The following is a 57,671-nucleotide window of genomic DNA, read 5'->3' as shown; positions in this document are numbered from 1 at the left end:
TTTTGTTATAAGCCTAATTTGTAATGACCTTGTTGACGTTATTCAAGATGAATATTATTACCTTAATACCTTATGGGACCGATCCTGGCCAGCGTTAATACTGCTGGTAATATTAGTTTTCAGCCATGTGTACTACTCTCGGCGAAACACCGGCAAACCATAGCTAAGTTTAATTACGCTTGCTAGAATTCCTAAGAGTAGCGCTTAAATTGCCTCATTGAGATGGTTGCAAGCTTTCAGGTTGAGAATTTCTATCTGATAATGTTCATGGAAAACTGAGTGGCCTCCCTTTTATGGCGTTGTTTTCACAAAAGGTTTACCGCCTTATGCTCAGGTGCCAAATGTGCGTACCTGAGCGTCATATCCAAAGAACCATGGCCTAGCAATTCTCTAGTTACATTTAGATCTGCACCTTTCATTACAAGTTTACTGGCAAAGTGGTGGCGTAGGTCATGAAAACGGAAATCTGTGATTTTCGCTGCATCCAATAACGCAACCCACGCTTTTTTGAAATCGGTAAGCGGTTGTCCGTTTTCACCTTCAAACACCCAACGCACAGATTCACAACCTAACTTCCAGTCGAGTAATGCCGATTTTGCTTTGGGGTTTAGCGGTATATGTCGCGCCTTACCGCTTTTGGCATTAGCGGCTTTAATCGTTACAATCTCACGTTCAAAGTTAACGTCAGTCCAAGTCAGGCTCAAAAGTTCGCCTTTACGCATGCCTGTATTCATTGCCACGATGACTAAAGGCTCAATATGGTCGGCGTAAGTGCGATTGCTTAAATCTGGTAGCAGAGGGTAGCCTCGTTCTGAACGGTGCTTGTTACCGTTCTCTCTGTCCTTCTTGATACGATAATCTCTGGCGGACATTGCTCGCTTTAGCGCTTCTTCTTCCTCAAAACTGAGATAGCGAATAAGGGTATTATCCTCGCGAAGCATTTTTACCTTTCTTAGGTCGTGCTTCTCAATAATCTCCCATTCAACCGCTCGGCTCATGACTGACTTTAGTGTAGTGAAACGTCTGTTAACGGTAGCGTTGCTAAGCTTTCCTGTCAGCATTTCTGCTCGGCGGCGTTCAACCACAGCTGCGGTAATGTCTTTTAACTGCATCGGCAGTAGAGTAGGGAAGTTCTTTTTCAGGTTCTTGATCTCTCTATCACCTGATTTTGGATACTGGGCGCAATACCAAGATGAAAACTGTAGGTCGAGAAAGGCTTCCAGTGTAGTGAGCTTCGATTTTCTCTCTTGTGCTTTAAGCTCTTTTTTCTGCTCATGTGGGTCAACACCCTGAACAGATGAGGCGCTTGCCTCTTTTGCTGCATCACGGGCTTGCGCGGGAGTGATTTCAGGGTGTGTACCAAGCTTCACATTCTGTTGTTTACCGTTATGGCGATAGTACAAAAAGTAGGTGATTTTGCCCTTAGGACTTATCCGCGAGTGGAAGCCGGAAAGCTCAGTATCGTTTATCCGTTTATCTTCAATTTTTAGGCTGCTGATAGCAGCATTTGAGATCTTCTTTTTGATAGCCATTTCAAAATATGTAGCAAATATGTAGCAGATTGAGTGAATTTCAGTGAGTTTACATGAACAACCCTGAACAAACTGTGAATTCCATAAGGTTATTTAAATCAATGGTTTATGTCCTGTTTTTTTGTGTTTTCTGGTTCATTATTGTTCACTGGAAAACACTACTTTTCCTGGCTCCGGAGGCAAGGGTCATAGGTTCAAGTTTGTAGCAAATATCTCTAGAGGTAAAATGACCAGTTACGTATCAAAATAGATCCGACCCTCGCATTGTTAAAGCTTCAAGTTGATGGTTAATACGATCTAGAGATGAATTGTCTAATACGGTTTTTTTAGACAAAGCATAGTGTTTGGTTAATGAGTTATTATTCATAATTGGAATAACAGGCTTTTGTTTATATTCTATGAACCAGCCAGGAATAACTACTACGGGGCTAGCTACCACACTCATACCGGTGCTTTGAGTTAACTGCTTACTTAGCCAATCTGCTTGTCGTTTTGCTTGCTCAACCGTCGACGTATCTGTGTAATGTGGGAACTGAATTTTTTCGCCCTCTACGGTTAGTTTGTGAGAACTCTTAGAGTTTTTAACGTTTGGTTTCCGCCTTCCTTTAGTTTCGATAGCTAACACACCTCCAGGGAACGTTAGTACATGGTCAATATTGAAATTAGGTGCCTGTACGTCGTGAAAAACTCGTACTCTATTGTCTGATATTTTCGACAAAGCGAATGAAACTGCCCACTCGGCTTCTATTCCTAATCTGGCGATTCTAATTTTACTGAAGGCTCTTAATGCTTTGGACAGCGAATAAATAGCGGCTGCAAAAAAGATAATGCCGTATATCAACCAGTTCTTCGATACGTCCACGAAACCTAGCAGCTCAGCAATTGTTGGTAATGAAAAAGGCAGTTGGAAATATAAGGTTGAGAGTAGTGTATATACCAACATGTCTAGCGAAGAGTCTCTATGCTGCTGCAACAATGTAAAGGCAGGGATTCGTGCCGTACGTGCATAGTCAAAAGGTATACGTGATTTTTTATCTGTAATCTTGTTGTAGCAAGCGGCGAAAAGTATCACTAACGCGAAGGGGAAAAGAGATATCGCCATTACGAAAAGTATTTCCATGTACAGTCCTTGTTTCAAAGTACTTTAAAATTTTAAGTTGAAATGATGAGTCCGCGAACCTTTGCATTTACCTAGATTATTCACAATTCAACTCAATAACTCCCAAGTCACATTCATCGGTTTTTCACTCTCATGACTTATATATTTCACCTCGCCATAGAACATAAAAGGTGAGGCTGTTTTCCCTCTCAATTTGCTCTCTCGAACGAAAAGGTAAACGCGGCTACCTAATTTCTGGTGCTCAACTATTTCTCTTCCACGCTTGTTTCCTGGGAAAGTGTTATTTTGCGATTGCCAATGAAAATGTTTATCGTCAATAAAATAATCATGGTACTGATGTTCGCTGCCTTTCCCTTGTTTGTTTAGAGTAACTAACAAAATCTGAACATTCTTCTCCTTGAGCACCACATGTCCCGATTGCCAATTACCAGGATTAAACTCTTCGTTGAAAAGCGGCGGGATCTCTTCGCGCATTAGCTCTTGCCCTATAAAAAGTTCTAATGGGTCGACTTTTCCTTTTAGGCGGGCGAAAGTCACCATTTCTTCACTTGCTATCATGTCATCATAATCTGGATTAGCAGCTCTCAAAGTATAAGAGCCATCTGGATTCTTAAGGACTTTCCGCAGCAAGTATTGATTGTCGCCAGTTTCATCCTGCCTTTCGATAGCTACTGTTGTATTACTAATACTGCCAGCGTTATTTGGCGTGATTTGTTCCAATAGCAAATAGTCACCATCGTAAATAGGGTTCTTGCCACCGTTCATCGAGTTTCCAGATGCGCGAGCAATGAAGTGGCGAGAGTTATCTATATTCCCATAGCCGTAGGGTGCATTTACAAGCTCAGATACCTCGGCATTACCCGTTTTGAAATGGCCGCAAGCTATTTTAATATTTGGGAAAAATGGTAGTTGTACTCTCTCGGGAAACTGGACTACATTACTTGTAGAAGGAGTAGTTATAGATAACCTTTTGTGCTTGTAACTAGCAAGGCGCTGTTTATTAATCTCAACGGTCATTGATAAAAACAAATCATGTTGAATTGCTGAAATACTTTGCTTGAAATGGAATCGCTGATTACTAATGTCAAACCAAGCAACCTTCGATTCTGGCTCTTCAGTACACCAAAATTTAATTGGATTACTACGCCAATGTGATCGCCACTCTAATTTACTTAACGAGGCTAATTGTTGTTTGCTTTCTGGCAAATCAGAAATCCATTCTGGGTTGTCTAAAAACCACTGTCGGGCCCACTCTGCTAAATCATCAACGCTCACTTGAGACTGAAATGCCTTATGCTCAATCAGCGTGGCAAGTAACACCAACTTGTAGCACTTCGAAGTTCGAGTAACAGCTAGATCTTTAAACCACTGTAGGTGCCCTTCAAGCACTTCCAGTTCGTCAGCTTCAAGGTCGCCCTTGCTATCAACAAACTCCCACCATGATCCTCGATTTCGTCTTAGTTTTTCTAAACTCGCGCCCGCATGATAGAACTCGGTGTAGGCGGGTCTTCTGCCTAGCGTTTCTTTTAACTTGTCGTATTGGATATCAAGCTCGTCTTCAGAAAGGCTTGTAAGGAAATCAATAAACTCTAAATCGAAGTTAACGTAACATCCGTCTGGAAGTAGTTTATTTGCATTTTTGGCAAGATCGACTGTTTTCCTGCGGTTTTGCGGGCCATCTATTATGCTGGCTAATAACATTTCTGGGCGGTTTAAAAAGCTATGATGGTTACCCACAAAATCTAAAATAATTAGCCTATCTTTTCCTTCGCTTTTACGAAGGCCACGCCCCATTTGCTGTAGGAAGAGAATTTTTGATTCAGTAGGCCTAAGCATTAATACGGTATCTATCTTTGGTAAATCAACGCCTTCGTTAAATAGGTCTACCGAAAACAGTATTTTAATTTCGCCGTTGTTAAGCTTTTCTAGGGCTTCGCTGCGCGTAAGTGCAGAATCCGAATGAACACTCGCTGCTGCTACATCTTGTTGATTGAAGTAATCTGCCATGTAATCGGCGTGTTTGCGAGAGACGCAAAACGCCAGTGAAACATCTTGCGATTTTACTTTCCACTCAGAAAGCACATGCTTTGCACGGCCTCTTGTTGCTAGTTTATTCGAAAGCTTTTCAGGGTCGAATTTACCATTGCGCCAAGGTAGGTGCTCGTAATCTACTTCCTTATCGAATATTCCGAAGTAAGTAAAAGGGCACAATGCCTCTGCTTTTATGCCATCAAACAAGTCTTGTTGGTAAATAAGGTTGTTGTCGCATAGCTTGAGAATATCGCTCCCATCAGTTCTGTTCGGCGTAGCGGTTAAGCCTAGCAAAAATGACGGCGTGAAATGCTCTAGTAACCGTTGATAACCACCCGCAGCGGCATGATGAAACTCATCCACAACGATATAATCAAAAGCAGTAACAGGAAACTTAGCTAGATGAGACGACTGTCCGATGGTTTGGATAGAGGCAAACAAAAAGTCATATTCCTCATCCTTTTGCCTTCCGCTGTATCGACCTACCTTTTTGCTTGGGTGTATCTTAAGAAAGCTAGCCTCTGCTTGAAGTAAGATCTCTTCGCGATGTGCCACAAAAAGTACTTTTTTAGCATTTATCTGCGCCGCATCAAAGGCCGCTAGGTAGGTTTTACCCATACCTGTTGCTAGTACTACTAAACCTTTTTGAACACCATCTTCACGGGCCTGCTTCAGTGCTGCTAGTGCTGTTACTTGGTGTTCTCTTGGCTCCGGAATTTCATGCTCTTTTTCATCCGGCAGTGATGCAGCAGATTGAATTGGTGTAACAACCCTTGCTGTGTTGTACCTAATTTCGTAATCAGCTATTAAGTCGTAAGTTAATGGCTTAACTTGGGGCAATGTGAAAAGGTAGCGATACTGCTCTCGAATTTCTTCAATTCGGGCCATGGCTTCTTTATCGTTATCATTCGGGTAATCAATTCGATAGTTCCACTCTATACCGTCGGTAAGGGCAGTTTTACTGATGTTACTAGAGCCAACGAACGCTCTAGCTGAAGTTAATGTTTCGCCACTATTTTTGACAAAAATATATGACTTTAAATGAAAGCTGGTGGCTTGCTTACTTTCAAAGATTTGAATTTCAGCACCTCGTTCCTTAAGCAACATTAAACGCTTCAAGGCTTGTGGTTCAGTTATGTTCATATAGTCTGAAGTCAGCAATGACAACTTCACATTGCGCTCTTCCGAATTCATCGCATCTTCAATGTCTTGAATGATAAGGCTTAGGCCCGACATACGAATAAACGAAACTGCGATTTCTATACTTGTCGCATTTTTTAGGGCGTCGCGAATTTCATGTAGAAGGTATTGCTTGTTTCTACCGGTAACCAGATAATTTGAAGCAGTCATTATCCCCTCACCACTTCAACCGTAACCCACTTTACATCATCACGCTGCAAGCCATCTTGGCTTGGAACAGGGTTTAAATTGCGTGCAGATAGTCCATTATCTTTCGCCAAGGTAGCCACTTCCTCATAGCTTACAGGGTGCATGGGCCGTGCTTCATCATTTGGGCCGAATCGTAGACTTATATACATGATTCCATTTTCTGAAAGTAAATCAGCTAAACGGTTTAACGCGAGTGGCCTTTCAGATTCTGGTAAATGCATCCAAACAGCAGAAAGCAGTATTAGGTCGTATGTTTTTGGCGCTTGGGGTAGGGTGGTAAGCGCAGGTAAGCTGGCGTTACACCATGTAACACTGTTATGTGAATTGGCTTGTGCTAGGTTTCTTAGCTCATTTGCAGGCTCTACAGCTATTACTTTCCATCCTTTTTCGGCTAACCAATTTGCATCGCGGCCACTGCCAGCGCCTACGTCTAACGCAAAGCCTACTTCAGCTTGCTGTAAAGATGCTTTCCAGTCAGTGTGCACACTTTCTGCATCAACCGAATTGTATAAGTCGAAGTAATGCTGCGCTTTTTCACTGTAATGCTTAATGGTGTTTTTTGTACTGCTAGTCAAAATGTCGATGCCTCCCTGATCTGAGGTACAGATTATCGCATTCCCACAAACGCAGCTACCTTTACCATTTTGTAAAATCTCTTTTTAGAAACCTAAATAGCAATAATTATCATTTAAATTAGCTTTAATTTATCTTATACTCCCACGCCGAAAACATCCTAACCCTTCAAAACCAATAACAGAGAAAACCATGAAACTAAGCAGTTTATTTGCACTAACGCCTATCGCGTTTGCTTTGTCGGTAAATGCGCAAACAACTCAAAGCGATACAGTAGAAGTAAAAGAAGCAGACGTAGAAAAAATTCGTATTGTAGGTGTTCGCCAAAACCGTGTTAGCCGCGGTGCAACTGGCTTAACCATGGAAATCAGTGAAACGCCTCAGTCTATCAGTATTCTTTCTGAAGACCTTATGCAGTCGTTCGGTGCGTTCAACATTAATGACGCACTAAAGCTAGCACCAGGTATTAACGTAGAAGAGTGGGAAACTAACCGTACTAACTACACCGCACGTGGTTTTGAAATTAAAAACACCCAAATTGATGGTGTAGGCCTGCCTAACGACTGGGGTATTGTTACCGGTTCGGTTGAAGCTTACGGTTACGAAGAAATTGAAGTTATTCGTGGTGCGAACGGCCTGCTTACTGGTGTAGGTAACGCGTCAGGCACCATCAACTATGTGCGCAAGCGTCCTACTAACGAAGAAGGCGGCGAAGTGGGTGCAAGCATTGGCTCTTACAACTTCAAGCGCGTTCAAGGCGATTACTCTATGCTGCTTACAGAAGACGGCAGCTGGGCGGCGCGTGTAGTAGGTAGCTTTGAAGATAAAGAGTCTCACCTAGATGGTTTAGAAAACGATCGCGGCTTTGTATACGGCGTTATTGACGGTCAGCTAACGGATAACGCAACGATAACCTTCGGTTTGTCATACCAAGATGCCAATACCGACGGCAACACGTGGGGCGGGCTAGTATTCAACTATACCGACGGTACGCAAGCTGAGTGGGATATTAATGACACCACTACGCAAGAATGGACCAAGTGGGATACTGAAACCACTAACGCCTTTGTTGAACTAGACTATGAGTTCGACAACGATTGGCAATTGCTACTTAGCTATAACTTCCGTGGTTACGAAGATGAAAGTAAGCTGTTTTATGCTTACGGTGCCATTGATAAAGAGACTGGCCTAGGCTTAGTTGGCTGGCCAGGTCGTTACGATTCTGAAATTGACTCTCACCTGTTAGAAGGCCGTGTATTCGGTGATTTCGAGCTGTTTGGTCGCAGCCATGAAGTTAACTTTGGTGTAAGTCACGCTACTAGCGACGACGTGTCTTTTGTTCATGCGTTTGACTACGCTACTACTCCTGCATACGGCCCAACACCAGCATTCCCGTACGGCTTAGATGCGATTGCTGAGCCTGAGTGGTTAGGTGTGTCTGAGTACTCAAATATTGAGCAAACACTAACGCGTTACTTCGGCTCTGCTCGATTCAGCGTAACAGACGCAATGCACATCATCGCTGGTTTTAACGCGATCGACTTCGAGCGTACTGGCCAAAACGCGGGCGCGGTTATCGATAACTCAGAAAGCGAAGCCAGCCCTTATGTTGGTGCGACTTACGCGGTAACAGAAGATGTTAATGCGTATGTGAGCTACTCTGACGTATACCAGCCACAAGAACAGTATGACGTAAACGGCCAATACCTTGACCCAACTAAGGGTAAAAACTTTGAAGCGGGCTTCAAGGCACAGTGGTTCGACGACAGACTACTAACAACTTTCGCTTACTTCACCGCTGAACAAGATAACTTGGCAGCATATGCAGGTACTAACCCTGAAACTCTTCAGTACTACTACAAAGGCGTATCGGTAGAGTCTGACGGTTTTGAAATTGAGCTAGCGGGCCAGTTAACTGATGATCTGCGCATTAACGCGTCTTACACCAACATTGATGTAGAAGACGAGCAAGGTAACGACGCTAACCTATGGGCACCACGTGATGTAGTGACGTTCCAACTAGGTTACACCGTACCGCAAGCGCCAGAAATTGAAGTAGGTTTTGGTGGTAGATGGCAGTCTGAAATTAGCAACGTAGACTACAATGTTAGGCAGGGCGCTTACTTCTTAGGCAACGTTTATGCTTCACATGCATTTACCGAAGATTTCACCGTTCGCATGAACATCAACAATATCTTCGACAAGAAGTACATTAACAGCCTACATACGGTTGGTTACTACGGTGCGGGGATCAACGCTCAGTTGAGTGCATCATATACGTTCTAATATGAACCAAAACATGAATAATTAAAATGCGGCTTAGGCCGCATTTTTTGTTTGTGATTCATCACTAATGGAACAGTTTGCTTAGGCTCTTAATTTAAATTTTTATTAATTGATTAAAATTAGACCAGTTGCTATTGTTTTAAAACGTTCAGAAGATGGAGTTTCAAATGAATAAACACTTAAACAAAGTGTTCCCAAATGCCGTTAAGTTGTCAGTACTAACGTTAGGTGTTTTTCTTGGCGGCCACCTCGCCGCACAGACCGATAAACAAAGCTACGAAACAATCGACGTAGTAGGTGAGAAAACTTCTCCCCAACTGAAGCGTGCATTCGACAAGCAGCGTTTCGAGTTCCTAGAGTTGTATAACAGCATTAATGAGGTCGCAAAGTTCGACGTAATCTGTAAATACCACAAGCCAATTGGAAGCCAAATTGCCCGTAAAAGTTGCGAACCGCGTTATGTGAAAGACTTTCGTTCAATGATGATGCAAGTCTCGTCTACTGGCCCGGGAATTGATTTTAACCGCTTACCCAGCGATGACCATATTCGCTTTCTTACTAACGACACGAGAGAAGATGCTTTCGAGCATGTTGCAGCGTTGATTGCCACCCATCCAGAACTATTTGATAGCTTTACTAAACTAGACGCTATTCACCAGCGCATTGAGCAGCGTAAAGAAGAAGTTTACGAAGATTAATTCATGAAAATCACAGGAATTAAAATGAACCGTATTCTTAAAAAACATTTGGCACTAAGCGCTGCTTTAGCGCTTTTTTCACTAACCAGTGGCCACGCAATGGCCCAGTTAGATAAGCAGAAAGTAGAGCGAATCGATGTTGTGGGGCAGAAAACAACGCCTCAACTCGTAACAGCTTTTGAGAAAGAACGCTTTGCTTTTTTGGAGCTCTACAACGAAATTAACAACGTTGCTAAATTTGACATGATATGTCATCGCAGTAAGCCCACCGGTAGCCAAATTGTGCGTAAGCATTGCGAGCCTAGGTATTTGAAGTCTTACAGGTCCATGATGATACAAAAAGCCAGCAACACGTCGACTAGCGATAATACGTACATCAACTTTGGTCTATTACCTCATGATGACGACATTAAATTTCTTACCAAAAATACTCGTGAAGAAAATCACGACCATGTTGCAGCATTAATCGCAACACACCCAGAGTTATGGGAAAGCTTCAAAAAGCTTGATGCTATTCACCGTAAAATAAAGCAGCGGGAAGAAGGCAACTAGCGCTGTTTGGTGCAGCTGCTTAACCTATAAAAAATGCGGCTTAATGAAGCCGCATTTTTTGTATCAATTATAACTACTGATACTTCTTAAGCTCTAGTCGTGACACCATGCCTTTATGCACTTCGTCAGGGCCATCAGCTAAGCGAAGGGCTCTTGCACCAGCGGCAAATCGCGCCAGTGGGAAGTCGCTACACATACCCGCACCGCCGTGAATTTGTAGTGCCATATCCACCACGCTTTGTAGCATATTCGGCACCACCACTTTAATGGCTGATATTTCGGTCATAGCGTGCTTTACGCCTAAGTTGTCAATTTTCCAAGCGGCGTGGAGCGTGAGTAAACGCGCTTGCTCAATAGCCATGCGTGCATCGGCTACGCGTTCTAAGTTGCCACCTAAGCGTATGATTGGTTTACCAAACGCAACCCGTTCGTGACCGCGTTTAAGAGCAAGCTCTAGCGCTTTTTCTGCCATGCCGATAGCGCGCATGCAGTGGTGAATACGGCCCGGGCCCAAGCGCCCTTGTGCAATAGCAAAGCCTTTGCCTAAACCCATAATTAGGTTGTCTTTGCTCACGCGCACATTATCGAAATGCATCTCCCCGTGGCCGTAAGGCGCATCGTAATCGCCGTAGGCATCTAGCATGCGCTTAATGGTGATCCCTGGTGTATCAAGCGGCACTACGACCATACTGTGGCGACTGTGCTTGTCGTTATCGGGGTTAGATAAGCCCATGAATATGGTTATAGCAGCGTTAGGATGGCCTAACCCTGTCGACCACCACTTTTTACCATTAATGACTACGTCATCGCCATCTTCAATAATGGTGGCGGCCATATTGGTGGCGTCAGACGAAGCAACATCAGGCTCTGTCATACCAAACACCGAGCGTATTTCACCTGCTAGCAATGGTTTAAGCCATTTCTCTTTTTGAGCGTCGCTACCGAAGTGATACAGCACTTCCATATTGCCGGTATCAGGCGCATTACAGTTAAAAATCTCTGGTGCAAAGAGGTATTTTCCCATGCGCTCTGCCATAGGTGCATATTCAAGCGTGGTTAGGCCCTGACCTAATTCAGCATCGGGCAAAAATAGGTTGGCTAGCCCAGCTTCACGCGCTTTAGCTTTAAGCGCTTCAGTACCAGGGTGCAGCTTCCAGCTTTTCCAGTCACCGTGATTATTTTCTTTATGGTGAAAGTCGTAAACTTCATCTTCAATTGGCGCTAAATGCTCGGCTATAAAATTATCGAGCTTCTCTAGTAAGGCTTTGGTTTTGTCGTTATGTGAAAAATCCATAGGGCACCTTTTTACATTCGTTGAAATTGTACTAATTAAATATAGAGAGTATTTGCTTTGCATCTCGCACTTGGGTCGCCGCAAGTTAAAATGTAGGGACTGTCTCTAAAGCGTGCGATAACTGTTCGTTAAACGCATAGTAGAGAAAGTTGTTAAGTGAATGAAATGAAATATAATCCTTAAATGGTGTGAATCTCATTCATGGTGGTGGCAATGTTCGAAAACAGACAATTCGAGAAGTTGGATCTAAACCTGCTAAAGGTTTTTGAAGCGCTTTGGCAGCATAGGAATATGACCCGCGTAGCTGAAGCGCTCCACATTACGCCATCGGCGGTTAGCCATGCCATGCGCAGGTTTAGGGATATTTTGGGCGATCCACTTTTTGTTAAAGAAAAACAAAGCATGTTGCCTACTGCGGCCTGCGAACGGTTAGCGCCCGCTATTCTTAAAGCCCTAAGCGATATCCGAAAAGCATTGGGGGAGTTTGCCGACTTCGACCCGTTACACAGCCATCAGCGCTTTGTTATTGCCATGCAAGAGTCTCTTGAATTAGGCGTTTTACCTGTCCTGCTTTCAACCCTTGAAAAACAAGCACCTAATGTCGAAATAGTAAGCACTCGCTTACATCGAGATACAATGCTGGCAGACTTAACAAATCGAAATCTACACCTTGTTATTGATATTGGTCGCGCCGTCGCTGCGCCCATCTCTCACTCACTATTGCGCCGCGACACCTACAAGGTGCTTATGAATAAGCAAAACCCGTTGGCACAAAATATAGATAAGAAGAAGTATGTGGCGGCACGCCATATAACGGTGTCGAACCGGGCAAAAGGGGCGTCGGTAGAAGAAATTGCGCTGCAGCAACTAGGTATAAGCCGTCCTTCATTATGGCGTTGCCAAAACTATCGCGCCGCGGCAGATGTGGTGGCTAGCACTAACGCTTTGTTAACTTTGCCAGGCTCTGTGGCTGATGCGGTAAGCGATGATAACCTGATTAGCACCAAACTGCCGTATCAGCTTCCCGCGTTGGAAACACACCTTTACTGGCATAGCCAGCAGGAAGGCGAGCCCGGGCTAATGTGGTTACGCAATTTAATGCTACACTTGTTCGCTGAATCTGGTCTTACCAGATAGGTTCTGATAGGATTCAGCGCTATAGGCATTATCACGCAGCTCACACTTTGCCAGCGATTGGCGGGGTTTAGTGCTAGCGTACATGAGGTATGTCAGATAGCACGGTTGGCGCGAGCTCGGGTGAAAAGGAAGCAGTAATGAAAATTCACACATTAGCAGGCTACATACAGCATATCTATCTTGTTGAAGACAGTAACGGGCTGCTATTGCTTGATGGCTGTAGCCGCGCCGATGTAGACAACGTGTGTCGATACATTACGCAAACCTTAGGTCGTCCGTTAAGTGACTTAAAGCTGATTGTGGTTACACATATGCACCCAGATCACGCCGGAGGCGCCATTAAACTACGTGAACGTACTGGTGCGCAGGTGGCATCTCATCCCAAAGCGATTAATTGGTATGCTGGGTTTGCTGGGCGTACTGCTCACGGCATAGATTTGTTGCTAACCTGGTGGGTGGCCAATCGTATTGGCAAGCCAAGAATGCCTATTTGGTACAACCCAATACTAGCGCCAGATATGACGCTTGCCGACAATCAGTTACTGCCCGGTTTTCCTGACTGGCAGGTTATGTACACGCCGGGCCATACCGACCACGATTTAACGCTAAAGCACATTCCCACGCAGCAGGCTTACATTGCCGATGTATTGGTACAGGTGAAAGGTGAACTAGTACCGCCATATCCGTTATGTCACCCAAACCAATACCGCGAAAGCTTAAAGAAGCTGGCCCAGTCACATATTGATACATTCTTTTGTGCTCACGTTCCGCCCACCAAAAAGTCGGATATCGATTTTGAACACGTTATTGAGAACGCGCCGCGCAAACCTAAGAATCACTGGCATTCCAGTAAAAATCGCATAAAGAAAAAGCTATTCAATAAGACTCGCGAGCATTAGTTTATTAGCCGTCGTTAGCGTTACTTATTTACGAAGCGGCGTGTTTAGCTGGCACTGCCCTTGCTTTTCCCTCTTAATAACCACATTAATCCTATAGGCATATCTATAATAACGAGAGGGCAATAATGTATAGGCCGCACTCTCTGGGTATTATTTTTAAAGGTTTAGGTTTAAGGGAATAGGAACTGCAAAGGCAGAATACAAACAAAATAATGCAAAAAAATATCGCTACGCTTTTTGACAAGACTCGGGCAATGGCGTCGCTAACTGGCGACAAACTTAGCAGTGTGTTTAACAAAGAAACTCACAGATTCACCATTACCGGGCTAAGTCGAAGCGGTAAATCTATGCTGTTCACCAGCCTTATCACTATGCTGAAAAGCCGTAGTGAAGAGGGCTATGCGTGTTTGCCTTTGCTACGTTATTTGCCGCCATCCCAAGTGCTTGATATGCGCATAGAGCCCATTGAAGGCTACAAACCGTTCCCGCATATACAGAACATTGCTGATCTTGAAAACGGCCAATGGCCTAAGGCCACCGAAGAAGCATTCGGTTTTAAGCTGGTGGTGCGTTTAAAAGAAACCGCCTCATTGAAGCGTCATGTACTGCCTCATAGCGATGTGGTGTTTGAGTTTATTGATTACCCTGGAGAATGGGTGACCGACATTCCCATGCTAAGTAAAACCTATGCACATTGGTCAGACTCTGCGTGGGCTCAGCTTAGCAGTGGGCCGCAGCAGTATTTTGCCAACCAGTGGAAAGCGTTTGTTAATCAGTTTGATTTTGAGCAAGAGCCAACCGAACAACGTATTCAGCTGCTGGTTAATGCCTATCGCGATTATTTAGTAGACGCGAAGGCCAACGGCATATCTCTTCTTCAACCGGGCAGTTTTTTATTGGAATCGAGCGACTTCGATTGGCAGGCCTTTGGCTTTACGCCGCTTCCGTCTAGCATCACCAGCGATGTATCACATCCTTGGTTTAAAATATTCGACAAGCACTTTGCTAAATTCCAAAGTGGGTGGTTAACGCCGCTAAAGCAGTCCATTTTCAAAGAAACCGACAAGCAAATAATTCTTGTCGATTTGTTTGAAGGGCTTAACCACAGCAGACAGCATTTGTATCAGTTAAAAGAAACTCTGAGTCATTTGGCCGACACCTTTGTGTACGGGCAAAGCACGTGGTTTTCACGCAATGTGCTGAAAAAAGAACAAATAGGCAGAGTGGCGTTTGTTGCCACTAAGTCTGATCTTGTGCCTGTAAGTCAGCGCGCTAACTTACTTAATTTACTTACCCAAATTACCGAAGGGGCGAGAGCACGGTTTGACGGTAAACCCATACAATTCGAGCATTTTTTAGTGTCTAGCATGCAAGTAACCGACGAAGGTAGTAACGACGATGCTATTCGTTACAAAGACACTGATGGCCGCTATGTAGAATCTACGTTCGAACCTATTCCCAGCACTCTGAAAGAGATGGAAGAGGGTAGCCACTTTCCAGTACCTGATGTGAGTGTGCCTAGCGATTTTAAGGCGCGTATTTTAGCGGGTAAGGGCGTAGATAGATTGCTTCAGTTTTTACTGGGCAAAGGAGAGTAAGAATGAGCGATAAACCTTATACATTTGACGAAAGCCCAGAACAAACAAGCCAGTCTACGCTTAGACGCGATGCAATTTACGGCGATGCCGGTGAGAAAGAGCAGCATAATGCGGTGACTGGATATGGTAAACCTAATAATGACCATGAAAGGGATGCGGTAACAAAACCGCAGTACAAAACCAAAGTTAAAACACAAACCTTAGACATAGCGCAGCCTGAAACCAAACTTCCGCAACAAGTTACCGAGGATGTATGGGAAGTGGATACTAAAAAAGGTGGCCTGTCGTTAGGTGCGGCAACATTAGGGTTTGGCGTTGTTTCATTAATTGGCTTTTTCGTTTTTGAAGCTTATACCACCCTTGCGGCAAACATTTCCGAGCACCCCATCGGTACGGGCGTACTGGGCACATTATTGGTTGGTTTTGTAAGCTGCTTTAGCTTTTTGAGCTTTAAAGAGTGGCGAGGTTACAAGCAAGTAAATACGGCGATGGAAGATGCAAGCGTTATCCGAGATTTGCTGGCTAGTAATGGGACAGAGCCTTCAGCGCAAAAGGAGCCTTCAGCGAAACAAAATCCATCAGCGGGAACAGAAGCGTCGCCGCAGAAAATAGATCGCGTGTTAAGCCAACACGGCAAACGCTTTTCGCGGGAGTCTTACGCAGCGCATTGTTTCGACCGTTATAAGCAGCAGCTTCAAGACGATATGTCAGGCCCAGAACGATTAGGTCTGTACAAAGACACGGTACTAAAACCTGTTCAGGAAAAGGCGCACAAGGTGCTGAATAAAGAGTCGGTGACCGCCGGAAGCCTTGCTTTTATAAGCCCCAATAATCTTATTCAAACTTTTGCTGTGGTATGGATTAGCTTTCGTACCATTCGTCGAATGGCCCGCGTGTATGGACTAAGGCCAAGTACAGCAGGCAACTGGAAGTTGCTTAAAGTGTTGGCGCAAAACATTGCGGCGCAAGGCGTGTTTGACTTAGCTACCGACGAAGTTGCCAATCAAATTGGCGGCAGCTTGTCGGCGAAGTTTATGGAAAATTCTGCTGAAGCGATTGCTGCGGGCGCGCTCAACGCCCGTTTAGGGCGAGCGTTGATCAAGTTACTTAAATAGCGTGTCTTGCCTGCTTGTTAGGCTGCGCTAGTGATTTTTTGCGCAGCCTAACTACAACAACAGTGTGTTAGCGAAAGCCCCAAAAGGTTGCAGTCATTCCGTTATAGCGCCTTTTTAGTGGGCACCACCACGTTAGCAAAGATTAATCCCGCCACTAGCGACATAAAGATAAGAAATACTTCTTGTCCCAAATGGTCTGCCTTCACAAAGTCTTGGCCCGTCATAAACGAGTTCAAGCCAATATAGGTCTTAGACCCCGGCACCAGAACTATAAGTCCGTGCATAGCCACAATGGTCGCGGGTTGGTTAGCAATGCGGGTGAACGCATTCGCAAAAATGCCTAATGCAAACGCACCCACGAACGCGCCCAGCCCAGGGCTCATGTAATCAGAGCTCCATGCGGTAGCACTGTAGGCAATAAATGCTGCTGCCAATGCCCATGGAATGTGTTTAATACGCGTTCTGAATATTGCAACTAGGGCAATACACAGCAAGAATACCGCTAGCCAAGTAGCCCAGTAAGGCAGCGATTCTGCAGGGGTATACACGTTTTCACCAAATGCACTAAAGCCCACTGACACACCCAAAAAAGCACCGAAATACAGCTTAAACAGCTGCATGATGGCGTCCATAGTACGAGCCGTGCCCGACACCATGTTGCGAGATGAAAGCTCGGCAAGGCCCATTGTCAGCGCTAGTCCGGGTACAAATACAATGACCGATGAAAGCACAACCAGCGGAATGTTAATGCCAGGGTCAACGTATTGACCAATAGCACAGGCAAGAATGCCGCCAACGAACGCGGTGACAGGCTCTAGCATCAAGTTTACACGTTTAGACTGCTGTGCCCATAAGGTCCAAAGATAAGCCACAATACCCAAGGCACCCGACCAGCCAATTTCACTCCAGCTTGCACCCATTAGCATAGCAAACGCGCCGGTGGCCATAGCAAAGGCAACGCCTGTCACCCATTTACCATAAGGGCTGCCCATGGCATCTATTTCATTTAAGCGCTTGTCAGCTTCACTTAAGGTTAATTTGCCCGACAGCAGTTCGCTGGCTAGTTCATCGGTGAGCGACAACGCGTTCATGTCTAGCTCGCCTGGAAGCAAACGCGCAGCGTGGTTATATTCGTCTTCGTGACGGTCACTCCAGATAACAAAAGTCAGTGAAGTTGGCGTTGAAATAAATGAAGCGTGTACGCCTAAATACTTAGCGACTTCACCTAGGTAAGCTTCTAGTCGGAACGCAGGGGTACCGTACTTGTGCAGCATTTTGCCTAGCTTCACTATAAATCTACGAATTTGAATAAATTCAACGGTATCCAACGCACTGCCCTTTAGTTTTGATAAATCTAATATGAGATAAATGAGACAAAAAAGCCAGACGCATAGGTAAAGTGTCTGGCTAAAATTTGGGCGGATTGTACGGAGGGTTTTGCACGAAAGCAAAACAAATTTTCTCTTATTTTCCCTTACAAAAACTAATCGATTAATCCATTAAAAGTACGCTCTTTTAGCGCGAGTTTTCAAACGAAAAATACAGGTATTCTTGCGCTTAAACACGTTCTGTAAACGGCATCCAGTCTTTCCATACGGGTTCCAGTCCTTTCATTGAAAGTGCGCTCACGACGTCTGATACAGATCGGTTGTCGTCAATATCGAATTGATTTAGTGCCTTCGATGGGGCGCTGTAACCGCCAGGCTGTGTTTGCGACGCTGCACTCATAGACGTTATGCCAAGTGGCATTACGCCATCCCGAAATACTGCCGACTCTCGGGTAGACAGCGAGAGTTCTGCTTGTGGGTTAAAAATGCGGTGGGCGCATATTAGCTGCAGCAGATCTCGCTCGTTAGGGAGTTTACTGTTGGTGAGGGCGTTGCCGCCAGTGCTGTTACCTTCACAGCTACGAAGGCGCGGAAAAGCAATAGATACACGGCTTTGCCAGTAGTGTTGCTGTATTAACTTGCCGTGAAGGGCGGTCATGGCGCTATCAACCCGCCAGTCGCCTAAACCCAGTAGTGCGCCAATGCCTATTTTATCAATGCCGGCTTTCCCTATGCGATCGGAGGCTTCTAAGCGCCATAAGAAGTCCTGTTTTTTACCTCGAGTATGGTAATTAGCGTAATGCTGCGGTGAGTAGGTTTCTTGATACACTAACACTGCGTCTAAGCCCAGGTACTTCAAGGTTTCATATTGCTCGCGCTTTAAAGGCTGTACCTCCATCATAAGGTAGCTCACCTTTTCGCGAATGGCGCTTAGTGTTTGCTCAAAATATTCCATCCCCACTTTGGTTTCATGTTCGCCAGTAACCAGTAACACCTGTGAAAAACCTAAATCTTTAATGGCTTCAATTTCGGTCAATACTTCGCTTATAGACAGGGTTTTGCGCTTTATTTTGTTGCTCATGGTAAAGCCACAATAGGTACACTCGTTGGCACACAAGTTTGATAAATACAAAGGTACAAACAGTTGCATGGTATTGCCAAAGCGATGGCGAGTAATTGTTTTAGCGCGATAGGCCATGGCTTCTAAGTACTTAGCGCCAGCGGGAGAGATCAGCGCCATGAAGTCGTCTAAAGAAAGTGTATCTTTACCTAACGCTCGTTCTACGTCGCCCGCTGTTTTGCTGTTTATCGACATAGCCACATGCGACAAGTCTTGCTGCATTAATGCCTGCGCTACCTTCATACCGCCGGCTCCAAAAAGGCGGTAAGCGGGCTAGAGGCTTGGGCAATACTGCTGGTAGCACCAAGTCCAGCTTCAAAGGCATTTCGCCCCGTTTCTACGGCGCTTGCGAAAGCTGCTGCCATAGCAACTGGGTCCTTAGCCGTGGCGATAGCCGTATTTACCAGTACCGCATCTACTCCCAGCTCCATGGCCGCCATAGCTTCGCTTGGCTTACCAATGCCTGCATCTACAATGACGGGTATCGACGCTTGCTCAACAATAATTTGCAAAAAGGGTTTGGTTTGTAATCCCTGATTGCTCCCAATTGGCGCGCCCAATGGCATAACGGCAGCGCAGCCTACCTCTTCTAAGCGTTTACATAAAACGGGGTCTGCTCCGCAGTAGGGCAAAACGTGAAACCCTTTTTTAACCAGTGCTTCTGCGGCAAGCAGGGTTTCGATGGGGTCGGGCAACAAGTAGCGTTGGTCTGGATGAATTTCCAGCTTCACCCAAGGGCTACCTAATGCTTCGTATGCAAGTTCGGCGGCGAATATGGCTTCTTTCGCGTTCTTCGCTCCCGACGTATTCGGCAAAAGAGTAACGCCCAATGCTTTTAATGCCGAAAGCGTTTCATCTTGTGAACTATGGCTGGCGACACGCTTCATTGCCAAGGTCACCATGCTGCTCTTGGCTGCCTGTACCGCGTTTTTCATGGTGTCTGGGTTACTAAATTTGCCAGTGCCAGTTAACAGGCGGGAAGGGAAGGTGTGATTTGCGAGTGTTAGCATTTTAGCCTCCTGCCACTAGGGTGAAGATATCCACGGTATCGTTGTTACTTAAATACGTCGTCGGCCATTCTTGCTTGCTGATAATGGCGGCATTTTTGGCAACGGCAGTGCCTTCGTCTTTCAATTGTTTAAGGGCAATTAATTCACTAAGTGATATAGGAGAAATCACGCTCATTAATTGATTGTTCACGTTGATGTTAATTTGGGTCATTGGCATACCTCACAAGAAGAAGAGGGGGGAAGCTTGAAACTTTGCAGCGTGCCTTGGCCTGCATGGGCGTTTACGTAATGGCCCCATTTAATATCGGCATCGAAGCCTCTTGCCAGAAATAACAAGGCTTGGGTAGCTTGGTGGCACGCTGCCATGCCTACTACTGGGCCTAGTACACCTTTGCTAACGCAATCTTCGCGTACGGCAACATTATTCACTAAACATTCATAGCAACCGCAGGTGGCTGAGTTTTGAGGCAAGTTCAGCGCTTGCCAGGTAAGCCCACTGGCTGCGGCAATAAAAAGTGGAATAGAGGCGCGAAACGACGCTAGGTTTATCTGTCTTCGTACCGTCACGTTGTCGGTGCAGTCCAGCACGCAGGTGGCTGATGCAATTAACGTTGGTAAGTTGTTACTATCAGCAAATAAGCTTTTAAACTGTATGTTTAAATGCGAGTTCACTTTACGCAGTTCATTGTAAAGCGACTTGGCTTTTAGCTCTCCTAGGTGCATTTCGTTGTAGCTTATCTGGCGCTGCAAATTACTGATGTCGACGGTGTCACCATCTATAAGTGTAATGTTGCCCACGCCTGCGCCTGCTAAATAGCGGGCGGTTAAGCTGCCTAATCCACCTAAACCAACGATAACAGCGTGTGCACCCGCCAAATTAAGCTGTCCGTCGTGATCAATGCAATCGAGTAAAAGTTGTCTGCTGTAGCGACGTATATCCTGATGCGCTAACTGCTGGCCCACTGAGTGACTAAGTGAATGAGTAGCTGAATGACTAAGCAAACCCAGCCTCCTCAACCAATGCTTGGTAGGCTTTTAGCGGGTGTGCTGCCTGAGTGATTGCACTTACCACAGCAATGCCGTTAACGCCGGTTTTAGCTACATCGCCTATGCGCGATAAGTTAATGCCACCAATAGCAACGGTGGGAATGCCATCGCAAAGCTGCACATACTTTTCTAAACGTGCTACACCTTGAGGCTTTGAAGGCATGTCTTTGGTATTGGTGGGGAAGATATGACCAAGGGCAATGTAAGACGGGTTTAAAGCGCGAACACGTTGAATTTCAGCGAAGCCGTGCGTTGATATTCCAAGCCGTAAACCCGCACTACGGATGGCGCTTAGGTTTGCGGTGTCGATATCCTCTTGCCCCAAGTGCACACCGTAAGCTCCGAGTTCTATGGCCAGCTCCCAATAGTCATTAATGAATAATTGGCAGTCGGTGTGTTTCACCAATTCTATTGCCTCTTTTATTTGCTGACGAATGTCTTCTTGGGAGCCTTGTTTAACCCGTAGCTGCATTATTTTTACGCCCGTTGGCCAGAGGCGGGCTATCCATTGCACACTATCCACTACAGGGTAGATGCCTAAATGAGTATGAGTAAGTGCAGGAAAGTGGCCTTCTTTACAAGACGAGGCTTCAAGAAGGGTATCCTTATCCCGCTCTTTTTCATTGGCAGTGGCGCCACGTTGATGAAAGGTCACCAGCGGAAAGCTCTCTGGTTTTGCGGGAAAGCCGTTGGTTCGTGCAAAGTAGGCGGTTAATTCGTTACTTATGGCGTTTGCGTTAGCCGCTGCGCATTGCTTTGGTAGTGTATGGCCACGAACTTCGCTGACGTAAGCATTAGCAAGCGTAAGTGCGTCTTCAATGCAGTAGTCGTGCACAATGAATGCCGCTAATGCGCTGGCTAACATACAGCCTGTGCCGCGAAGGTTGCCGTTAGCGTATTTCGGCTGGCTAAAACGAAGAGTGTGAGAGGCACAAACAAAAATATCGCTTACATTTTTTTGCCAGTGGGCGTGACCGCCCTTAACGTAAACGCTCTTTGCGCCTTTACCCCTTAGCCGATTGATTGCAGTTAGCAAGCTCGCTTCATCAACAACAGGCAAATGGGTGAGCCACGCAAGCTCATCGATATTTGGCGTAACGATATCTACCGTATTCAGCAGTTCGTCAACTACGCTTTCGCTTAACTCACTCAGCACGCCACCGGACGAGGTAGACAGTACAGGGTCCCATACAACGAAGGGGCGAGGGTTAGATGTTTTTTGAATACGTGCACACAACAACAGCGCTTGCTCATCATTAGCAATAGCGCCAATTTTAATAGCGCGTGGTGGGGTATCTTCAAACAGCACCTGCCACTGCTGATTTAATGCCGACGCGCACATGCTTTCCTTACTAAGCATGATTGAGTTGGACTGCACGGTAAGTTGTGTAGTGAGCACACAAGCATGGATGTTCAGATCGGCCAATGTAATGGCGTCGCGGGTAACGCCCGCACCACCGCTACAGTCAACGCCTCCCACACACCACACTACAGGAAGTGCAGTGGTGAGGTTGTTGGGTGCAGGGCTTATGGACGCTTTCGCCATCATGGTAGCTCTACCTTGCTATCTGCAGTGTGATAAAGTTCCGCGCCAGACTGATTGAATGCCTGGGCCATGTCTTTCATGCCTTTTTCTTTCTCAAACTCTTGCTGCTCTGCTTGTTTAGCCACATCGCGCACTTCCTGAGAAATTTTCATGCTGCAAAATTTAGGGCCGCACATAGAGCAGAAATGCGCAACTTTGCCAGACGCCTGCGGCAAAGTTTCATCGTGATAAGCGCGCGCGGTATGCGGGTCGAGAGCTAAATTGAACTGATCTTCCCACCTGAATTCAAAGCGTGCTTTCGACATGGCGTTGTCGCGAATTTGTGCACCTGGGTGGCCTTTTGCCAAGTCGGCAGCGTGGGCTGCAATTTTGTAGGTGATCAACCCCTGTTTAACGTCTTCTTTGTTAGGTAGGCCCAAATGCTCTTTAGGTGTTACATAGCACAGCATTGCGCAGCCATACCAACCAATCATGGCAGCACCAATACCTGAAGTGAAGTGATCATAGCCAGGAGCGATATCGGTGGTGAGGGGGCCAAGGGTATAAAACGGTGCTTCGTGGCAGTGCTTAAGCTGCTCTTCCATGTTCGCTTTAATCATATGCATGGGCACATGCCCCGGGCCTTCAATCATTACCTGAACATCGTACTCCCATGCGATTTTCGTCAGCTCACCAAGGGTACGTAATTCAGAGAATTGCGCGTTATCGTTAGCGTCAGCTACGCTACCAGGGCGCAGGCCATCACCTAGCGACAGCGCCACATCGTACTTAGCGCAAATTTCGCAAATATCGTGAAAGTGCTCATACAGAAAGCTTTGCTGGTGGTGGCTTAAGCACCACTTTGCCATTATCGAACCGCCGCGCGATACAATGCCAGTAACCCGCTTTGCGGTAAGGTGTACGTATTCAAGCAGCACGCCAGCGTGAATCGTGAAGTAGTCTACGCCTTGTTCGGCTTGCTCAATTAGGGTGTCTTTAAACATCTCCCACGTTAAATCTTCGGCTACACCGTTTACTTTTTCTAGCGCTTGATAGATGGGGACGGTGCCCAGGGGAACAGGGCTATTTCTCAGCAACCATTCGCGTGTTTCGTGAATGTTTCTGCCGGTAGATAGATCCATGATGGTATCAGCGCCCCAGCGCGTTGACCACACCAGCTTCTCTACCTCTTCTTCAATAGACGAGGTGACTGCTGAATTACCAATGTTTGCGTTAATCTTTACTAGAAAGTTACGCCCTATAATCATTGGTTCCAACTCGGGGTGATTGATGTTGCATGGAATAATGGCGCGGCCTGCGGCCACTTCCTGGCGTACAAATTCAGGCGTGATGGTCTCGGGTAAATTCGCGCCAAAGTGTTCGCCTTTGTGCTGCTGCGTCAGTTCGGCATCTTTAATGGCTTGGCGGCCCATGTTTTCGCGAATGGCAATGTATTCCATTTCTGGAGTAATAATGCCCTGTCTTGCGTAGTGAAGCTGGGTTACGTTTTTACCTGCTTTTGCTTTTAGTGGTTTGCGGCTGCGAATAAAGCGGAAATCTTCGGTAAATATGTCGTTTTCACGCTCTTTTGCAAAGCTTGATGAAACGCCCTCTAATTCAAGGGCATCGCTACGCTCTTCAATCCACGTTTGGCGAAGCGGAGCTAGGCCTTTGTGCACATCTATGTTTTCTTTTGGGTCGCCGTAGGGGCCTGAAGTGTCGTAAACAGGAATTGGCGGATTTGGCTCTAAAATAGGATTGTCTTCAGTACCACCCACTAAACTGTCGTGTTGGTGAATAAGGCGCATGGCCACACGAATATCGTCACGGCTGCCACACTCGTAGTGGCGTGTTGAATTTGGGTAAGCTTCGCCAGCAAGTTCATTAATGAATTGTTGTGCTTGTTGGCGCTGTTCGCGTCTGTTCGACATAGCATTTTACCTTGTAAATTTAGGTTCTAAAAATGCTTGTCAGGAGTGAAGGAGAATACAAAGTGTAAGTGTAGAAGGGGATAATCCCGTTACTTTAGCGAGATTGTTGGTAAAGGTTCTGGTGATTACAGCCCTTTACACCGTTGATGTTGACTTGGGGATAAACTTGAACAGTTTACCTTGAGTGACGAGCAGCACCGTAATGGGTGTGTCTGTATCATCAACAGCAAAACAACTTCGCTTCACAACGCTAAACCACGGTTTAACATTGTGCACATTGTATTTTCTTGTTCCCTTCGCAGGTATTAGCCTGATCAGGTTCTACGGATCCCACTTTCGCGGTCTCAGCTTACTGGGTTACCAGTGAAGCACTCCGACAAGTTGTTTAAGTCAATTCGGGTTGTTGTTGAAACAACCCGAATTGAGAATTCCTTTTTACTATATCTTCAATTTTACGGGTAATACAAGTACTACCAGAAAGCTAAATGAATATTCATCTAGCTGGCTAGCTGCTGACCTTCCTTGTAAAGCTTAAGCGCAGTGGCTGTGTCGTGCTTGCGTTCGCTAATTGCAGATAGCAGCAATAAGTCTTCTTTGCGCGACTTCATTTTAGTGGCTTTAAGCAGCGCTTTTTCCGCCAACACATCATCGCCTGAGTTAAATGCAACTTGACCTAGCGTGGAGTATAGCGACACGTTTTCTTCGTCTTGCTTTATCCAGCTTTCAAGCAGTCGTAGTGATGGCGATGCATCAGGAATATTAAGCTGCGTGAACAGCGGAAACAGGGCGCTATTCGGGCCACGCTTTTGCCATTCAACTAGCAAATTCTGTGCGTCGGCATGCATACCTTGGTCAAGTAACTGTTGAATGTAGGCCGCGCGGTAAGCATCGTCGTGACGAAGCTTACGAGGTAGGGTTTCCCAATACGATTTAAGCTCGACAGCGCCTTGTTTGCTGGCAATTTCGGCAAACTTACCTTTGGCGATGCGCTGGCTCCATGCGGTGTAATCCGCTTTGGGCAATGCTTTACGCCAGCCTGACAAATTCTCCTGAAGTACTTGCCACTTACCTAACTTGGCAAGAATTTGCGCTTTCAACTGCACAACCTGCTTGTTCTCGCGCTCTTGCTCGTCAAGCTCGTTAAGTTTCTCTAATGCCGCATCGTATTTTTCTTCAGCCATATCAATACGTGCGTGCATGACCGTTGCGGATACTTTTGCTTTTGGAAAATCAGTTGCCTGAACAAGGAAATAACGGGCTTTGGCTAAATCGTTATTGGCAAAAGCAATTTGCGCTGACGCCAAATAGTTAACGCCTTCGAAATCGCCGTTGGTGGTTTTGCTTAGCGCCTTTTGAGCCGTATCAAAATCACCTGCAGCCATTGCGTGTAAGCCGTCGTAAAACGCACGCTTACGTTTGCGCTCACCCAAAGTGCCGAACCATTTATGTGAACCTGTGATCAAGCTTAACGCCCACAATACCAATCGAGATAGTACGTACCAGGCAATGATGGCACCTATCAGTAAGATGCCAAAGCTGATTATATTCATCTCAACGGCAGTATTACCTAAAGAGAACAGTACGTAGCCTTGGTCACCTAACAACATTGGGCCAACAATTAGTGCAGCAACAAATGCGGCTAATACCGCAAGGGCAATAGCTAACCATTTCATAGTGCACTTGCTCCTTGTCCGAACACTTGCTTAACGCGGCTATCCAGTAGACGCTCTAACGGTTTTTGTGACGCTAGCTCTGTAGGTATTGGGCGCGATACATCGGTAGCAATGAGGTTTTGTAGTGCATCTACAAAACCCGTTACCTGGATTTTTTCTGTGTCGAACTTTTCAATAATTAACGTTTGAGCGTATTGAAGCGACTGGCTGTAAAGCCCTGCATCGCCCTGAAGCGCGGCAGTTTGCGCGTGCATAAGCTGCAGACGAAGCTGCTCTTTTGCTAAAAACTGCGCTTCCAGTGAAAGCACTGGTTCAACCGGGCCTTCAATGGTTTTTATGGTAAGAAAATCGTTCACCAGTGAACGCCACACCTTCGCAAGGTTCTCCTGCCAGTCGTCAGCTGACTCCGATAAGGTCGTGTCTTCTGCATTGGCGTCTTCTGGTTTTTCGAAGGTATCAAGTGGCAGTTTGTCAATTTGAGCAATCATACCCGTAAGCGCGAGAGCGACGGAACTTTGTGATACAGGGTTAAGCTGTTGTAAGGTTTGAATATCTTCAGCAAGGTTTGCGCGAACCGGAAGTACCGATGGGTCGGCCAACGACTTTAAGCGTTTATCTGCGTTAACTAGCAGCAAAATTGCTGTACGTACGTCGTTTTCTAACCAAAGCTTTCTGCCTGCCATGCGAACTAAGTAATCAGCTTCAGCAATGAGCCAGTCTGCCGGGCGGCGACCTTCCATATTATTTAGTTGTTCAAGCGTCGATTCAGCTTGCAGCGTCAGCTTTTCGTTTTGCGCTTTTAACTCGGCTACCGTGCGTTCTAACGTCTGGTTGGTACGAGCTACTTTGTCGATAGAGGCAACAAGACCAGCGCGCTCACGCTCAATAGTGTTTAGCTGAGAGGTCGTCGTTTGAAGTGCAGATTCAGAGTCCTTGCTTGCCGACTGTTGCTGCATGTAATACCAGTAACCAGCGCCAGCCATACCAAGCACAATAAGGAAAAGGATGATTACAACAAACCACAATAGACCATTTCCCGACGATTTCTTTTTAGCAGCACCCGATGGTGTTGATTCACTGTGCGTGGCAGAAGATTCGATAACGTCTTTTTCAGCTTCCACTTTCACGAGTTCCTCTTTTTGTGGGCTACTTTCATTGTTGTTGGCCATTCAATACTCCCAGTTATCCTTTACCCAGGCGATGAGTGCCTGATCGGTGGCTCGCTGACAAACCGCTACCTCTTTAATGCCTTGGCTAGTGAGGGTTTTGGCAATTCGGTCACTCACTGTTAACCATTTAATAGATTTAAGTGCTTGGCCAAATTGCGCAATTAGTTGCAGTGCCATTGCTTCGCTTGTAGCGATAATGCCGCTAACTTCGCCCATTTTCCACCGTTTTGTGTAAATTGGGCTTGTAAGTTGCTCTCTTTTATAAACGCAAAAGCTATTCACTAAAATACCTTTTTCGTCTAATCCAGTGGCTATGGCGTCGCGCCCACCTTCACCCTTAATGATAACGACATGCTGACAGTTTGCCTCATTAAGTTGGTGCATTGCCAGTATACCTTCGGATGTATGGGCTTCGGGAATAGCAACCTGCGCCGATGAAAACGCCTGAAGTCCCGCTTGTAATTTTCGTGCAGTGGCATCGCCCACAGCTATGATCAATGGTAATTCGTTAGCCGTTTCGCGTAAGCCTTCAATAACGGTGTCTACAGCATATACGCTGGTAACAACAATTGCGTTTACTGCATTTGACGCTAAAAATTCTGCAGCAGCTTTTCTTTCAGACGAAATATCAATGATGTTAGACGTGGCAACGCCTACCGCGTCAATTCCGGCTTTTTCAAAGGCAGAAGCGCTTGCTTTTAACTTTGGCAGTGGGCGTGTAAACAGCAACATACTATCGAATTTTCATCCTTTTATTTTACTGCGTAAACCTGCACGCATTCGACAAACTATAACTTAGTTATAAAGCGCCTTTAAGATTTCACCGGCACCTTGCTCAAGAAGGGATTCCGCAACTTCAACACCAATATCTGCGGCTTTTTCTCGCGACGCTGTAGCAGAAGCAAAGAGCAGTTCTGAACCATCTGGCTTACCAACCATACCGGTTAGTGTCAGCACATCTCCATCAAGCGTGGCAAAGCTACCAATAGGTACTTGGCAGCCGCCTTCCAATCTCTCGTTCATGGCGCGTTCCGCAGTAACGCGTGTATTGGTGTCCGTATGGTTCAGCGCCTGTAGCAACTTAATTAGCTCTTCATCGTCGTTACGGCACTCAATACCTACGGCACCTTGTCCAACGGCGGGTAGTGAAATATCAGCGGGTAACGGCATGCGAATACGAGATTCCATTTCAAGGCGAATAAGGCCAGCAGAAGCTAAGATAATGGCGTCGTACTCACCTGCGTCTAGCTTCGCGAGACGAGTATTCACGTTTCCGCGCAGGTCCTTGATGATAAGGTCAGGGCGATACTTGCGAATTTGGCACTGTCTGCGAAGGCTAGACGTACCTACTACTGCGCCTTGGGGTAGGGCATCTAAACTGTCGTGGTTATTTGAAACAAAGGCGTCGAACGGGTTTTCTCGCTCACAAATAGCGTGAAGGCCAAAACCTTCAGGAAATTCGACCGGTACGTCTTTCATAGAGTGCACGGCTATATCGGCACGGCCTTCAAGCATGGCAATTTCAAGCTCTTTTATGAAAAGTCCTTTACCACCAATTTTCGCCAGAGGTGTATCTAAAATTTTGTCGCCCTGCGTGCTCATAGGCACAAGCTCAACGGTCATTGACGGATAATGCTCCAACAATTTTGCCTTCACATACTCTGCTTGCCAAAGCGCTAAAGCACTTTTTCTAGTAGCAATTCGAACGGTGCGGGTAGTGTTGAGGTGACTCATGGCTATTCCAAACTATATAAAAAGAAACTAAAACGATGTATCACATAACGTCATACGATATACCCCGTAGTATACGCATTTTCTGTATTAATGTTTGAAATTAGGCGCAGTTTTCTCCTTGGTTATTATTAGACATTCAGTCTATGCTGAAAGGAATAATGGTCAATTAGTTTTAAATGCGGAGATAAGTCTTTTTATGGACAGTTCGTCGTTGCGTCAATTACTTAGAAGTGCTCAGCAAGATGAAGCGGAAGCAAAACGAAGGCGCTTAACGCTATATTTCATATCTTATGTTGGTGGCACCATTATGGCGTTTATGGCGTGGATCAACATGGGTACAAACAACCCATTGCTCGTTGGAACGCTGGCGGGGTCAGCCGCTTTTGTGTACGCCAATGTGGCGTTATCCCATATGTTTCCTCGCGTCGATGTCTTCTATTATCTAGCAGGTTTAGTGGTAGCATTTACCATAAACGGCTTGGTTTATACCGGCGGGCTCAATAACACTGGGCTTTATTTTATTTTTCCCCTGCTTTTTATTCAGATAGTTGTTGTGCGTTTCAAGCCCGCCATGGTTTACGTAGCAGTAACCATGGGTATCGCTATTTTTATGCTCTACAATCAAGAAAAAATAGTGGCTGAGTACCCAGCAGAGCATGTTTCCCGCTTCCTAATCGCTACGTTCTGTTTCATTTGCGTCGCCTTTATAGGTGAAAATTTCTGGCATCAAAGCAGAAAAGAAATGCTGCGTGAAAATCTAGAGCGCATGCGTCAGGCTAATACCGATCCGCTTACAAAACTTCCTAACCGGCGATTCCTTGAAGCTGTTTTTTTTGAACGCGCAATGCAAGATCCCGGTGCTCATTTCCCTTTAAGTGCGGTGGTGGTAGATATTGACCATTTCAAAACAATCAACGATACCTATGGCCACGATATTGGTGACGAAGTGCTTATACATATCACTCGCCTAATGAAAGAAGCAGTAAGAACTACTGACGTGGTGGCAAGAACCGGTGGTGAAGAGTTTTTGGTCTTATTCCCTCATGCGACGTTGAGCCAAGCGGTAAAATTAGCAGAAAAAATGAGGAAGGTGGTTGAAGCTAACCCGTTTGTAGAAGGTGATGTTAATCACTCGATAACCGCAAGCTTTGGTGTAGCCACAGCGCTTACTGATACAAACTTGCACGCTTGTTTGAAGCAGGCCGATGACAACCTTTACAAAGCTAAAAATGCGGGGCGCAACAGAGTCGTCGAATAGTTTTGGAATAAACGTGAAATAAAGAAAAGACGGAAGGCGCAACTTTGCAATCGATAGACGTGTACCCACTTACACTAAGAAGAAAGCTGGCTTTTGTTGCTTCACCAGCTTTCTCTTTTGTTCAAATACTAGGGCCTGTTGAGCTTTATTATATGAACGTAATTTGCAGCAAGGGCCAACAGGCTCTTAAGGCATTACCCTAGAACTTTTTGAAGCCAAGCACTTATGTCGTTAAGCTCTTGCATACAAACATTGTGCTGCATGGTGTAAGTCTGCCACGTGGCATTAAAGCCACTTTCGCTCAGCGTTTTGAACGCAGCATTGCCCATAAATACCGGCACCACTTCGTCTTGCTCACCATGTGCCATCATAATTGGCGTTTCGCGGTTTGTGTCTTTTGATTCGCTTCCAAGAAGTGATGGCTCGCACATATAAGTAGATAGAGCGATAACACCTGCAAATTTATTGGCATATCTAGGTGCTAAGTGCAGAGCAATAACACCGCCTTGAGAAAATCCTGCAAGTACAATACGTTCGCTAGGAATGCCACTTTCAATTTGTGCTTCGATAAGCGCTTCTACCTGAGCAGCCGACTCTTTTACACCCTCTAAGTCCGCACGGCTTTCAAAATCTAACGATTTGATATCGTACCAAGCGCGCATTCTCATGCCGCCATTGATAGTCACAGGGCGTTCTGGAGCGTGAGGAAAGAGAAATTTAACCGCCATTGATTCGGGCAGTTTTAGCTCGGGCACAATAGGCGCAAAACCATGGCCTGAATCGCCAAGACCGTGAAGCCAGATAACGCAGGCATCAGGCGTAGTGGATGGGTTTATCTCTACGCACGGCAGAAGTTGCTGAGTCATGCTTTATTTCCTAGTTTTGGGGTCAGAGTACATTTAGGGCCAGAAAAAGTACTCTGACCCCATTAATTTTTGCTGTGGTAACCCATCGGCATAAGCTTGATAGAGTGAACCAAGTTTTCACTATGCAATGAAAGGTACGGCACAACCGCTTAATATGCTATCATTGCCACTTGAAATCACCACATTTTGGAAGAATTTTAATACCCTATGGCTTCACTACTCGGCAACTTATTCATTCTTGCAGCTCCTTCTGGAGCAGGAAAATCAAGCCTTATAAAGGCGCTAATGGAAAAGTATGAAAGCAATACAGCTACGCCAATGCAGGTGTCTGTATCTCATACAACACGTCAACCTCGTCCGGGTGAAGTCGACGGCGTGCATTACCATTTTGTGAGCCGAGAGCAGTTTGAAGCGCTGATTGAACAGGGTGTGTTTTTTGAATACGCAGAAGTATTTGGCAATTATTACGGCACATCCCGCGTGACAATTGAACAAACTTTGCACCGTGGCATTGACGTATTTTTAGATATCGATTGGCAGGGCGCGCGCCAAGTCAAAAAGCTTATGCCAGACACATGCGGTATTTTCATTCTTCCGCCTTCACTCGACGTGCTAGAGCAGCGTTTAAATAATCGCGGTCAAGACAGTGAAGAAGTCATTGCAGGGCGTATGGCGCAAGCCGTAGCTGAAATGTCTCATTTCAATGAATTCGATAGCGTAATTATCAACGACGACTTTGCGACTGCGTTAAATGATTTGGAAGCCATCGTGACAGCACAGCGACTTCGCACAGGAAAACAACAAATGCGCCATCAAGTGCTATTGGACGAACTGCTCGGTAGCGCGTAAGCTTAACTTAACAATACGTGTTTTGTTTTAGCATCGAACGATCGCTGCATAAATTGCATGATCTGACTGCTTCAAATTCAAACAAAACGCTAGGATCGCGCCACGTATCTGTGTATACTACGCGGCCGTTTTTTGAATAACTTGCTCAACCTAATTTTCGGAGAAATACATGGCTCGCGTAACTGTAGAAGATGCCGTAGATAAAATTGGTAACCGCTTTGACCTAGTGCTTGTTGCTGCACGCCGTGCACGTCAAATTGCCACTGAAGGCAAAGATCCTATGGTTGACGTTCAAAACGATAAGCCAACTGTTACAGCACTTCGTGAAATTGAAGAAGGTTTAGTAACGGCTGCTACGCTTGAACAAGCAGAACTTCAAGCTCAAGAGCAGCAAGAACATGCTGAATTTGCATCAGTAGCAAACATCCTATCTGATCAATAAAACCTCTTTTTAACGGTTTTATCGGTATTTTAGCGCCAGTGCTTTGAAAAAAGCACTGGCGCTTTACTTTTGGCGTATTGGCTTCTTGCACAATTAAACGTATTCTTAGGGTTGTAACGTTAGATAAGGGTCACGCTTCACTGTGTATTTGTTTGAAGGTTTAAAGCAGAAAGTTTTAGAGTACTTACCAGCCGACCGCGTTCAGTTGGTACAAGAATCTTTTGTGCTTGCGCAAGAAGCGCATGACGGACAAATGCGTTCAAGCGGCGATCCGTACATTACTCACCCAGTTGCAGTTGCCGGTATTTTGGCTGACATGCACCTTGATCACGAAACGATCATGGCAGCACTCCTTCACGACGTTATTGAAGATACCCATTACAGCAAAGAAGACTTAGCCGAAGCTTTTGGCGATACCGTTGCTGAACTGGTAGAAGGGGTAAGTAAGCTAGATAAACTCGCGTTTAGCACTAAACAGGAAGCGCAGGCGGAGAACTTCCGTAAAATGATGATGGCCATGGTGCAAGACATCAGGGTTATTCTTATCAAGCTTGCTGATCGCACGCACAACATGCGCACACTCGGGTCATTACGACCGGACAAGCGCCGCCGCATTGCGCTAGAAACGCTAGAAATCTATGCGCCAATTGCCCACCGCTTGGGTATTCACGATATTAAAAATGAGCTTGAAGATTTAGGCTTTCAGGCCATGTATCCAATGCGCCATCGCGCACTAAAGTCTGCTGTGCGCCAGGCCCGCGGTAATCGTAAAGAGATTATCGAAAACATTCGCGAAGAGCTGAACACTCGTTTAGACGCCTACCAAATTGAGTCGAATGTATTGGGTCGCGAAAAACACTTGTATTCCATTTACCGCAAAATGAAAAACAAAGAACTTATGTTCAATGAGGTAATGGATATTTATGCGTTTCGCATCGTTGTTCAATCGGTAGATAACTGTTATCGCGCCCTTGGTGCTATGCATGGGCTGTACAAGCCTATTGAAAACCGTTTTAAAGATTATATCGCTATCCCTCGAACCAACGGCTATCAGTCGTTGCATACGTCATTAATTGGCCCGCACGGCATTCCTGTGGAAATTCAAATTCGAACCCAGGAAATGGACCAAATGGCAGACAAAGGAGTGGCGGCGCACTGGCTTTACAAAGAGCCTGGCGATAATGGCACCACTGCACAGCTTCGAGCGCGCAAGTGGATGCAAAGCCTGCTTGAGCTTCAGCAATCGGCCAGCTCATCCTTTGAATTCATCGAATCGGTAAAAACCGACCTGTTCCCTGATGAAATTTACGTATTTACACCAGACGGACGTATTATCGAGTTGCCAATGGGCGCAACCGCCGTTGACTTCGCTTATGCCGTGCATTCCGATGTGGGTAATACCTGCGTAGGTGTGCGCGTAGAGCGCAGAAACTTTAGCTTAAGCAAGCCGCTTGAAAACGGTCAAACCGTGGAAATTATTACCTCGCCGAAAGCGAAGCCAAATGCGAACTGGCTAAACTTTGTGGTGAGCGCTCGCGCGCGAACGCGTATTCGTCAGTATCTGCGTAAACAGCATTCTCAAGAAGCGGTGAACATGGGTAACCGTCTACTTCGTCATGCGTTAGGCAGCGTTAAACTAGACGATATTCCAAACGAAGATATCGAACGTGTGGTGGCCGAAACTAAGCATGCTAATTTTGACGATTTGCTAGTAGATATCGGGCTTGGTAACGAGCTAAGCGCAATTGTAGCGCGCCGTTTATTGGGTGAAAGCACAACAGATTTATCAGATAAGAAAGGTAATGTGGCTATTCGCGGCACAGAAGGCCTGCTTGTTCACTATTCTCGTTGTTGCCATCCTATTCCAGACGATGAAATTGTTGCGGTTTTAAGCCCAGGTCGCGGCATGACTATTCACCAAATTGGGTGTAACAATATTCGCAAGCTAACGCGAGAAGAACCTCAGCGCGTGCTGCCCATGCAGTGGGACGACAACCCGCAAGGCGAATTTAAAGCGTCACTGCGTATAGAGTTGTTTAACCATCAGGGCACACTGGCAACATTAACGAACACCATTTCAGGGTGCGATTCCAATATCATTGGTCTGCAAACTGAAGAAAAAGAGAGTAATATCTACTTTATTGACCTTGAACTTACCACGCACAACCGTGTTCACCTGGCCCGCGTAATGAAGAAAATTCGCACCATGCCGGAAGTTCAAAGAGTGTCTCGTCATAGTCAATCACGACACTAATTACTACACTATTTAGGAACTACTATGTCTAAGTCTATTATTCAGACCGATAAGGCACCTGCTGCTATTGGTACTTACAGCCAAGCGGTTAAAGCAGGTACTACCGTTTATCTTTCAGGCCAAATTCCTCTTGTTGCTGAAACTATGGAAATGGTTTCTGACGACTTTGAAGCGCAAGCTGTACAAGTTTTTGAGAACATTAAAGCGGTGTGCGACGCGGCAGGCGGCACCACAAACGATTTAGTGAAAGTGAACATCTTCCTTATAGACCTAGGTCACTTTGCAACGGTTAATGAAATCATGAGCCGTTACTTCACCAAGCCTTACCCAGCACGCGCAGCCGTTCAGGTGTCTGCATTGCCTAAAGGTGCACAAATTGAAATTGATGGTGTAATGGAACTGCCGGAGTAAGCCATGTCACCTGAGCGTTACCAGCGCATAAGACAAGTGCTGGAAAGAAGGCAAACTGATCTTACGGTTTGCCTTGAAAATGTACACAAGCCGCATAACGTATCTGCAGTAGTGAGAACCTGTGATGCAGTGGGTATTCATCGCGTTCACACCGTGTGGGAAAAGAAATATCAGTTTCGTCGCGGCACCGCTATGGGCAGCCAACAATGGGTGCGTCAAACCAATCACGATAATATCAACGACGCGATGGCTGAACTAAAAGGCCAAGGCATGCAGGTGTTGGTAACCCACTTATCTGATACCGCTGTCGATTTTCGTGACATTGACTACACCAAGCCTACGGCTATTTTGTTTGGTCAGGAAAAGTATGGTGCTTCTGATGAGGCGAAAGCCGTTGCCGACCACGACATTGTTATTCCTATGATGGGCATGGTGCAGTCATTGAACGTATCGGTAGCCGCAGCGTTAGTACTTTACGAAGCCCAGCGCCAACGTACAATTGCAGGTATGTATAACACCCAGCAGTTATCAGAAGAAGAGTGCCAAGCATTGGCCTTTCAAAATGGTTACCCGCGTTTGTATAAACTTTGCCAACGCAAAGGTTTGCCTTTGCCTGCTATTAACGCCATTGGTGAAGTGGATGCCGACGATAGCTGGTGGAAAGAAATGCAGATCACAAAAGCAGAAGCAAACGCGCTAGAGGCCGACTAGGGCCTAACCTATTGGTTGCACTTTTAGTTTTGCTCTTACTTGTATAAGGGCCAGCGTAAAAAACTGGCCTAAAGCGTACTCGCCAACCTCTCAACAATCCTTTACACTTCTTTTCCTATAACACGTTGAATAACACCAGCTTGTGCCAATTCAAAGGTTAAATAGTTAATGTTCCAAAAGAAGGATATCGCTTGATGCAAGCACTGGCCACTACACCCATTACTGCGCTTAAAGGCGTAGGCGCAAAGGTGGCAGAAAAGCTTAACAAAATAGGTTTGTTTACCCTTCAAGATATTCTGTTTCATCTCCCTCACCGCTACGAAGACAGAACCCGTATTTATAGCGTGGCAGAGTGCCGCCCGTTTACCCATGTAAGCGTGCAGGGCGAGGTAATGAGCGCCGATATTCAGTACGGAAAGAAGCGCATGTTAGTGGTTAAGCTTAGCGACGGTACGGGTACCATAACCTTACGCTTTTTCCACTTTGGTGCAGTGCAGCGGTCTATTATGACGCCGGGAAACACGGTGCGGTGTTTCGGAGAAGTGCGTACTGGAAAGTGGGGCATTGAAATGATGCATCCCGAATTTAAATTAGTGGATGAAGACGCGCCACCATCAGAAGAATCACTAACGCCAGTTTACCCCACCACAGACGGTGTTAAGCAGTTAACCCTTCGCAATTTAACTGATCAGGCCTTAAAACTACTAGATAAAGGCGCGCTGGCCGACCTACTGCCCGACGGTATTTACGATGACCAAATTAGCCTTAATGAGGCGCTTCATTTGGTGCATCGCCCGCCACCAGATGTAGACGTACACGAAATGGAAGAGGGGCTGCACCCTGCTCAGTATCGGTTAATTCTGGAAGAGTTATTGTCACACCACCTAAGTGTGTTGAAAGTACGCAAGCTATCTGACGCCCAGCCCGGTATCCCTATTAAGGTGAATCAGCCGCTTATCGATAAAATGCTCGCTCAACTGCCATTCTCACCAACGGGGGCGCAGGCTCGGGTAGTGGAAGATATTCAAAAAGATATGCAGCACGCGCGGCCTATGATGCGCCTTGTACAAGGCGATGTAGGGTCGGGCAAAACCTTAGTTGCGGCACTGGCCGCGCTATCAGCCATTGGTGCAGGGCATCAGGTAGCGTTAATGGCACCTACTGAGCTGTTGGCTGAACAGCATGCCAATAACTTTCGTGGCTGGCTAGAACCTTTAGGTATTGAAGTAGGTTGGCTTGCCGGAAAGCTGAAAGGCAAAGCCCGCAATGAAGTATTAGCCCGCTTAGAAGCTGGCGATATTCAAATGTTGGTGGGTACTCACGCCATCTTCCAGGAAAGCGTAAATTACCAGCAGCTAGCGCTGGTTATTGTAGATGAACAACACCGCTTTGGTGTGCATCAACGTTTGGCCCTGCGAGATAAAGGCGAGCAGCAAGGTCGCTACCCTCATCAGCTAATTATGACGGCGACGCCTATTCCAAGAACGTTGGCCATGACAGCCTATGCCGATTTAGACACCTCGGTTATTGATGAGTTGCCACCGGGCAGAACACCGGTGCAAACCGTGGTATTACCCGATACACGCCGCGCCGATGTGATAGAGCGCGTACGTCAGGCTTGTAAAGAAAACGGCCGCCAAGCCTACTGGGTGTGTACGCTAATTGATGAGTCGGAAGTGTTGGAGTGTCAGGCAGCAGAAGACGCTGCGGTTACCCTTCGTACTGCGCTGCCAGACTTACACGTTGGTTTGGTACACGGGCGTTTAAAGCCTGCAGAAAAAGCGCAGGTTATGGCCGACTTTAAAGACGGAAAGCTGGATTTATTGGTAGCGACTACCGTTATTGAAGTAGGCGTAGACGTACCTAATGCCAGCATCATGATCATTGAAAACCCTGAACGATTGGGTTTAGCGCAGCTTCACCAGCTTAGAGGCCGAGTGGGGCGTGGTGCGGTAGAAAGTCAGTGTGTACTTATGTACCAGAGCCCACTATCGAAAACCGCTACTCAGCGCCTTGGCGTATTGCGCGAATCTAACGACGGGTTTTATATTGCCCAGCGCGATTTGGAAATTCGTGGCCCGGGTGAATTTATGGGTACTAAGCAAACGGGAATGGCCGAGCTTAAAATAGCAGACCTAGTACGCGACGCCGCTCTTATCCCTAAGGTTCAGGAAATTGCCTATACCCTTTGGGACAAATACCCCTCTCACGCTCAAGCCATCATTAATAGATGGATAGGGCATAAGGAACAGTACGGTCATGCTTAATCATGTGCCTTTAATTATTTGTGATGACGCCAATAGGGATGACGCTGCATTAATTAGTGCAATCAGCGAAAAGTGGGGTTTTCCTGTTGTTAGCAGCAGTGAAAAGCCTAGCGAAGGCTTGTATTTGCAGGTACAAAACGGCGTGCTAGGGCTTGCCGACGCAGGTGAGAAAAAGGTGAATCCGGTAGAGGTTGATTTTGCTTCGCCGGCAAGTTTGTATCGCAAGCAGCACGGCGGTGGGCGCAAAGAGCCCATTGTTAAGGCCATTGGTCTTAAAGGCAATGAAGCATGGCACGTAGTGGATGCAACGCCTGGGCTAGGTCGTGATGCCTTTGTTTTGGTAAGCGTTGGCTGCAAGGTCACAATGATTGAACGCTCGCCCGTGGTTGCCGCCTTGCTTGAAGATGGTATTCGCAGATTAGCGCTTAGTTTTCCGGAACTTGCAGCTAAAATGTCGCTTCAACATGGAAATAGTGCTGAGGTAATGCAATACTTCACTGGTGAGAATGTGAACGCTATTTACTTAGACCCCATGTTCCCACACAAAAAGAAGTCAGCCTTGGTGAAAAAGGAAATGCGGCTGTTTCAGCAACTGCTTGGTCATGACCCAGACGCAGATGCGCTGTTACCGCCAGCACTAGAGCTAGCCACGCACCGGGTAGTGGTGAAACGCCCAAACAGTGCAGACGTGCTGGCAGGAATAAAAGCATCAATGGCTATTGAAAGCAAAAAACACAGATTTGATGTGTATTTGTGTCAAAAAAATCTAGGAGAGTAGCATGATACAAGTTGGGGGCACTTTGCCTGAAGTAGATTTTAGCCTTTTAGAAAACGGCGAAATAACCAACCCAGGAACGAACGAACTGTTTTCGGATAAACGCGTTGTATTGTTTGCGGTACCCGGTGCATTTACACCGACCTGTTCTCAAGCCCACTTACCGGGCTATGTAGCGCTTGCTGATAAGCTTAAAGCCAAAGGTATTGATAGTATTATTTGCTTAAGCGTGAACGATGCATTTGTTATGGATGCATGGGGCAAAGCAAGCAATGCTGAAGAGATCATAATGCTGGCAGACGGCAATGGTTTCTTTACCAAGCAAATTGGCTTAGACATGAACACGGGCAATTTCGGCGGCTTGCGTTCGTTACGTTATTCAATGCTTGTGGAAGATGGCGAAGTGAAAAAGCTAAACGTTGAAGACCCAGGTCGTTTCGACGTTAGCGATGCGCAAACCATGCTAGATAGCCTGTAACACCGAAATTACTGCGTTAATAATATCAAGAGCCCGCAACTAAGGTTGCGGGCTTTTTTCGTTCAGATGTTTGTGAATATTCGTTAATACCAGTCCGCATAGATAATTACCAGCGCCTTCTGAGTGGGCAACTATCTATGCGAATTGGTATTCTTTACTTATGTGTATGCTGGTCGGGATTTTCATTAAAATGTAATCTATGTATGATCTGGCGCTCTGTAAATAGCGTTGAATATCAGTACGTTCAGTGAAGGTTAATGAACTAACATGCAGTATTCTGTGTCGAAAGTGCAGAAAAAATAAGGGCTAACACACTACGTTACTTAGCATGTGGGCTCGTTCAGTTACCTTTACTTGATTAATGATAATAAGTATCATTTGCGTGAAAAGACAAACGTTTTAGGAATAATTATGACAACAACACTGAAAAAAATGAGTGCTTTGGTACTGGCTTCTGCGGTCACTTTCTCGATGCTATCTTCTCAGGCGCTTGCTAACGGTGCCATTGGCGATCACGTGAACAATCTTCACGCGCACATCGGCGAATATACGGAAGAGGTACATTGGTTAGAAAGCAAGTTTGGCAGTGTTGTTGATGCGTATGAAGCAAAAGATAAATCGCTTAAGACCGATGCACTGATTGAGTATTGGGAAGAGGTGGATTTTCACTCTGCTATTGAAACCCAGTATGTGCCTATTTACGCCTCTATTTGGCAAGGTATTTATGGTGTGAAAGTCGCCATTGATGAAGGCAAGCCTGTTGCAGACGTGCGCGTAGAGCAAGAGAAGCTAAATCATGCCTTGTGGCAGGCGTTAGGCGCAGTTAAACTTGCGTCCCAGTATCAAAAGAAAGGCTTAGTGAACAAGGTTCAAACCACCGAAAAAGAACCTACCACGGGCCCTGAAGTTATCGACGATATTAAAACACGTCTTGATCGTGTTGTTGCTAAGTACGCGGAACAGCTTCACGAAGTAGCAACTACACTCGTTCACGATACTTACCTTCAACGATTTGAAGGTGTGGAAGGTGATTTGATTGCGAAAAATGCAGCTTTGGTTGAAGACTTGGAGAAAGACTTTAACGTAACGCTTCCACAAGCTATCTCAAAAGACACTGGCGTTGATTCAGTTCGTAAGGTCGTAGAGTCTATGCAGGCCAAACTTGACCGCGCTCGCGCACTTTTGGTTGAAGTAGAACAAAGTCGTAAAGACGTATTTTAAGGAAGGTGTATGCAACGTAGAACATTCTTACAAGGCTTAGCAGCGGCCGGTGCATTATCTGGTTTGCCGTTTAGTTTTGCTCACGCTATGACACAAACAGGCAGTGCGTCAGTTGAGTCACTGCCTAAATTAGAAGGTGATCTCACACTTTATTTAGGGCGTGGTGAAGGCGGCTTGTACGAGAATGTTTTAAAGGCCATCGAAAAGCGCAACCCAAAGCTTAATCTTAAAATAAGACGCGGCGGCTCTGCGGCATTGGCCAACACCATCGTAGCTGAGACTAAGGCAGGCGTTAAACGCGCCGACCTTTTCTGGGCCGTAGACACGGGCTCGATTGGCATGGTAACTGATGCTGGCGCGGCTAAGCCGTTGCCAGACGACCTTACTGCGCAGCTGCGTGAAGATTTTCAGTATCCGAGCTGGTCACCGGTAACAGGTCGTGTGCGTACACTGCCTTATAACACTGAGCGTGTTAAACCGGAGCAAATCCCTGAAAGCGTGATGGCATTAGCCGACAGCGATTTAAAAATTGGCTGGGCACCAGCCTACTCATCGTTTCAGTCTTTTGTCACGGCAATGCGCATTTTAGAGGGCGATAAAGCCACTAAATCATGGCTTAAAGGCATTAATAAGCACTCGAAAAAGTACGCAGGTGAACTTGGTGTAGTGATGGGCGTTGAACGTGGTGAAGTCGATATTGGCTTTGCGAATCACTACTATACCCTTCGCCTTAAATCAGGTAAGCCGAATGCAAACGTAGCGCTTGCGTACAGTAAAAGCGACGCAGGTTGCCTAGTAAATGCGTCTGGTATTGTGGCATTGAGCGACGGTGACTTGCCGGTTAACTTTATTCGTTACCTGCTTTCACACGAAGTTCAGTCTTATCTTGCTCGCGAAGCCTACGAAATCCCTCTGGTTCAAGGGGTTGAACAGCCGCAAGGCTTAGCTGATCTAAGCACGCTGTCACCGCCTGAAATGGACCTTCGTAAACTGGCTGACTTACGCCCTACACTTAATCTTATGAGGGAAGTTGGCGTACTGTGACAAATTGGCCAAAGTCGTATCCACTGGCATTTCTTATCGCGCTGATGGCTTTATTGCCCGTCGGCGTTTTGTTTTCTTTAGCTCAAGATAGTGCGCAACTTTTCGATACCCATAACCTAAGGGTACTAGCGAACACGGTGTCATTGATGGTACTTACCATTATTGGCTCTGTACTTATCGGAGTGCCGCTTGCCTTTTTAACCGCTTATGTGCAGATGCCATTTAAGCGGTTTTGGCTTATTTTACTTGCCGCGCCATTAGCACTACCAAGCTACATTGGCGCATTTGCGATGTACTTTTCATTTGGCACAGGTGGCGAAATTGAAAACGTACTGGGAATTAGCACTCCACCTATCAGCGGCCTTTGGGGCTCTGCGCTGGTCATGAGCCTTTATACTTATCCATTCGTCATGATGACAACCCGTTCAAGCTTACTGAGTTTGGATGCAAGCTTGGTTAACGCGGCGCGCACGCTAGGGTTAACCTTAGGCGCAAGCTTATGGCGAGTGGTTTTACCGCGTGTTGTGAATAGCGTTGCCGCAGGGGCACTCCTTGCTGCACTTTATGCACTATCCGATTTTGGCACGCCTGCAATAATGGGCTTTGACACTTTCACCCGTGTTATTTTTGTTGAGTATAACGCCTTCGGTCTTAGTCAAGCCGCCATGCTGAGCCTTCAGCTAATGGTTATTGTTGGGCTTATTCTATTTATAGAAAGTCGTATTAGTGGCGCTCAAGAGCGCCCAGGTAAGCATTTATCGTTGTTTCCTGCTCGCTGGCAGCGAAACCTAATGTTGCTGGCTACTATGCCGGTGGTATTTATGGCTATTGTGCTTCCCCTTGCTATTTTTACGCTGTGGTTAGTGCGAGAAGGCGCCGGCGGTTTTGAATTTAGCTATGCGTGGAACTCAGCTCATGCGTCATTTATTGCAGCGATTGTTGCTGTATTGCTAGCCATTCCGGTGGCTCACGCCGCTATTGCCGGAAAAGCTGGACGTTTTATGGAGCGCATTACTTATTTTGGCTTTGGGGTTCCGGGTATCGTAATGGGGACAGCCCTTGTTTATGTTGGCCTGCAGTTGCCCGCGCTCTATCAAACGTTAAGTCTGCTTGTGATGGCTTATGTACTGCGCTTTATCCCACTTGCTGTGGGAAGTGTAAGAAGTACGGCTGAGAATATTGATTCAGGTCTGGTAAAAGCTGCTCGCGTGCTGGGTGCTAGCCCGCGTGAGGCATTTATGCGAATTACGCTGCCGTTAACCCTTCGTGGTATGATTGCGGGTGCAGCGCTTGTGTTCTTAGAAGCCATGCGCGAACTACCTGCAACGCTTATGTTAGGACCTACAGGATTTGAAACCTTAGCTACCTATATGTGGCGAGTTTACGAAGCGGGTTACTTTGGCCGCGCAGCCGTGCCAGGGCTTTTACTTGTTTTATTATCAGGTGTGGGGTTAATTCTCATGCTGTCGGGCGAAAGAAAAGCCCAGTTTACCGTTACCGAGGATGATCGTTCGTAATGCTTAGTGTAAATAATTTGTCTGTGAATTATGGGTCTACCCGCGTTGTCGACAAGTTAAATCTTGAGCTTGGACAAGACGAAATCCTGATGCTGGTGGGGCCAACCGGCTGCGGTAAAACCACCATTTTGCAAGCGTTGGCTGGGCTTATTCCTATTTCAGAAGGTGCTATGAGCCTAGGTAAATGGGAGAGTACAGCAAACAAACATGTTCCGCCTGAAAAGCGTAACGTGGGTATGGTGTTTCAAGACTTTGCGTTGTTTCCTCATCTTACCGTTCAGCAGAACGTTTGCTTTCGTTTAAAAGACACTAAGCTTGCCGATCATTGGCTTCAATTATTAGGCTTAGATAATTTTCGCGACGCCAAACCAGCTCGCCTTTCGGGCGGTCAGAAGCAGCGTGTTGCGCTAGCAAGAACGCTAGCTCACGAGCCTTCCTTTGTATTGCTAGACGAACCCCTTTCAAACCTTGATGCTGCGCTAAAAGACAGCTTGCGCTGGGAAATTCGCGATGCCTTAAAAAAAGCAGGCGTACCTGCTATTTGGGTAACGCACGATCAAGAAGAGGCGCTAAGCGTTGGCGATAGAGTGGGTATACTTAATAAAGGTGTGCTTGAGCAATTAGACACACCTGAAGCCTGTTACTCTTCTCCTGCCAGCCGTTTTGTGGCGCGTTTTATGGGCGAGGCGAGCTTCTTAAGTGCGACGTTCGATAGCAGCGCAGCAAATACAGACAAAACAGTGGTTACCGATATTGGTAATGTGCCGGGCACACCGCTTCAAGGTGCAAGCGGCAACGTAGACTTGTTGGTACGCCCTGACGATTTAAGCTTAGATGCTACACTTAGTGAAACTAACTGTACGGTTGAATGGGTACGCTACGAAGGCGAAAGTCGGCTTTACGCGGTTGTCTTAGATTGCGGCGACGAGCTTAAAGTACGAGTAAGCCACGAAAATGCTATAAAGCCCGGTACTCGCGCCTTCGTACAGCTAATAACCACACATCCATTGGCCGTTTTTCCTAGAGGTTAATTGTGATCAAGCGCGATGTAATTGTTATTGGTGCAGGAGCTGCAGGGCTTTTTTGTGCGGCGCAGGCCGGCGCGCGTGGACGCAGCGTAGAAGTGCTTGATCACGCCAAAAAAGTGGGCCGAAAAATCCTGATGTCCGGCGGTGGCCGCTGTAACTTCACTAACATGTATGCAGGCCCTGAAAACTTTCTTTCGCAAAACCCTCACTTTTGTAAGTCGGCACTAAGTCGCTATACCCAATGGGACTTTATTGGCTTGGTTGCCGAGTATGGCGTTGCCTACCATGAAAAAACCTTGGGCCAACTGTTTTGTGATGATAGCGCCAAAGAGATCGTTGATTTACTGCTTAATGAGTGCAACAAAGCGGATGTGACGATTACTACTCGTTGCGACATTCTAAGTGTAGAGAAGACTGAAAGTGGGTACTCACTTACAACCTCGAATGGTGAGTATGAATGTGAATCCCTTGTAATTGCTACCGGCGGTTTAAGCATGCCCAAACTGGGTGCCACGCCATTTGGCTATAAAGTAGCGCAGCAATTTGGTCTTAACGTTTTGCCTACTCGTGCAGCACTTGTTCCCTTTACCTTACACGATAAAGATAAAGACACACTGGCAGAGCTTAGCGGTATTGCAGTTGATGTATATGCCAGCTGCAACGACACTACGTTTAAAGAAGCGATGTTGTTTACCCACCGAGGGTTAAGCGGCCCTGCCATGCTCCAAATTTCCAGCTATTGGGAAGCGGGTGACAGCTTAAGTATCAACATGCTACCTAATGATGATGCTACTGCGGTTCTACAGACTGCACGCACAGAGACGCCAGACGCATTGCTTGCCACCTGTTTAAATAAAGTATTTCCAAAGCGTATGGTACAGAGCCTTATTGAGTATCATAGTTGGCGCAACGTGCCGGTGAAACAGCTGACTCACGGCGAGTGCGACGCCATTGCTGACACCCTAAAGAATTGGCAAATAAAGCCAAACGGCACAGAAGGATATCGCACCGCCGAGGTTACTATAGGCGGTGTAGATACCAATGACCTATCATCAAAAACAATGATGGCGAAAAATGTCGAAGGCCTGTACTTCATTGGCGAAGTGGTTGACGTTACTGGTTGGCTAGGTGGCTTTAACTTCCAGTGGGCGTGGAGCAGTGGTTGGGCAGCAGGGCAGGTGGTTTAGAATGAACCGGCTTAACTAAAACGAAGACAAAGTAGCCTTATAGACCTCTGAATAAAACCCATTCGATTTCTATAAATATCAAATTAAAACGAAGACATTCTAGTATGAATAATTTTACTGAATCTCACATGGACTTTGCAAAACCCGTATTTCATCGAGATGTTTTTGATGTCTCGCGATACTTAACTACTGAAGAATTCGTGGTTGAGCCAATCATCTGGAAAGCCCATAGGAAATTTTGGCACTTCGGGATGAAGTGTAACTAGCGCTTTTACTTTATTATGCCATTGACTATCTGGACTAACCTGCCTCATTAGGTGACCTAACATAAGTAACACCATATAAATACGACGCTTAGGCTGAACTTGGCTGGGCTCAAGTCTGTCTGGCAACTGCCAATTATCACCATTTGGAATCTTAGGCTGAACAGACAATTCTCGATTCCAAAGTCGACTATGATGTGCGCAACAATTCCTCACAAAGTTTAGCGTATGCAACCAACTTTCAAGAACCTCTTGAGGTAAGTCAAATCTTCTAGCGATATCTTTACGGTCATTATCTTTTGCTAGCCCTCGATATAGGTGAGATATACTCCCAAGAGTTAATTCTTCCACCATCGCCCAACCTGGCATTAACTTAGGAGAATCATATGTATGTTGGTAGAAGCGGGCATAATTCTCTCGGACTCTTCTTTCAATCCGCCGATCTTTAACTTCGGCAGAAACGGAAGTTCGTTCAATCTTTTTTACATCTCTCTGAAGATCGTTGGATTCTTTTGATTGCTTATCTTCGATTTCTTTCAAAAGTCGTTTGTGCTGGTATGAGGATTTAAATAATGATTCATTCAAGTACCAGTGGGAGCCACTACATATATCATCAGTTTGATGCTTGTTAGCCATAACGTTATTCAAGGTAGCTCGGATTGCAACTTCTACTCTCTCAATAGCGTCCATAATGAGCAGCCGCAATTCTCTATCAAAAGCGTACAAGTCCACTATTTGTTTAAATTCAGTTCCATCTTTGAATTGATGATCTACAACTTGTTCGTTTATATTCTTTTGGAATGGGCGCATATATGCGCTAAGGCGAAAATAGCTTATTACTTCTAAATATCTTTCCGCACGTTCTGGATTTTGAATGGTTAGACCGCGGTGCTGAAGAATGCCGATTTGTTCTGTAATACTAACCGCGGGTTTGTTGAATTGATTCATTATGCCTTATCTTCCATGACGTAAAATTCAGGCATAAAAAAGCCCGCACAATTTGAGCATTGTTAAGAGGCTTGGCGGGCGTGTTGCTTATAATAGTAGTGATATGCATGCCGCCCGTCAACCACATTCATCTATTATCTTCAAAGTATTAACTCACAACACAACGAAAATTTCAAACATAACCTCATGTATATTAAAGCAAAACAGTAATCCCTATTCAGCACAAAAAATTCATTCTGATACAACGGTCGCACCTGCAAACACAACACTGTCCCAATCACACCACGATCTTGTGGCTCCTCCTTCTCTCTCCTCTTTTAACGCGTCAGTCGTTGCCCTTCAAATGGGCCTATTGACCAGCCGTTTATCCGAGTCCATGTTAAGTTCTAGCGTAATAACAAGCACATAGCCGCAGACCACAGTCCGTGCGGGAGTTAGTATCAAAGTGATACTAACTCATTGTTTATAAGAGACTATTGATCTAATCCTTACCTTATACTAGCGTAAAGAGAGATACCACTGACACGATAGCATGACGTGCTCACTTACCCCGATGGTTGGCTACTTTACACACTAACCGCTAACAACGCCGCTCCCCAGGTTTGTCTAGTCACGCTCTTCAATGACAATTCGATTAGCGTTCACTGCGCAATACAAGGTGCTGTACCTATCCATACGAAAGAAGGTAGCTATCATTGGACGGCCTCAAATGGGGAGATCTCGATACTGCATCCACTCAAAGAGGGCTGCGTGCGCTCATTACAACGGGTGTTATTGGACAGCGAACTGGCAAAGTGGCGTGCGGCACACGTGACCGTGCAACGTATCCGGGTCAGTGATATTTCCCTCGACCCAGCATAAAGGAGACACCATGACAGTGTATTGCAATTTTGTATGGAAGGTGGGTGCAGACACGGAGCCTCGCCCTCTGCTGACCCAGTTTGCGCAGGAACACTTTCACGTCCATGAGGCCGTGCCCATCGATACCACTCAATATGGCATTGATCATGGCTTGAATGATGTGCGAGCAGTCTTCAAACCGGAACAACGTTGGATCGCTTTCTGCTGTCGCTATCAGCATGATGTGGTCGCGACTGAAGGCAAAGTCCTAGCATTCGCCCAGGCCCACGGCCTGACGGTCGAGCGCATGCGAAAGTAAGGACATGCCGATGCCGTCGTCGTTTGCCGCTGATTTGGTCTTTACGATCATCCCATCGCCGACCACCCGCTTGGCTGCCACCCATGTCGGGGTAGAAGTTCTGCATGTGCCTACCGGTTTAATTGTCCGCTCCGTGGTATTGCCGTCACAGCATCTCAATCAACAAGCCGCTCTGGCGATTTTGGCGAGCCGATTAACGGCTCATGATTAGGGGTAATGTATCGTAGGTATCAACGAGAAAAGAATTAAAAATACCACGGGGTACACTTCGAATTATGCAGCCAGTTAGATAAACATGGATTAGCATTCTGGGTCAAAGAAGCTTGTTAGTTGTGCCGCTACCGATCTTTTTGACACTGTACCCAACGGCCTTATATCCATTGGCACGCTTTTTCCACATTCGTTGTAACATGGGAAAGTCATCAACATAATCGTGCACCGTGACCTCTGTTTTATTTGGGTGGTGACGCTGAATACGGCCAGCGTACTGGGCAACAATCCCTTTCCAGGAAATTGGGAGGGCCAAAAACAAGGTATCCAGATAAGGCAGGTCAAAGCCTTCCCCCACATATTTACCCGTCGCAATGATGACAGTCCTTTCAGGTAATCCCTTCTGAATCAGTTCAATCCGCTGTTTACGGATCTTAGTACTCACACCACCATGCAGCTCAATGGTATTGATGCCTTGTGTATTTAATTGCTCGCTGAGTATTGCAATATGTTCTTTACGTTCACTGAGCACCAGACATTGACGCTTGGCTTCTATTGCCTGGGCAATGCTGCGCGTGATGAGCTGATTTCGAGACGCATTATCTTGCAGGTATTGATACAGTTGGGTGATTTTTACCGGCTCCGAACCATCCACCCAAGTCGCTGGAAAAGCGATTTGGGTGTCGCAGCAATAGGCCGTTTGACTGAATGTTAACGACGCTGGTTTAGACTCAAATAACACCGCACCAAGTTGAAAATACATTAGCTTTTCCAACCCATCTTGTCTTTTGGGCGTCGCGGTAAAGCCAACCAAGAATTGAGGCGCGACGTTCTTTAACAACGTTTCATAGTTTGAGGCCGGAATGTGATGGCATTCATCGACAATAATTTGCCCATAGCTATCTACTTTGTCATGAATATCAATGCCATTTCTACTGATCAGGCTTTGATACGTCGCGACGTCGATCCGTCCGTTTAGTTTATCCTTCCCGCCCAGGAGAGATCCCATCTCAGCGTCTTTGAGGAATATCTTGCATCGCTCAATCCATTGTTCCGCCAGCGCCTTATTGTGCACTAATACCAATGTATTGACTGCGCGTTTGGCGATTAATGCCAGTGCAACAACGGTCTTACCAAACCCCGTATTCGCAATGACCAGTCCATGTTCATTCTCCAGTAAGGCTTTTAGCGCTTTCGCTTGCTGGCTGCGAAGCGTGCCCTCAAAACGCAGGGCCGGGAGTCGCTGACCAGCATAGCGTTTATCCTGATATCGGATAGTACAAGCCTGTTGTTCCAGTAACGCTTCAACTTGTCCTTTTAGTCCTCTGGGCAGGTGCAGATAGCCCGATTCAATGTGCGCCGCACACAGATAGCGAGGTACGCCAATCGTTGAAAATCGCATCGCCTGGCGTTTAAAAAATTCAGGATTGGCAAACACCGCTAACTTCTTTAACGTTGCGACCAGTTTGTTGGGTAAAACCGCAATAGCAATATACAGCTTGTCAGCCACGACGATGTCGATTGTCGCGGGGCAGTCGTCAATTTTGGGCGTATTAAGGGTCGTCGATTTTTCCCAGGGTTTTAACTCGGCGACTTGCGGTTCCACGTCCACATAATCGGCGAGACGCTCGAGTAGTTGCCGTATAGTGTCAGGTGATAGTTTGCCCGTCGCCGCCAGTGCTTGCCATTGATCTTCGACAACACCCCCGTCAGTATCAATAAAGCAGGCGTTTCCCGACAAGCGAGGCTGCTTTTGTAACGGTAATGCAATGAGGTTCCCCATCCCGCCGCTGGGTAAGACATCTTGGTTGGGAAACATGCGGTCAAAACAGTCAAAGTTAAGGGCCGGGTATGTGTCCATGGTCAGATTGAGCAACGCTGTGCCCAATTGGCGTGAGGATTTTGCGTCTGTCGCTTTTTCAAAAAAGAGCCATAAATGACCGCCTTGTCCACTACGGGAACGCTCAACTAAGTAGCCAATAGACAGTGACTCACACACGTTTCGCAGTGCCGATATTGCCTCAAACCAGTCCGTTTTATCGAAGTCAAACGCTAACAGGTAACATTCATTTTGCGCCGTTAACGGGTAGATCCCAATCGTGCGTTGCCCTCGAAGATGGGCATTAATGGCACTGTCATCAAAGCGATGGAAGGCTTGGTGGGCACATTCTGAACATGCCGTTTTGGGCTTGTTGCAGATCCCAGCTTGCCATTCATTGGCACAGGAAGGGCTGTATCCGGCTTTGCCTTGCTTAGACTCCCAGCGGAAGGGGTAGACATCTTCGCGTCCGCGAAAGTATTGCTTAAACAGGGCAACCTTGGCCTCGGGTGTCTCAGATTGACTGAAGTACTGTGCTTGATGCGCCATACTTTGTTGCAAAAGCGCACTACGTTCATTAAGCAACGCCGTTTTTTGTTCTTCCAATCGCGCCAGCGCTTCGACGATTTGCGCCAGCCGCGCCTGGGCTCCCGGGATTGTCATGCTACTCAAGCTCCATTATCGTTTGGCATAGGCCCGTTGTGGGAAAGGAGCGCTTCACGGTTTAAGCAAGTGTGCTCCACCTTAGACTTGGAGCTTATCACGAATGCGCTATCCCAGCGCTGAGGCATCCATTGCGTTTCTTGGGGCAGCGCCAGAGGGTGGTCGGTGAGTTTGCGAAAAGTGCGATAACGGGCACGTTCAGGGGAAAAAGACCGTCAACCGCGATTTTGGCCGTCATGGCGCATAAAGAAGGAATATGTTTAATAAAAAATATCCAGATTTACAAGAGTGTGATGAACATGTTGGTGGAACAGTCTATACAGGTAGACACTCATACATTCAGTCCATTAAGTGGGAAGATTTTATAAAAAGCCCTACTCTATACCTCGATATTACTACCGAAATTAGAGACGACCTAGATCGCTATAACATTTCAAAACTTGTTACTGTTGAAGAGTAATCCAACGAAAACTGGACTAAATAACAGAAGAGAGAGCAACATAGCGGATTAAAAAACGAAGACAAAGACATAATCCATTAATATTCAACATTGTATGGATTTGTATGGTATTGATATGAGTTAGTTCGTCTTCGCTCTAATTTCATCTGTCTTCGTTATAATTACTTCAGCTCAAGAACCTCACCACGCTCCAAATTGTCGTACACTTTGCGGAAATCAAAGAACTAAACGGTTACTAAAACCGGTAACCTAGCGAAATAGCATAGACAAAGGGGTCTATTTCAATAGCGCTCACAGAGCCCCGGGTATCACCTAGGTTGAAGCTTGCTTCTGTGTCTATATCTATCCAACGAACGGCGGCATTCAAAAACCATCTTTCGCTTAACTGATAGTCTATTCCCACTTGTGCGGCTAAGCCAAACGAGTTATCTAGAGATAAGTCACTAAGCCCTGCCTCTTCATTAGCTCCCGTAAATTGCTCGTCATAAATAAACGTATAGTTTAGGCCCGCACCCACATAGGGCTGAAAAGCACTTGATGGATCGTTAAAGTAATAGTCAACCGTCACTGTGGGCGGAAGGTGGGTTACTTCGCCTAGCTGGTTACCTGTTCCTAATGGGTTATCGATAGCGAAATTAACGTCATGTGTGAACGGTGTTGCGGCTAATACTTCTACGTTAACTCTATCCGTGATGAAATAGGCCGCGGTGAGGCCCAATTGCGTGTTGTTATCAATGTTCAGGCCAAAGCCCAAGTCGTCACCCACGTTAATGTTTGAAGACGATTCATCAGGTGCAACCGTGGCAAAGCCACCTCGGACGAGAATGTCGCCTTTTTCAAATGCAACTGCACTGGATGCTGAAGCAATAAAGGGAAGGGCGGTTAGTGCTAAAGCTAAGTTTTTCATCGTAGTCTCTCAGTCTGATAATTAAACACAGATAAGACTAAACAGACTTACTTAAAAAGAACTTTCTAGAAGATTAACATTAGATTAAAAGCCTACGCCTAAAAATTCGCTCACACGGTATTCGCATCTTCCCTAGAAAGGTCTGCCGCAATCGCTCAACAATATCTGGAAGATATTTGTCTATCCAGACAGTTTCAGTTACCAGCTTGTACGTGAGGGAAGAGAATTCCGCGTAGACTTTGATTTAACTCAGCCGGTTGATGCCCCTCCTGCCCCTGGGCACCAGGTAATCGACACGAATTTCTCTTATTAGACATTACCAGGTTAACGCCATCCCCCAGCATCTTAATAATTTTCGCTGGGGGCTCGCTTTTTATAACCAACGTCAGCAAATTTTACCGGCTATTCGTCGCCCATAACCTCATCAAACAGCGCATTAAACTGCGACAGTCCTTCCTGTAAGTGCGCCTCGGGAATCGTCAGCGGCGGTAAAAAGCGAATGACATTGCCGTAAAAGCCACAGGCCAGCAGGATCAGGCCATAGTCCAGTGCCTTGCCGATAATGGCTTTGGTGAGTGCCGGGTTAGGCGTCGAAACACTGCCGTCGGTCATTAGCTCCAGCGCGATCATCGCGCCGTGCCCGCGTACGTCGGCGACCACCTCGGGGTAGCGTGTTTTCAGTGCGTTAAGTGATTCCATAAAACGCCGTTCAATCATGATTGCCCGCTCTGTGAGCTTCTCCTGTTCAATCACGTCGAGCACGGCAAGGCCTGCCGCGCAGCCCAGCGGCGAGCCGCCATAGGTACCGCCCAGTCCGCCAACCGGCGCGGTATCCATGACCTCGGCCTTACCCACGACTGCAGAAATAGGAATACCACCGGCGATCCCTTTTGCCATGGTCATCAGGTCCGGCTCAATCCCCGCCACTTCTGTATGAAACATATGCCCGGTACGGGCAAAACCAGACTGTATTTCATCACAAATGAGTAGGATTCCGTGTTCTTCGCACAGGGCCTTCAGCGCACGCATAAAGGTCGGCGAGGCGATGTAAAAGCCGCCTTCACCCTGTATAGGCTCGATGATAATCGCCGCCACGTCGCGCGGCGAAATATCCACTTTCATCAAGGTGCTGAGCGCGGCCAGGCTTTGCTCGTCGCTAATGCCATGCAGTGGATTGGGATACGGTGCGTGATAAATCTCGCCCGGAAACGGTCCGAAGTGGTCTTTATAGGGCGTAACCTTGCCGGTCAGCCCCATAGTGAGATTGGTGCGGCCATGAAAGCCGCCGTTAAACGCAATCACACCCCGACGTCCGGTATGGGCGCGGGCAATTTTAACCGCATTTTCCACCGCTTCTGCGCCCGTGGTAACGAACATGGCCTTTTTGGGGCTGTTCCCCGGCGCCAGTTCGGTGAGCTTTTCTGCCAGTGCCACCGCACTTTCGTAGGGGTTTACCATCACGCAGCTATGGCTGAAATTCTCCATTTGTTCCGTGACCGCCTCAACCAGCGCGGGGTGGGCATGGCCGGTGTTGCATACAGCAATACCGGTACCAAAATCCAGATAGCGGTGTCCTTCAACGTCCCAGACCTCGGCGTTTTTGGCGTGAGACACATACACCGGATAAAGGTTGCCCTGACCGTTGGCAAACACCGCCCGTTTGCGTTGTTGTAGTGATAGATTGGTCGCCATACTAGTATCCTCCCAGACAGCGGTATTGAAGTGAAAGGTAATCGTCCAGTCCGTATTTCGAACCTTCGCGACCGAAACCGGATTGTTTAACGCCGCCAAACGGCGCAGCCGGGTTGGAAATCGCGGCGTCATTAATGCCCACCATGCCCACATCAAGCTGGTCGGCTACGCGGCGCATGCGCGTATAATCCTGGGTATAGAGGTAGGCCGCCAGTCCGTATTCGGTGTGATTAGCCAGCGTTATCGCGTCCTTTTCGTCATCAAAGGACGTGACCGTAACAACCGGGCCAAAAATCTCCTGATTAAAAATGAGCATCGAGGGGGTAACGCCGGTTAACAGGGTGGGCGGATAGAACGCGGTCTTGTCCCATGCGCGGGAATAATGATGGGTGGCGCCCTGGTTAATGGCCTGATGCACCAGTTCATCCACGTGGTTTGCGGCCTGCTCGCTTATGAGTGGCCCCATGTCCGCGGCTTCTAATCCATCACCGACGGTCAGCGTGCGCATTTTCTCTGTCAGCGCGCTGACAAACGCATCGTGACACTTCCGGTGCACCAAAAAGCGATTGGCACACACACAGGTTTGCCCAGCATTTCTGAACTTAGCCAGCATGGCACCGTTAACTGCTGCATCAATATCGGCGTCATCAAACACGATAAACGGGGCGTTGCCTCCCAATTCCATAGAAACCCGCTTCACCGTTGACGCACAGTCCTGAATCAGTTGCTGCCCGACCTGCGTTGATCCGGTAAAGGAAAATTTCGCCACCCGCGGTGACTGGGTGAGCACTTTGCCGAGCTTCCGTGCGTCAGTACCGGTCACCATGTTCAGTACGCCGTCAGGGATCCCGGCGTCCTGACCCAGTTTAGCCATGGCCAGTGCACTTAAGGGTGTTTCTGATGCGGGACGCCCGACAAACGTGCAGCCCGCTGCCAGCGCAGCGGCCGCCTTTCTGGCGATCATCGCATTGGGGAAGTTCCAGGGCGTAATGGCCCCTACCACGCCGACCGGTTTTTTTATCACCTTCACTCTCTGTCCGTTGTGCAGACCATCGGATAGGTCGCCATAAATACGCTCTGCTTCACCGGCAAACCAGCGCACATAGCCTGCGCCATAGTCGATTTCCCCCCTGGCTTCGGCCAGCGGCTTGCCCTGTTCCAGGGTTAACAGCGTTGCCAGTGCATCCCGGTGTTCGGCCAGTTTGGTATACCAGGCCATGAGCAGGCGGCTGCGCTCTGCGCCCGTGGTGTTGCGCCAGTCGGCGAACGCCTCTGTCGCATGGCTAATCGCAGACTCCATATCCGCAGGTTGCGCATTGCTGATGGTTGCCACGGTCTCGCCGTTGGCCTTATTTCTGACTGCAAATGTCTGTTCGCTTTTATGCCAGTGTCCGTTGATCAACGACCCCGGCATAATCAGTGTTTGGTATGCACTTGCCACACGCTTCTCCTGTTGATGTGCTTTTGTGATAACGCTATTGAAACAGCCGGAATAAGATTGTTAAATAACAAACATTAAATTTTTAGTTTGATGGAATAAAACTTTTGAAAATTGCTGGCAGAGCCATTACAGAATATGATCTCAAGCTGCTGAAGGTGTTTAAATCAGTGGTAGAAAATGGCGGGTTCGCTGCCGCCGAAGACGAGCTGGGCATTACCCGCTCAACCATAAGCGTGCACATGAACAATCTGGAAACCCGCATGCGGCTGACCCTGTGCCATCGTGGCCGCGGCGGCTTTGTGTTAACGCCTGACGGGCAAACTGTGTATCAGGCCTGTCTTCCGCTTTTTTCAGCACTGGGCGATTTTTCTCACGCGGTTTCGCAACTCAGTGATGAAATTTCAGGGCCACTGGTGGTATTGCATTCCGATGTCCTGGATGACGCACGGCACAGGCTCATAGCAAACACCATTAAGACACTGATGGCAGAGGCACCGGGACTGAGTATCACGCTGGATGGCGATCGCATTGAAAACATTGAACAGGCACTGTTAAAAGACAGAGCGCACGTGGGGATTTTTCCGGGCTACCGGAAAATGGCGGGCCTGAGCTATATCGACACACTGAATGAGCCTATTTACCTGTGCTGCGCCCGTACTCACCCGCTGTTTGCGTTAAGCGATGACGCCATCACTGATACTACCATTGCCGAATATCCGGCAGTGGTGCCTGGCGTAGAGATCAGCCAGCAAGGCCGTGAGCAGCTTAAAAAACTTACCCCGGGGGCCCACGCCTATCAGTTTGATTCGCGTAAGGCACTGATTGCGTCCGGGCGCTTTATTGGCTATTTGCCGGGCAGTTATGTACACAAAGAGTTGCGAGGCGGGGAGTTCAGATTACTCTGCCCGGCACGTTATCAGTACAATTTTGCGCAATCACTGGTGCGTAAGCAGGTCCCGGCTGAACCCAAAAAAGTGGCGTTGTTTTGCCGCGTGCTAAACCAGCATATCCAGCAAAGTGACGCCTGGTCAGATGGATTCGTCGAGTAATCCGGTACCGATCAGCGTGTCTCTGACACCCGCCAGTTGTGATGAAAACCGTTTCCACTGGCCAACGCTGCGATCGTTGACAGGTTGCCTGACCTGCACCGCGCTGCCGGTTGTAACCTGGGTCTCGCGCTGGTAAAAATTGAGGCACGCGGGATCGTACGGAATGTCGCAAAAGTTGGTGATGCGTCTGGTTTCTGCGGTCGGGTCGGCAACCAGTGCTTCGTAGCTCACATTAAGTATGCTGTCACCCAGTAGCGTCTGCCAGTGCGTCATTAACCGGCGGTAGGCACTATAGTAGCCAGCAATCTCTTCCAGATTGTAGGAAAACTGATACGCATGGGTGAACAGGTGTTTATACACCGACCATAAGGTGTCCATTGGCTGGCGCTCAACATGAATGATGCGTGCCTGTGGTAATGCTTTGTGAATCAGACCCAGGTACAGAAAATTCAGTGGTAGCTTGTCGGTCAGCATGGTGTTTTCCTGTCGGTAGCCGCTGACCGCAGTCAGATAACGCTGTCCCATCGCCGCGACGTCACAGCTTGCCGCGCGCGCCTAGCAGTTTTTCCACCAGCGTGGTGCCGCTGCGTGGCATTCCGACAATAAACGTCATCCCCTTGCCCTGATTAACCGACGCGGTCTCAGCACACCAGGCGTCTGTAAAGGTATCAGTAATTGCCTGCATGATGGCTTCATCCTGCGCCACTGCGTACTTCAGATAGCGACGACGATGACTGGCCCCGGAAGCATAGGCATCAAAGTAGGCGTCATTCTACCCGGTATCATCATACATTTTGCCGAGTGCATACCAGGCATGTACCCGTTGTTTGGGCGGCATTGCCTCATCGGTGAGTTGACCCAGCGATGCGATCCGTTTCGCATCCGCTTCCTGGCTGCGTAAATGCACCAGTAAGCAATATGCTTCCACATCATTGGGGCTATGCCGCTTCAGCCCCCTCAATGTCGCCATTCATACGCAACGTAGTCGCAAGATTATAGTGATAGGTGGGATGGTCTGGCGCTTGTTCACAGACTCGCTGATATAGATCCGCTGCCGAGCAAAAATCATTGGCCTGGCAACTCCAGTATGCCGCCTCTGCAAGCTGCTGGGGCTCGGGCGACGTAAGACCCTCCAGATAGCACTGGATTGCCTGCTGCGCCTTTATCAAACTACCGGCCTCAAGATGAGGCCGGATAAGATGTTCCAACTACAAGCTCCTAGAACTGATACTGCAAAGCAATACTGATAGAGCGAGGTTGAGTAATATAGGATTTAGACGCGTTTCCGTAGAAATTATCTTCCGGATCCGTTCCCATATATCCTTCAGACAGCACGCCGGTGACGCCCTCTTCATTGAATACATTTTTCACGTATACAGTAGCGTTCCAGTTCGTCGCGTGCAATGTCGTACTCAGATTGGCAATCCAGAACGACGGCAGCATGACGTCGAACACCGGATCATCACCCAGAGAATTACGAGAGTCATACTGGTAGTGAGCACTCGCTCTTCTTAGCAGGTAATACTCGCCGTCCATCTCGTAGTAGTGTTCTAAATTTGCACTGAAGGTGTGTTCTGCGGTGCTGGGCAACCGCTCGCCGTTGACCGCCCGCAAGACTTCGCTTGGGCTGTCTGGTGTATCGGCGGGGATATAAAGATCGTCCGTCAGCTCTGCATCCGTATAGGCGTACTGCACACCGTATTGTAGTATATCGGTCAGATAACCCCGGGTTTCAAATTCCACCGCCTGGGTGCGTGCTGATTCACCGTTAACCGCAGCATAAAATCCCCAGTTCGGCGTAGTGACGTTAAGCTGCGGATCGTCCCAGTCCATGCGATACAGTGTTAATGCATAGAAAGTTTCGCCGGTATTGCCCTTTACACCATATATGTACCCTCTCCGATTGCAAGACACCGTGTTGATTTAATAACGTGATTCATTGCTGCCATATATTCGGCTTTTTCGTGAAGTCAATTGACTTCTAGCCTTGA

General features: G+C 46.9%; 52 protein-coding genes and 1 riboswitch (1 of these 53 running past the window's edge). Of the genes, 26 read left to right on the top strand and 26 right to left on the bottom strand.

What is annotated here, in order from left to right; genetic code table 11:
• Positions 1 to 163, top strand: the final stretch of a protein-coding gene (locus tag BIZ39_RS03210) for a hypothetical protein (protein ID WP_187446332.1). 485 nt of this gene lie to the left of the window's left edge; only the last 163 of its 648 coding nucleotides appear in the window; its start codon lies beyond the left edge, outside the window; it ends in the stop codon at positions 161 to 163.
• A 142-nt stretch (positions 164 to 305) separates the two neighbouring features.
• Here BIZ39_RS03210 and BIZ39_RS03205 read toward each other — a convergent pair whose 3' ends face one another.
• The 4 genes from BIZ39_RS03205 to BIZ39_RS03190 form a co-directional block, all read right to left on the bottom strand.
• Positions 306 to 1,532 (bottom strand): tyrosine-type recombinase/integrase, encoded by a 1,227-nt coding sequence (locus tag BIZ39_RS03205; RefSeq protein ID WP_187446331.1) that lies wholly within the window; start codon positions 1,530 to 1,532, stop codon positions 306 to 308.
• A 241-nt stretch (positions 1,533 to 1,773) separates the two neighbouring features.
• On the bottom strand, positions 1,774 to 2,652 hold the full coding sequence (locus BIZ39_RS03200) for a nuclease-related domain-containing protein (RefSeq protein ID WP_187446330.1): 879 nt from the start codon (positions 2,650 to 2,652) through the stop codon (positions 1,774 to 1,776).
• Positions 2,653 to 2,739: 87 nt separating this feature from the next.
• Positions 2,740 to 6,033, bottom strand: coding sequence for a DUF3427 domain-containing protein (locus BIZ39_RS03195; RefSeq protein ID WP_187446329.1), 3,294 nt, complete (start codon positions 6,031 to 6,033; stop codon positions 2,740 to 2,742).
• On the bottom strand, positions 6,033 to 6,647 hold the full coding sequence (locus BIZ39_RS03190; protein ID WP_168463310.1) for a class I SAM-dependent methyltransferase: 615 nt from the start codon (positions 6,645 to 6,647) through the stop codon (positions 6,033 to 6,035). Before BIZ39_RS03190 ends, BIZ39_RS03195 begins: the two co-directional genes overlap by 1 nt.
• Before the next feature lie 190 nt (positions 6,648 to 6,837).
• On the opposite strand from BIZ39_RS03190, the gene BIZ39_RS03185 reads away from it, so the two are divergent.
• The 3 genes from BIZ39_RS03185 (at position 6,838) to BIZ39_RS03175 (ending at position 10,181) form a co-directional block, all read left to right on the top strand.
• Positions 6,838 to 8,931 (top strand): TonB-dependent siderophore receptor, encoded by a 2,094-nt coding sequence (locus tag BIZ39_RS03185; RefSeq protein ID WP_187446328.1) that lies wholly within the window; start codon positions 6,838 to 6,840, stop codon positions 8,929 to 8,931.
• A gap of 167 nt (positions 8,932 to 9,098) precedes the next feature.
• Positions 9,099 to 9,629: a hypothetical protein gene (locus tag BIZ39_RS03180; protein ID WP_039227006.1), complete on the top strand. Its 531-nt coding sequence runs from the start codon at positions 9,099 to 9,101 to the stop codon at positions 9,627 to 9,629.
• A 3-nt stretch (positions 9,630 to 9,632) separates the two neighbouring features.
• The gene (locus BIZ39_RS03175) at positions 9,633 to 10,181 is read left to right on the top strand and encodes a hypothetical protein (protein ID WP_187446327.1); all 549 of its coding nucleotides are present in this window, start codon (positions 9,633 to 9,635) and stop codon (positions 10,179 to 10,181) included.
• A gap of 73 nt (positions 10,182 to 10,254) precedes the next feature.
• On the opposite strand, the gene BIZ39_RS03170 is transcribed toward BIZ39_RS03175, so the two are convergent.
• Positions 10,255 to 11,475: an acyl-CoA dehydrogenase family protein gene (locus BIZ39_RS03170; RefSeq protein ID WP_187446326.1), complete on the bottom strand. Its 1,221-nt coding sequence runs from the start codon at positions 11,473 to 11,475 to the stop codon at positions 10,255 to 10,257.
• A 213-nt stretch (positions 11,476 to 11,688) separates the two neighbouring features.
• Here BIZ39_RS03170 and BIZ39_RS03165 point away from each other — a divergent pair, with 213 nt between their 5' ends.
• From BIZ39_RS03165 to BIZ39_RS03150, 4 genes are all read left to right on the top strand, one after another.
• Positions 11,689 to 12,612 (top strand): LysR family transcriptional regulator, encoded by a 924-nt coding sequence (locus BIZ39_RS03165; protein ID WP_075177690.1) that lies wholly within the window; start codon positions 11,689 to 11,691, stop codon positions 12,610 to 12,612.
• Between the two features lie 137 nt (positions 12,613 to 12,749).
• A complete protein-coding gene (locus BIZ39_RS03160; protein WP_156077699.1) occupies positions 12,750 to 13,511 on the top strand; it encodes an MBL fold metallo-hydrolase in 762 nt (253 codons plus the stop codon).
• Positions 13,512 to 13,723: 212 nt separating this feature from the next.
• On the top strand, positions 13,724 to 15,109 hold the full coding sequence (locus BIZ39_RS03155) for a YcjX family protein (protein ID WP_014947789.1): 1,386 nt from the start codon (positions 13,724 to 13,726) through the stop codon (positions 15,107 to 15,109).
• Between the two features lie 2 nt (positions 15,110 to 15,111).
• Positions 15,112 to 16,224, top strand: coding sequence for a YcjF family protein (locus BIZ39_RS03150; protein WP_187446325.1), 1,113 nt, complete (start codon positions 15,112 to 15,114; stop codon positions 16,222 to 16,224).
• Positions 16,225 to 16,325: 101 nt separating this feature from the next.
• Here the strand turns inward: BIZ39_RS03150 and BIZ39_RS03145 are convergent, their stop codons facing one another.
• The 11 genes from BIZ39_RS03145 to hemC form a co-directional block, all read right to left on the bottom strand.
• Positions 16,326 to 17,552 (bottom strand): threonine/serine exporter ThrE family protein, encoded by a 1,227-nt coding sequence (locus BIZ39_RS03145; RefSeq protein ID WP_014947791.1) that lies wholly within the window; start codon positions 17,550 to 17,552, stop codon positions 16,326 to 16,328.
• Between the two features lie 229 nt (positions 17,553 to 17,781).
• Positions 17,782 to 18,915 (bottom strand): 2-iminoacetate synthase ThiH, encoded by a 1,134-nt coding sequence (gene thiH, locus BIZ39_RS03140; RefSeq protein WP_187446324.1) that lies wholly within the window; start codon positions 18,913 to 18,915, stop codon positions 17,782 to 17,784.
• A complete protein-coding gene (locus BIZ39_RS03135) occupies positions 18,912 to 19,682 on the bottom strand; it encodes a thiazole synthase (protein ID WP_187446323.1) in 771 nt (256 codons plus the stop codon). The genes thiH and BIZ39_RS03135 overlap by 4 nt, the downstream gene beginning before the upstream one ends.
• Position 19,683: 1 nt before the next feature.
• Complete coding sequence (thiS, locus tag BIZ39_RS03130) at positions 19,684 to 19,893, bottom strand: sulfur carrier protein ThiS (protein WP_187446322.1); 210 nt, start codon at positions 19,891 to 19,893, stop codon at positions 19,684 to 19,686.
• Positions 19,890 to 20,684 (bottom strand): HesA/MoeB/ThiF family protein, encoded by a 795-nt coding sequence (locus BIZ39_RS03125; RefSeq protein ID WP_187446321.1) that lies wholly within the window; start codon positions 20,682 to 20,684, stop codon positions 19,890 to 19,892. Before BIZ39_RS03125 ends, thiS begins: the two co-directional genes overlap by 4 nt.
• Entirely contained in the window at positions 20,677 to 22,278 is a 1,602-nt protein-coding gene (gene thiE, locus BIZ39_RS03120; RefSeq protein WP_187446320.1) for a thiamine phosphate synthase, read from the bottom strand. The genes BIZ39_RS03125 and thiE overlap by 8 nt, the downstream gene beginning before the upstream one ends.
• Complete coding sequence (gene thiC / locus BIZ39_RS03115) at positions 22,275 to 24,185, bottom strand: phosphomethylpyrimidine synthase ThiC (RefSeq protein WP_222936435.1); 1,911 nt, start codon at positions 24,183 to 24,185, stop codon at positions 22,275 to 22,277. Before thiC ends, thiE begins: the two co-directional genes overlap by 4 nt.
• 274 nt (positions 24,186 to 24,459) lie before the next feature.
• A riboswitch (TPP riboswitch) is annotated at positions 24,460 to 24,571 on the bottom strand.
• Positions 24,572 to 24,682: 111 nt separating this feature from the next.
• Entirely contained in the window at positions 24,683 to 25,858 is a 1,176-nt protein-coding gene (locus tag BIZ39_RS03110) for a heme biosynthesis HemY N-terminal domain-containing protein (RefSeq protein WP_187446319.1), read from the bottom strand.
• Complete coding sequence (locus tag BIZ39_RS03105; RefSeq protein WP_187446318.1) at positions 25,855 to 27,027, bottom strand: uroporphyrinogen-III C-methyltransferase; 1,173 nt, start codon at positions 27,025 to 27,027, stop codon at positions 25,855 to 25,857. The genes BIZ39_RS03110 and BIZ39_RS03105 overlap by 4 nt, the downstream gene beginning before the upstream one ends.
• Positions 27,028 to 27,759 (bottom strand): uroporphyrinogen-III synthase, encoded by a 732-nt coding sequence (locus BIZ39_RS03100; protein WP_014947800.1) that lies wholly within the window; start codon positions 27,757 to 27,759, stop codon positions 27,028 to 27,030.
• A gap of 63 nt (positions 27,760 to 27,822) precedes the next feature.
• Complete coding sequence (gene hemC / locus BIZ39_RS03095) at positions 27,823 to 28,761, bottom strand: hydroxymethylbilane synthase (RefSeq protein WP_014947801.1); 939 nt, start codon at positions 28,759 to 28,761, stop codon at positions 27,823 to 27,825.
• Positions 28,762 to 28,957: 196 nt separating this feature from the next.
• Between hemC and BIZ39_RS03090 the strand changes: the two genes are divergently transcribed.
• Positions 28,958 to 30,019, top strand: a complete 1,062-nt coding sequence (locus BIZ39_RS03090) for a GGDEF domain-containing protein (protein ID WP_049587575.1) — start codon at positions 28,958 to 28,960, stop codon at positions 30,017 to 30,019.
• 194 nt (positions 30,020 to 30,213) lie between these two features.
• Here BIZ39_RS03090 and BIZ39_RS03085 read toward each other — a convergent pair whose 3' ends face one another.
• A complete protein-coding gene (locus BIZ39_RS03085) occupies positions 30,214 to 30,885 on the bottom strand; it encodes an alpha/beta hydrolase (protein WP_061093917.1) in 672 nt (223 codons plus the stop codon).
• A gap of 207 nt (positions 30,886 to 31,092) precedes the next feature.
• On the opposite strand from BIZ39_RS03085, the gene gmk reads away from it, so the two are divergent.
• The 13 genes from gmk (at position 31,093) to BIZ39_RS03020 (ending at position 45,069) form a co-directional block, all read left to right on the top strand.
• On the top strand, positions 31,093 to 31,734 hold the full coding sequence (gmk, locus tag BIZ39_RS03080; protein WP_014947804.1) for a guanylate kinase: 642 nt from the start codon (positions 31,093 to 31,095) through the stop codon (positions 31,732 to 31,734).
• Positions 31,735 to 31,903: 169 nt separating this feature from the next.
• Complete coding sequence (gene rpoZ, locus BIZ39_RS03075) at positions 31,904 to 32,176, top strand: DNA-directed RNA polymerase subunit omega (RefSeq protein WP_014947805.1); 273 nt, start codon at positions 31,904 to 31,906, stop codon at positions 32,174 to 32,176.
• Between the two features lie 142 nt (positions 32,177 to 32,318).
• Positions 32,319 to 34,430, top strand: a complete 2,112-nt coding sequence (gene spoT / locus BIZ39_RS03070; RefSeq protein ID WP_039226917.1) for a bifunctional GTP diphosphokinase/guanosine-3',5'-bis pyrophosphate 3'-pyrophosphohydrolase — start codon at positions 32,319 to 32,321, stop codon at positions 34,428 to 34,430.
• Positions 34,431 to 34,454: 24 nt separating this feature from the next.
• Positions 34,455 to 34,841: a RidA family protein gene (locus BIZ39_RS03065; RefSeq protein WP_014975316.1), complete on the top strand. Its 387-nt coding sequence runs from the start codon at positions 34,455 to 34,457 to the stop codon at positions 34,839 to 34,841.
• Between the two features lie 3 nt (positions 34,842 to 34,844).
• The gene (gene trmH / locus BIZ39_RS03060) at positions 34,845 to 35,552 is read left to right on the top strand and encodes a tRNA (guanosine(18)-2'-O)-methyltransferase TrmH (RefSeq protein WP_039226916.1); all 708 of its coding nucleotides are present in this window, start codon (positions 34,845 to 34,847) and stop codon (positions 35,550 to 35,552) included.
• A gap of 194 nt (positions 35,553 to 35,746) precedes the next feature.
• Complete coding sequence (gene recG / locus BIZ39_RS03055) at positions 35,747 to 37,819, top strand: ATP-dependent DNA helicase RecG (protein ID WP_014975318.1); 2,073 nt, start codon at positions 35,747 to 35,749, stop codon at positions 37,817 to 37,819.
• On the top strand, positions 37,812 to 38,597 hold the full coding sequence (locus BIZ39_RS03050; RefSeq protein ID WP_075177646.1) for a class I SAM-dependent methyltransferase: 786 nt from the start codon (positions 37,812 to 37,814) through the stop codon (positions 38,595 to 38,597). The genes recG and BIZ39_RS03050 overlap by 8 nt, the downstream gene beginning before the upstream one ends.
• 1 nt (position 38,598) lies before the next feature.
• Positions 38,599 to 39,072, top strand: coding sequence for a peroxiredoxin (locus BIZ39_RS03045; protein ID WP_187446317.1), 474 nt, complete (start codon positions 38,599 to 38,601; stop codon positions 39,070 to 39,072).
• 411 nt (positions 39,073 to 39,483) lie between these two features.
• Positions 39,484 to 40,293, top strand: a complete 810-nt coding sequence (locus tag BIZ39_RS03040) for a hypothetical protein (protein WP_014947811.1) — start codon at positions 39,484 to 39,486, stop codon at positions 40,291 to 40,293.
• 9 nt (positions 40,294 to 40,302) lie between these two features.
• Complete coding sequence (locus BIZ39_RS03035; RefSeq protein WP_061093923.1) at positions 40,303 to 41,337, top strand: extracellular solute-binding protein; 1,035 nt, start codon at positions 40,303 to 40,305, stop codon at positions 41,335 to 41,337.
• Complete coding sequence (locus tag BIZ39_RS03030) at positions 41,334 to 42,854, top strand: ABC transporter permease (RefSeq protein WP_187446316.1); 1,521 nt, start codon at positions 41,334 to 41,336, stop codon at positions 42,852 to 42,854. Before BIZ39_RS03035 ends, BIZ39_RS03030 begins: the two co-directional genes overlap by 4 nt.
• The gene (locus BIZ39_RS03025) at positions 42,854 to 43,885 is read left to right on the top strand and encodes an ABC transporter ATP-binding protein (RefSeq protein WP_156085723.1); all 1,032 of its coding nucleotides are present in this window, start codon (positions 42,854 to 42,856) and stop codon (positions 43,883 to 43,885) included. Before BIZ39_RS03030 ends, BIZ39_RS03025 begins: the two co-directional genes overlap by 1 nt.
• Before the next feature lie 2 nt (positions 43,886 to 43,887).
• Entirely contained in the window at positions 43,888 to 45,069 is a 1,182-nt protein-coding gene (locus BIZ39_RS03020; protein ID WP_187446315.1) for an NAD(P)/FAD-dependent oxidoreductase, read from the top strand.
• 182 nt (positions 45,070 to 45,251) lie between these two features.
• Here the strand turns inward: BIZ39_RS03020 and BIZ39_RS03015 are convergent, their stop codons facing one another.
• Positions 45,252 to 46,280, bottom strand: coding sequence for an Abi family protein (locus BIZ39_RS03015; RefSeq protein WP_049587122.1), 1,029 nt, complete (start codon positions 46,278 to 46,280; stop codon positions 45,252 to 45,254).
• 871 nt (positions 46,281 to 47,151) lie between these two features.
• Between BIZ39_RS03015 and BIZ39_RS03010 the strand changes: the two genes are divergently transcribed.
• A complete protein-coding gene (locus BIZ39_RS03010) occupies positions 47,152 to 47,439 on the top strand; it encodes a hypothetical protein (protein ID WP_187446314.1) in 288 nt (95 codons plus the stop codon).
• A 10-nt stretch (positions 47,440 to 47,449) separates the two neighbouring features.
• The gene (locus tag BIZ39_RS03005) at positions 47,450 to 47,650 is read left to right on the top strand and encodes a peptide chain release factor family protein (protein WP_152910877.1); all 201 of its coding nucleotides are present in this window, start codon (positions 47,450 to 47,452) and stop codon (positions 47,648 to 47,650) included.
• Between the two features lie 102 nt (positions 47,651 to 47,752).
• Here BIZ39_RS03005 and BIZ39_RS03000 read toward each other — a convergent pair whose 3' ends face one another.
• Complete coding sequence (locus BIZ39_RS03000) at positions 47,753 to 50,131, bottom strand: TOTE conflict system archaeo-eukaryotic primase domain-containing protein (protein ID WP_187446313.1); 2,379 nt, start codon at positions 50,129 to 50,131, stop codon at positions 47,753 to 47,755.
• A 256-nt stretch (positions 50,132 to 50,387) separates the two neighbouring features.
• On the opposite strand from BIZ39_RS03000, the gene BIZ39_RS02995 reads away from it, so the two are divergent.
• Positions 50,388 to 50,591 (top strand): hypothetical protein, encoded by a 204-nt coding sequence (locus BIZ39_RS02995; protein WP_049587116.1) that lies wholly within the window; start codon positions 50,388 to 50,390, stop codon positions 50,589 to 50,591.
• Positions 50,592 to 50,826: 235 nt separating this feature from the next.
• Here the strand turns inward: BIZ39_RS02995 and BIZ39_RS02990 are convergent, their stop codons facing one another.
• The 3 genes from BIZ39_RS02990 to BIZ39_RS02980 all read right to left on the bottom strand — a co-directional run bounded on the left by BIZ39_RS02990 (position 50,827) and on the right by BIZ39_RS02980 (position 54,631).
• The gene (locus BIZ39_RS02990) at positions 50,827 to 51,498 is read right to left on the bottom strand and encodes an OmpW/AlkL family protein (protein ID WP_187446312.1); all 672 of its coding nucleotides are present in this window, start codon (positions 51,496 to 51,498) and stop codon (positions 50,827 to 50,829) included.
• Positions 51,499 to 51,900: 402 nt separating this feature from the next.
• The gene (gene gabT, locus BIZ39_RS02985) at positions 51,901 to 53,190 is read right to left on the bottom strand and encodes a 4-aminobutyrate--2-oxoglutarate transaminase (RefSeq protein WP_187446311.1); all 1,290 of its coding nucleotides are present in this window, start codon (positions 53,188 to 53,190) and stop codon (positions 51,901 to 51,903) included.
• Between the two features lies 1 nt (position 53,191).
• Positions 53,192 to 54,631 carry an NAD-dependent succinate-semialdehyde dehydrogenase gene (locus BIZ39_RS02980; protein WP_316248210.1) on the bottom strand — a complete coding sequence of 480 codons (1,440 nt, stop codon included), beginning with the start codon at positions 54,629 to 54,631 and terminating at the stop codon, positions 53,192 to 53,194.
• A gap of 104 nt (positions 54,632 to 54,735) precedes the next feature.
• Here BIZ39_RS02980 and BIZ39_RS02975 point away from each other — a divergent pair, with 104 nt between their 5' ends.
• Positions 54,736 to 55,680, top strand: a complete 945-nt coding sequence (locus BIZ39_RS02975) for a LysR family transcriptional regulator (protein ID WP_187446310.1) — start codon at positions 54,736 to 54,738, stop codon at positions 55,678 to 55,680.
• On the opposite strand, the gene BIZ39_RS02970 is transcribed toward BIZ39_RS02975, so the two are convergent.
• The 4 genes from BIZ39_RS02970 to BIZ39_RS02955 all read right to left on the bottom strand — a co-directional run bounded on the left by BIZ39_RS02970 (position 55,660) and on the right by BIZ39_RS02955 (position 57,513).
• Positions 55,660 to 56,205 carry a sulfotransferase family protein gene (locus tag BIZ39_RS02970; RefSeq protein ID WP_187446309.1) on the bottom strand — a complete coding sequence of 182 codons (546 nt, stop codon included), beginning with the start codon at positions 56,203 to 56,205 and terminating at the stop codon, positions 55,660 to 55,662. The two genes, BIZ39_RS02975 and BIZ39_RS02970, sit on opposite strands and share 21 nt — an antisense overlap.
• A 10-nt stretch (positions 56,206 to 56,215) precedes the next feature.
• Positions 56,216 to 56,386 carry a sulfotransferase gene (locus BIZ39_RS02965; RefSeq protein ID WP_187446308.1) on the bottom strand — a complete coding sequence of 57 codons (171 nt, stop codon included), beginning with the start codon at positions 56,384 to 56,386 and terminating at the stop codon, positions 56,216 to 56,218.
• Positions 56,387 to 56,618: 232 nt separating this feature from the next.
• A complete protein-coding gene (locus BIZ39_RS22585; protein WP_410369557.1) occupies positions 56,619 to 56,849 on the bottom strand; it encodes a tetratricopeptide repeat protein in 231 nt (76 codons plus the stop codon).
• Between the two features lie 49 nt (positions 56,850 to 56,898).
• Positions 56,899 to 57,513: a hypothetical protein gene (locus BIZ39_RS02955; protein WP_187446306.1), complete on the bottom strand. Its 615-nt coding sequence runs from the start codon at positions 57,511 to 57,513 to the stop codon at positions 56,899 to 56,901.
• Positions 57,514 to 57,671 lie beyond the last annotated feature (158 nt).

Source organism: Alteromonas sp. BZK5, from assembly GCF_014349115.1.
GTDB lineage: Bacteria > Pseudomonadota > Gammaproteobacteria > Enterobacterales > Alteromonadaceae > Alteromonas > Alteromonas macleodii.
Note: the sequence above shows the minus strand (reverse complement) of the source record. Positions and strands in the feature narration are given on the sequence as shown.

Excerpts from the sequence above, each read along its gene's own strand:
- BIZ39_RS03205 (WP_187446331.1), bottom strand. The coding sequence starts at position 1,532 with ATGGCTATCAAAAAGAAGATCTCAAATGCTGCTATCAGCAGCCTAAAA.
- BIZ39_RS03200 (WP_187446330.1), bottom strand. The coding sequence starts at position 2,652 with ATGGAAATACTTTTCGTAATGGCGATATCTCTTTTCCCCTTCGCGTTA.
- BIZ39_RS03195 (WP_187446329.1), bottom strand. The coding sequence starts at position 6,033 with ATGACTGCTTCAAATTATCTGGTTACCGGTAGAAACAAGCAATACCTT.
- BIZ39_RS03185 (WP_187446328.1), top strand. The coding sequence starts at position 6,838 with ATGAAACTAAGCAGTTTATTTGCACTAACGCCTATCGCGTTTGCTTTG.
- BIZ39_RS03180 (WP_039227006.1), top strand. The coding sequence starts at position 9,099 with ATGAATAAACACTTAAACAAAGTGTTCCCAAATGCCGTTAAGTTGTCA.
- BIZ39_RS03175 (WP_187446327.1), top strand. The coding sequence starts at position 9,633 with ATGAAAATCACAGGAATTAAAATGAACCGTATTCTTAAAAAACATTTG.
- BIZ39_RS03170 (WP_187446326.1), bottom strand. The coding sequence starts at position 11,475 with ATGGATTTTTCACATAACGACAAAACCAAAGCCTTACTAGAGAAGCTC.
- BIZ39_RS03165 (WP_075177690.1), top strand. The coding sequence starts at position 11,689 with ATGTTCGAAAACAGACAATTCGAGAAGTTGGATCTAAACCTGCTAAAG.
- BIZ39_RS03160 (WP_156077699.1), top strand. The coding sequence starts at position 12,750 with ATGAAAATTCACACATTAGCAGGCTACATACAGCATATCTATCTTGTT.
- BIZ39_RS03155 (WP_014947789.1), top strand. The coding sequence starts at position 13,724 with ATGCAAAAAAATATCGCTACGCTTTTTGACAAGACTCGGGCAATGGCG.
- BIZ39_RS03150 (WP_187446325.1), top strand. The coding sequence starts at position 15,112 with ATGAGCGATAAACCTTATACATTTGACGAAAGCCCAGAACAAACAAGC.
- thiH (WP_187446324.1), bottom strand. The coding sequence starts at position 18,915 with ATGAAGGTAGCGCAGGCATTAATGCAGCAAGACTTGTCGCATGTGGCT.
- BIZ39_RS03135 (WP_187446323.1), bottom strand. The coding sequence starts at position 19,682 with ATGCTAACACTCGCAAATCACACCTTCCCTTCCCGCCTGTTAACTGGC.
- thiS (WP_187446322.1), bottom strand. The coding sequence starts at position 19,893 with ATGACCCAAATTAACATCAACGTGAACAATCAATTAATGAGCGTGATT.
- thiE (WP_187446320.1), bottom strand. The coding sequence starts at position 22,278 with ATGATGGCGAAAGCGTCCATAAGCCCTGCACCCAACAACCTCACCACT.
- thiC (WP_222936435.1), bottom strand. The coding sequence starts at position 24,185 with ATGTCGAACAGACGCGAACAGCGCCAACAAGCACAACAATTCATTAAT.
- BIZ39_RS03110 (WP_187446319.1), bottom strand. The coding sequence starts at position 25,858 with ATGAAATGGTTAGCTATTGCCCTTGCGGTATTAGCCGCATTTGTTGCT.
- BIZ39_RS03105 (WP_187446318.1), bottom strand. The coding sequence starts at position 27,027 with ATGGCCAACAACAATGAAAGTAGCCCACAAAAAGAGGAACTCGTGAAA.
- BIZ39_RS03100 (WP_014947800.1), bottom strand. The coding sequence starts at position 27,759 with ATGTTGCTGTTTACACGCCCACTGCCAAAGTTAAAAGCAAGCGCTTCT.
- hemC (WP_014947801.1), bottom strand. The coding sequence starts at position 28,761 with ATGAGTCACCTCAACACTACCCGCACCGTTCGAATTGCTACTAGAAAA.
- BIZ39_RS03090 (WP_049587575.1), top strand. The coding sequence starts at position 28,958 with ATGGACAGTTCGTCGTTGCGTCAATTACTTAGAAGTGCTCAGCAAGAT.
- BIZ39_RS03085 (WP_061093917.1), bottom strand. The coding sequence starts at position 30,885 with ATGACTCAGCAACTTCTGCCGTGCGTAGAGATAAACCCATCCACTACG.
- gmk (WP_014947804.1), top strand. The coding sequence starts at position 31,093 with ATGGCTTCACTACTCGGCAACTTATTCATTCTTGCAGCTCCTTCTGGA.
- rpoZ (WP_014947805.1), top strand. The coding sequence starts at position 31,904 with ATGGCTCGCGTAACTGTAGAAGATGCCGTAGATAAAATTGGTAACCGC.
- BIZ39_RS03065 (WP_014975316.1), top strand. The coding sequence starts at position 34,455 with ATGTCTAAGTCTATTATTCAGACCGATAAGGCACCTGCTGCTATTGGT.
- trmH (WP_039226916.1), top strand. The coding sequence starts at position 34,845 with ATGTCACCTGAGCGTTACCAGCGCATAAGACAAGTGCTGGAAAGAAGG.
- recG (WP_014975318.1), top strand. The coding sequence starts at position 35,747 with ATGCAAGCACTGGCCACTACACCCATTACTGCGCTTAAAGGCGTAGGC.
- BIZ39_RS03050 (WP_075177646.1), top strand. The coding sequence starts at position 37,812 with ATGCTTAATCATGTGCCTTTAATTATTTGTGATGACGCCAATAGGGAT.
- BIZ39_RS03045 (WP_187446317.1), top strand. The coding sequence starts at position 38,599 with ATGATACAAGTTGGGGGCACTTTGCCTGAAGTAGATTTTAGCCTTTTA.
- BIZ39_RS03040 (WP_014947811.1), top strand. The coding sequence starts at position 39,484 with ATGACAACAACACTGAAAAAAATGAGTGCTTTGGTACTGGCTTCTGCG.
- BIZ39_RS03035 (WP_061093923.1), top strand. The coding sequence starts at position 40,303 with ATGCAACGTAGAACATTCTTACAAGGCTTAGCAGCGGCCGGTGCATTA.
- BIZ39_RS03025 (WP_156085723.1), top strand. The coding sequence starts at position 42,854 with ATGCTTAGTGTAAATAATTTGTCTGTGAATTATGGGTCTACCCGCGTT.
- BIZ39_RS03015 (WP_049587122.1), bottom strand. The coding sequence starts at position 46,280 with ATGAATCAATTCAACAAACCCGCGGTTAGTATTACAGAACAAATCGGC.
- BIZ39_RS03010 (WP_187446314.1), top strand. The coding sequence starts at position 47,152 with ATGACAGTGTATTGCAATTTTGTATGGAAGGTGGGTGCAGACACGGAG.
- BIZ39_RS03005 (WP_152910877.1), top strand. The coding sequence starts at position 47,450 with ATGCCGTCGTCGTTTGCCGCTGATTTGGTCTTTACGATCATCCCATCG.
- BIZ39_RS03000 (WP_187446313.1), bottom strand. The coding sequence starts at position 50,131 with ATGACAATCCCGGGAGCCCAGGCGCGGCTGGCGCAAATCGTCGAAGCG.
- BIZ39_RS02995 (WP_049587116.1), top strand. The coding sequence starts at position 50,388 with ATGTTTAATAAAAAATATCCAGATTTACAAGAGTGTGATGAACATGTT.
- BIZ39_RS02990 (WP_187446312.1), bottom strand. The coding sequence starts at position 51,498 with ATGAAAAACTTAGCTTTAGCACTAACCGCCCTTCCCTTTATTGCTTCA.
- gabT (WP_187446311.1), bottom strand. The coding sequence starts at position 53,190 with ATGGCGACCAATCTATCACTACAACAACGCAAACGGGCGGTGTTTGCC.
- BIZ39_RS02970 (WP_187446309.1), bottom strand. The coding sequence starts at position 56,205 with ATGGGACAGCGTTATCTGACTGCGGTCAGCGGCTACCGACAGGAAAAC.
- BIZ39_RS02955 (WP_187446306.1), bottom strand. The coding sequence starts at position 57,513 with ATGGACTGGGACGATCCGCAGCTTAACGTCACTACGCCGAACTGGGGA.